Genomic DNA, 54,126 nt, shown 5'->3' with positions numbered 1-54,126 from the left:
CCCGCTGCTCCGTGAAGGCCAAATTGGCTTGCTTGAGCACCAGCCACGCCCGCATGGACCACGAGGAGTAGTTCTTGTTGCCAATGACCAGCGTGAGTGACATGAGGGGGTTCCGATGTGTGGTTCTGAGACTTTCGGTGTGAAGTATAAATAGTTAATTTGAGTGCGAGTTTCTGTCAGGGCCGCACTGTTGCAGGGGGAAAGATGCTCAGCAGAGGATGGGGTGAGCGCAGCCCCAGTGCGTCCAATCCGGCCACATGTCCGCTGGCCACGTTGTCGACCCTCATCGATGCCAAGTTGTCGCGGCTCATCAAGGTGGGGCCGGGGGCGAGCTCCATCAACACGGCTTGCAGCCAACCGATGGCGTGGGGCAAGGGCAGCACGGGCCGTTCGTGGCCGATGTGTCGGCCCGCGATGTGGACCAGTTCCGCCAAGGTGAACACGTCGGGCCCACAGGCTTCGTAGGTTTGCCCAGCGGTGGTGGGGTCTTGCAAGCAGGTGACGATGGCTTGCGCCACGTCTTGCACCCACACAGGTTGAAAACGTGTGCCAGCCCCCGCCAACGGCATGACCGGAAAGACGGCTTGTAGCTTGGTAAATAGGTTGATGAAGGCATCATCCGCACCAAAAATGACACTGGGGCGCAGCAGCGTCAACGCAAGGTCAGAGGTTTGCACGGCCTGTTGCAACACTTGTTCGCCGTGGGCTTTGCTGCGCTGGTACAGCGACGGACCTTGCGGGTCGGCCCCCAAAGCACTGACGTGGACCAAGCGGGTCACGCCTTCGGCTTTGCAGACTTTGGCCAAGGTGCGCGGCAGCAGCACATGCACGCGGTCAAATGCGGCCTCGTCACCATGCAGGATGGCCACCAAATTGACCACCGCATCGTGACCACGCACCAAGGCTTGTAACTGCTTGGCATCGTGCACATCGGCTTGAATCACCTCGACACCGGGCAGCATTTGCACGCTGCGCGCAGGCAAGCGGCGGGTGGGCACGGTGATGCGGTGGTGCAGGCGACACAGCGCCTCGCACACATGGTGGCCCACGAAGCCGGAGCCACCGAGGACAAGAATTTTTTGGGGTGCAGCGGTGTTCATCCCCACAATGTAAGTTGAGTTGAGCTCTTGTGCCCCGCCAAGGGGCTCTTCGCGCTAGATAATTGAGACATGAACCAACTCGACGCCCTCAAACAATTCACCACCGTCGTGGCCGACACTGGCGACTTCAAGCAACTCGCACAGTTCCAACCCCAAGACGCCACCACCAACCCTTCCTTGATTTTGAAGGCGGTGCAAAAGCCCGAATACCTGCCCTTGCTCAAAGACACCGTGGCTGCCTACGGCAACGAGTCCATGGACGCGCAGATCGACCGCTTGCTCGTGCGCTTTGGCTGCGAAATCTTGGCCACCATTCCTGGCCGCGTCTCGACCGAAGTGGATGCCCGCTTGAGCTTTGACACCGCGGCCACCGTGGCTCGCGCCAAACGCATCATGGCCTTGTATGAGGCGCAGGGCGTGAAGCGTGAGCGCGTGCTCATCAAAATTGCCGCCACATGGGAAGGCATTCAAGCCGCTGCTGAGCTGGAGCGTGAAGGCATTCGCACCAACCTCACTTTGTTGTTCTCGTTCGCCCAAGCGGTGGCGTGTGGCGATGCCAAGGTGCAGCTCATTTCCCCTTTCGTCGGCCGCATTTACGACTGGTACAAAAAGTCGGCTGGCGCGGCTTGGGTCGAGGCGGACAACGCCCAAGCCAACGACCCCGGCGTGAAGTCGGTGCGTGCCATTTACAACCACTACAAGCGCCACGGCATCGCCACCGAGGTGATGGGTGCGAGCTTTAGAAACGTTGGCCAAATCACCGCGTTGGCGGGCTGTGATTTGTTGACCATTGCGCCGGAGTTGCTGGCGCAGTTGGGGGCATCGAACGAGCCTTTGGCACAAGCCTTGAGCGCATCGGCCGCCCTGCAGCTGGATTTGCCTGAGGTGCACCACACCGAGGCGTCTTTCCGCTTCGCCATGAATGAGGACGCCATGGCGACCGAGAAGTTGGCCGAAGGCATCCGCGCATTCTGTGTGGATGCGGTGAAGCTGGAAGCGTTGATGCAGTAAGCGCTTTAACGCGCACGCCAACAAAGCGTTGGCGAAAAAATCCCCGCAAGGCGTGCGCCCTGCGGGGATTTTTTTGTTTGGCAAGAGCACCGAAGTGCTCAGGCAAAGCCGCGGGGCAATTACATGCCCATGCCGCCCATACCACCCATGCCGCCCATGTCAGGCATACCGCCAGCGCCAGACTCTTCTTTCGGAGCTTCTGACACCATGCACTCGGTCGTCAACATCAAAGAGGCGACAGACGCTGCGTTTTGCAAAGCAGTGCGTGTCACTTTCGTTGGGTCCAAGATGCCCATTTCGATCATGTCGCCGTAGGTGTCATTGGCAGCGTTGAAGCCGTAGTTGCCGGTACCGGCCAACACAGCGTTCACCACGACGGATGGCTCGCCACCGGCGTTGTAAACGATTTCGCGCAAGGGGGCTTCGATGGCTTTCAACACCAGTTTGATACCGGCGTCTTGGTCAGCGTTGTCACCTTTGATGGCACCAGCCGTTTGACGAGCACGCAGCAATGCCACGCCGCCGCCAGCCACGATGCCTTCTTCCACCGCAGCGCGCGTGGCGTGCAGGGCGTCTTCCACGCGGGCTTTCTTCTCTTTCATTTCGACTTCGGTGGCAGCGCCAACCTTGATCACAGCAACACCGCCAGCCAACTTGGCCACGCGCTCTTGCAGTTTTTCGCGGTCGTAGTCAGACGTGGCTTCTTCGATTTGCACGCGCACTTGTTTGACGCGGGCTTCGATGTCAGCAGCGGCACCAGCGCCGTCGATGATGATGGTGTTTTCTTTGCCCACTTCGATGCGCTTGGCTTGGCCGAGGTCAGCCAAAGTCACTTTTTCGAGTGTCAAGCCCACTTCTTCAGCGATCACTTTGCCGCCAGTCAAGATAGCGATGTCTTCCAACATGGCTTTGCGACGATCGCCAAAGCCTGGAGCCTTGACAGCCACAACCTTCAAGATGCCACGGATGGTGTTCACCACCAAAGTAGCCAAGGCTTCGCCTTCAACTTCTTCAGCAATGATCAACAAAGGACGGCCAGCTTTTGCGACGGCTTCCAAGGTAGGCAACAAATCGCGGATGTTGCTGATCTTCTTGTCAAACAACAACACGAAGGGGTTGTCCAGCAAAGCAGCTTGCTTCTCAGGGTTGTTGATGAAGTAAGGCGACAGGTAGCCGCGGTCGAACTGCATGCCTTCCACAACGTCGAGTTCGTTGTTCAAAGACTTGCCGTCTTCCACGGTGATCACGCCTTCTTTGCCCACTTTGTCCATGGCTTTAGCGATGATGTCGCCGATGCTGTGGTCGCTGTTGGCAGAAATCGAACCGACTTGGGCGATTTCTTTGGTGGTTGTTGTGGCCTTGGTGGCTTTCTTCAACTCTTCGATCAACGCTGCAACCGCTTTGTCGATGCCGCGCTTCAAGTCCATGGGGTTCATGCCAGCGGCCACGTACTTCATGCCTTCGCGCACGATGGCTTGAGCCAACACAGTCGCGGTGGTGGTGCCGTCACCGGCGTTGTCAGACGTCTTGGAAGCAACTTCCTTGACCATCTGCGCGCCCATGTTTTGCAACTTGTCTTTGAGTTCGATTTCTTTGGCCACAGACACGCCGTCTTTGGTCACGGTAGGGGCGCCGAAAGAACGCTCCAACACCACGTTACGACCCTTGGGGCCCAAAGTCACTTTGACCGCGTTGGCCAAAATGTTCACGCCTTCAACCATGCGTGCGCGGGCTTCGCCGCCGAAAATTACGTCTTTTGCTGCCATTTTGATATTTCCTAAATCGGTTTAAATTTAATCAGTTGAGGACAGAGCGACTGGGCGCTGCGCGCGTCAGTCGGTCTGTCCCGCAAATCACTCGACTACAGCGAACAGGTCTTCTTCTTTCATGACCAACAGTTCGTCGCCAGCCACCTTGACGGTTTGGCCGCTGTATTTACCGAACAACACGCGATCGCCGACTTTGACGGTCAACGCTTTGGTCTCGCCTTTGTCGTTGGTTTTGCCTGGGCCGACGGCCAAAACTTCACCTTGATCAGGCTTTTCAGCAGCTGAATCAGGAATGACGATGCCAGAGGCAGTCTTTGTTTCGCTTTCGATACGTTTAACGATCACGCGGTCGCCGAGAGGACGAAGTTTCATTGCATCTCCAAATAGGAACTAAGGGTTTGAAAGCAAAGCGCCCACAGACTGTGGACGCCAATGAACCACTGGCTGGGTGTTAGCACTCCATGCCATTGAGTGCTAATTTTAGGGCAAGTCTGGGGATTTCAAGGGCTGGCTTTGTGGGATTCTTAGGTAAAAAAAAAGCACCGCGGTTGCGGTGCTTTCTATTTCGTCTGTGGTCTACCTCAGTCGTTGCGACCGCTGGCCCATTGCAAATCAGCCACCACGCGGTGATCGCTCATGGCTTTGGCCCACATGCGGTCTTCACGGTCGGCTTTGGCCCAAGTGCGCACTCTTTGGATGGCGTATTTGGCAACGCCCCACATCGACATCAGCAAGGCGGTCCACAACACGACCCAAGCGCCCATTTCTTGGCCTTGCTCGGCGTTCTCAACGATGTCGTAAATCGAGGCGACCAGGCTCAGGGCGCCAAACAGAACCAACACCACCGCATAGGTGCTTTCTTGTTGCAGGCGTTGAACCAACGATTGGCCCGCCTCAATGGCGCGTTCTGCGCGGGCCACGCCGGGGTGTGAGGTCTTGTAAGTGATGTTGACGAATGAGGTCATGGGGAATCCTTAAATTGCAGTGTCAGACTGAAGTAAGGAGAGTATAGGGTTTATACCTATAAGCCGCAAGACCCAAGGTTACTTTTTAGGCCCTTGACGCTTCACGGCAGTTCTAGGTTTTCCAAAATGGCGTTCACATCGCGCGGCCCTACGCGTCCCAGCCTGGCTTTGAGGGACTGTGGCTCGCCGGTGATGAGTGCGGCGTAGTTGGTGGTGTTCGAGAGCACTTTTTTCACGTAGTCGCGGGTTTCGTTAAAGGGCACGTTTTCAGCCCAGATCGCGGCTTCGAGTACGGGGCCTGAGCCTTCATTGGGCGCACGCCAGCGACGTGAACGGCTGGGGCCTGCGTTGTAGGCGGCGGCAGCCAAGGGCATGGAGCCCTCAAAGCTGTCGAGCACCAGCTTCAAATAGCCGGTGCCAATCGCGATGTTGGTGTCGCGGTCGGTGATTTGGTCGGCGGTGAAACCCGTCATGCCAATTTTCTTGGCCGTCCATTTGGCGGTGGCCGGCATGACCTGCATCAAGCCCGAGGCGCCGACGCCTGAACGGGCATCGGTGACAAAGCGGCTTTCTTGGCGAATCAGGCCATACACATAGGCGGGATCGAGGTTGATTTGGCGTGCACGCGCAATGACGGCGTCTTTGTGCGGCATTGGAAAGCGCTGCTCAAAGTCCATCACTTGGCGGGTGCGTTCGCTGGTGTTGATGCAACGGTCCCACACTTGGTGGTCGCAGGCGAGCTGTGCGGCGGCTAGCAAATCGCGGTCGCTCATGGGGCCGGCTTGGCCTTGGGCGTTGACGAGGTTGGTGGCGTAGTTCCATTCACGCACGCCCTCAGGGCGCAGGCCCATGGCGATGGCGTACAGGGCGCGTTGCAACGAGGGGTTGCGACGGGCGGTTTCGTATTCTTCAGGTGTGGGCGGCAGGGGGCGCGCAGGCACGGTCACTTTGCGTCCCAACTCTTCGAGCGCGAGTTGTTCATAAAAACCACGCACGCCCGCGATGCTCTCCAGCATGGCGGTGGCCTCTTGTTGAATTTGTGGCGTCACTTTTTTGCGCGCCAACAAGGCGCGTGCGTACCAGTACACCCATGTTGGGTCGCGTTTGACTTCGGCATTCATGGCTTGGATGGCTGATTCAACTTCCGTCCAATTGGGCGTGTTGCCCGCACGCAAGGCGGCGCGGGCTTTCCAAGCCAGCATGTCGTCGTTGAGGTCTTTGTCGCGGGCGACACGAGAGAAGTGTTTCAGCGCATCGTCTTCGAGTTTCATGGCCGATTGACGGCCAATCACGCCCCACACCCAATGGCGTTCTTCGGCGGTGAGGTAGGGCTGCCACTTGGTCCGCAGCAGTTTGTCGGCGTCATCGGGGTCGGTGGCGGCCACTTTGACCAAGGCCATCACCACCAGCTCTTGACGCACTTTTTGCGGCGCGGCAATGTGGCGTTTCAAAAACTGGGTGGCGTTGTTGTGAATGTCGGCCACCGCGTTGACGGCATCGGGCGCCACGATTTGCACGGCGTTGCGTGCAGAGCGAGGGCGGCTTTGCTCCATCATCAAACGGGCTTTGCGCCAAATGTCCAGTGCGTTGAACTGTTTGGCGTCATACAAGCGGTCGGCGGCGAAGGTGCAGCCGTCATCGGCTTCGCGCATGCCCATCCAACTGCGTCGCACTTCGTCGGCCATGCCGGGGTTGGCTTGCGGGCCTTTTTGTATCAGCTCGACGGCCAAGATGTAGCAGCGCAATTCGCGGTCGTCGCGCATGCGGTAATGCGGATGCTCGTTGACCAGCGTGCTCCAGTCGCGGCGACTGCCCAGCAGCAGCAGCCAGTCGTTGCGCAGGCGGTCTTCTTGGTAGGAGCTGGGGTAGGTGGCGAAGAAGCTGCGTATCTCGGCTGTGCTGGCCTCGTCTAGGCGGGCTTTGAGTTCCCAATACGCGGCCCACACTTCAAGGGGGTGGCCTTTGGCTTGCGGCAGCAACGCGGTCAAGCGTTTTTTGTCGCCGCGTTTGAAGGCTTGTGCCATCTCGTTGATGACGGCGTCCGTTTGCGGGTTGGTGATGACGGTGGCGGCTTGAGCCGTGGTGACCGAGGGAAGCAAGGGGCTGCAAGCCACAAAAGCGCTTGCAAACAGTGACACAATGACAGAGAACTTCATGCACTGATTATCTGTGGACAAAAAAACTTTGCGCCAGCAGCTCATAGAAGAGCGTTTGAACATGCCCGATCGTCTGGCACGGGCCGACATGTTGCAGCGCGTGATGCGCATTTGGCTGTTTGACCGCCCCGACACAGTGATTGGCGCCTATTGGCCCATCAAAGGCGAGTTCGACCCACTGCCCGCCTTGCACCGCTGGAAAGAAGACGGCGAGCTGTCTGACCAACCCCAGCGTCGACGCATTGGTTTGCCTGTGGTCGACAAAGCACACAAAACGCTGACCTTTCACGCGTGGTACCCCGGATGCCCCATGGAAGAAGACGCCTACGGCATTCCCAAACCCAAAGACACCGAAGTGATCGTGCCGACCTTGCTCTTTGTGCCTTGCGTCGGCTACGGCGCAGGTGGGTTCCGCTTGGGCTATGGCGGCGGTTTTTATGACCGCACCTTGGCCACCTTGCAACCCAAGCCGTTCACGGCCGGTTTAGGCTTCACCCACGGCTTCTTGCCTGACCTGATGCCCGAGCCGCACGACATGCCGCTGGATGCGCTGTTGAACGACAACGGCGTCGTTTGGCCCATGCGTTGAACACATGGCCCGCCCCAAATCTGCCACCCACGACCTCAAGCGCGACGAAATCTTAGACATCGCCGCCCAGTGCTTTGCCGACGGCAGCTACCCCGCCACCAGCATGAACACCATCGCGGCGGCGGGCGGCACCTCCAAAGCGCGGCTGTACCACTACTACGACAGCAAAGAGGCCATCTTGTTTGACCTGCTGGACCGCTACACCCAGCGCCTGCTGGCGCTCATTGGCGAGTCGCAAGCCGTGGCAGAACGTGGCAATTTAGACGACCGTGCGTCGCTGCACGAGTTGATCCGTCGTTTCTTGCAAGAGTACGAAAACTCGGCCACCCGCCATGTGGCGCTGGTGAGTGACACGCAGTTCCTCGGGCCCGAGCAACGCGCATTGATCGTGGGCCGGCAGCGCGATGTGGTGGCCGCCTTCACGCGGTTCTTAAAACGAGCCTACCCCGAGCGCCTGACCGCCGCCAATCAAACTGCGGTCACGATGATGCTGTTTGGCATGATCAACTGGACCTTCACGTGGCTGCGACCGGATGGGCCGATGAGCTACACCGCCTTTGCGGATGAGGTGATTGCCATGTTGGAGCGCGGGTTGGTTTGAGTTCTTTATTGGGGTTATTTGGTGCGCGGTAGATGTATTTCGCTGCGACAGGGTGAGTGGACGGGGCGCTTGGCGGTTCCTTCGCTGCGCTCTTAACGTCACCGCCAAGCGCCCCGCCCACTCACCCTGCCTACGGTTGGTTGGAGACTCGCACGCACGCCCAATCTGCAAGGGATGAGGCACAGGCCCCACGGCGACGTTAAGAGCGAAGCGAAGGAGTCGTGGGGCCTGTGCCTCGTCCCTTGTGCCCCCAAGAAGTGTCTTAAAAGCAAGATAGAAATAATTCACCATTCCATAACCAATTTCGTTTAGTTAAACTCCTCACAAGAAACAAACCCCAACAAGGAGACACAAAACATGTCCACCGCCCCCACCAAAGCCTTTGCCAGCCAAGCCGACTTGACCGAGAAAAAAATCAAGTTTGAGCAACTCAGCCCCCATTGCTGGGCTTACACCGCCGAGGGCGACCCCAACTCTGGCGTCATCATTGGCGACAAATTCATCATGGTCAGCGATGCCACCGCCACGCCTGCACTCGCACGTGACTTGATCGCCAAAATCCGCACCGTCAGCGACAAGCCGATCAAATATGTGTTGCTCACCCACTACCACGCCGTGCGCGTGTTGGGGGCCAGCGCTTACGCTGCTGAGGGCGCGACTGAGATCATTGCCAGCCGCGGCACGTATGAGCTCATCGTCGAACGCGGTGCGCAAGACATGCAAAGCGAGATCGAGCGCTTCCCCCGTTTGTTCCAAGGTGTGGAGAGCATCCCGGGTTTGACATGGCCCACCATGGTCATTGGTGACGGCAAGCCCGGTCGCCAAGGCTCGTTGACCATCGACTTGGGTGGCGTGAAGGTTGAGATTTGGCACCCCGGGTCAGGCCACACCCGTGGCGACACCATCGCTTGGGTGGAAGAAGAAAAAGTGCTGTTCAGTGGCGACTTGGTGGAGTACGAAGCGGGCGTGTACACCGGTGACGCCCAGCTCGAAGAGTGGCCCGCCACGCTGGACGCCTTGAAAGCGCTCAACGCCGAAGCCATCGTGCCTGGACGCGGCGAAGCCATGAAGGGCAATGCCGATGTGAACAAGGCCTTGGACTACACCCAGCGCTGGGTCGAAACCTTGTTCCGTTGTGGCAAAGAGGCCGCAGCACAAGGCATGGATTTGAAAGCATCCATGGCACACACCCGCAAGAGCATGGACCCCATTTTTGGCCATGTGTTCATTTACGAGCACTGTTTGCCCTTCGACGTGAGTCGCGCTTACGACGAAGCGCAAGGCATCAAAAATCCACGCATTTGGACTGCGCAGCGCGACAAAGAAATGTGGGCGGCTTTGCAGGCGTAACGCCTAGGCCTTCGAGCGTCACCTATCGCGTGCTGGCATGTCCAGCACGTTTTACTTTTGGCCCATCAAAATCCGAAAGTCGTTTTCATAGCCCTGCAAACTCTCCACCATGCGCTTGCGTTGTGCGGGTGTGGTGCTGTTGTGCAGCTTGGCAAACCCTTCGCAGTTTTCTTGCCACAGCGCGCGGTTGTAGGCGCGGTAGCGTTCATTGGGTGAATTGAAACTGCGCTCGATCAAGCCATGCAGCAAGGCCTGCGCTTGCGGGGTGGCGCTCCCTTCTTGGGCCATGCGCTGCAGGGTTTGAATCGTGTCGGCTTGGCGGCGTTCGCGTTCGGCGTAGCTCATGACAGGGTCGAACACCGACTCGCTCAACCAGCGGCGCAGCACCTCGCGTTGCGGGGTGTCGAGGCGGCCGTAAAAATCTTCCAAGCGGTTCAGGGCTTGTTTGTTGCGGTAGTGCAGGCGGTCTTCGGCATCGGGATCTAGCCAGTCTTTGCGCCAGTCTTTGTCGGTTTTGTCAAAGCGCTTGCGCACGCTGCGCAGTTGGTCGGGTTTGAGTTGTACGGCCAAGCGTGTGCTGGCGGGTTCTACAAAACGCAGCACCGTGGCGAAGCTCATTTTCATGTCTTCGGTGACCGCGCACACTTGCGCGGGGGTGATGTCGTTCGTTGCCATGGCGCGCATCTTTTGTAGCAGGGCGATGTACTCAGGCAGTTGTTGCTGACGGTGCCAGCGCTGAACCTCGGTCAGCGTGTCGCGGGTGAGTTGCTTTTGGCCATCTTGTAGGTCGGCGTAGGCGTCGATCCACCAATACAGCAAGTCATCGCTTTGGTTGTAGACCAGCTTGATGGTGCTGCAACTACTTAACGTGACCAGCATCAGCAAGGTCAGCCAAACGCTGGCTTGGCGGATAATTCTTCGCAATAAAAGGATGAATAGCATGACAGCGTTAGATGTGGTGATCATGGCGGCCGGTAAAGGCACCCGTATGAAGAGCAGTATGCCTAAGGTTTTGCACCGCTTGGCCGGCAAGGCTTTGGTGCAGCATGTGATCGACACTGCGCGCAGCTTGAAGGCGCGCCACACCATCGTCATCACCGGTCATGGGGCGGAGCAAGTGGAGCCCGCTTTGCTGTCTGCCAATCCCCATGACAAGCTGCAATTCGCCCGCCAAATGCCTCAGCTCGGCACGGGGCACGCCGTGCAGCAAACGGTGCCCTTGTTGGCCGACGATGCGGTGGTGGTCGTGCTCTCGGGCGATGTACCTTTGACGCAAGCTGACACCTTGCAAGCACTGATTAATTTGTGCGATGGCAAGCAGCTCGCTTTGCTGACCATTGCGTTTGACGACCCCACTGGGTACGGCCGCATTGTGCGCAACCCCAGCGGCCAAGTGCACGCGATCGTCGAGCACAAAGACGCCAACGACGCGCAACGCGCCATCCACGAGGTGTACAGCGGCATCATGGCTGTGCCTGCCAAGTTGCTCAAGCCATGGCTGGCGCGCTTGGACAACAACAACGCGCAGCAAGAGTTTTATTTGACCGACGTGGTCAAGTTCGCCGAGGCCGATGGTGTGCCCGTGGTGGCTCACAAAATCAACGACGTGGCGCAAGTTGCGGGCGTCAACAGCCCCACGCAATTGGCCGAGTTGGAGCGCACATTTCAGCTGCGCCAAGCGCAGGCCTTCATGGCCGACGGCGTGCGCATCATCGACCCCGCGCGCTTTGATGTGCGCGGCCAGTTGACCTGTGCGCAAGACGTGGAGATTGATGTGAACTGCATCTTCCAAGGCAACGTGTCACTCGGCCAAGGCGTGAAGATTGGCGCGAACTGCGTGATTGCCAACTGCACCATCGAAGCGGGTGCGGTGATTCACCCCTTCACCCACATCGACGGCGAAAAGCTCGGCGTGACGGTGGGCGAGGGCGCACTCATTGGCCCTTTCGCCCGCTTGCGCCCTGGCGCACAACTGGCAGCCGAGGTGCACATTGGCAACTTTGTGGAAGTCAAAAACTCAACGATGGCCAAAGGCTCAAAAGCCAACCACTTGGCCTACTTGGGCGACGCCACCGTGGGCGAGCGTGTCAACTACGGCGCAGGCAGCATCACCGCCAACTACGACGGCGCCAACAAACACCGCACCGTGATTGAGGCCGATGTGCACATCGGCAGCAATTGCGTGCTGGTCGCCCCCGTCACCATTGGCGCAGGCGGCACGGTGGGCGGTGGTTCAACCATCACCAAGAGCACCGAGCCTGGCGCTTTGAGCGTGGCGCGTGGCAAACAGGTCAGCATTGCCAACTACAAGCGACCTGAGAAAAAGCCGAAAGCTTGACGCTAAAAAGGCAGCCTAGGCTGCCTTTTTTGTTTGGTGCGTAATGGCTGAGTTTCTAGCCTTGCCTTGAAGGCTTGCTAACTTATGACGAGCGCAACACTGGCCACGTGCTGGTGAACTTCCCCCGCTTGGTGGCAAAAAACGCTTTCACGTTGCGCACATTCGCATCTTGCGTGAGCAGACGTTGCGTGATGGCCAGGTAGTGCGGCATGTCGGCGGCTTGCACCACCAACACAAAGTCAGGCCCTGGCGACACGCGCCAACACTGCTGCACGGCATCGTCGGCGCAGGCGCGTTGCTCGAAGGCGTCTAGGTGTTCGGCACCTTGCGCGTCGAGTGTGACTTCTACCAACGCCGTCAAGCCGTGGCCGAGCGCTGCGCCCAATTTGTCGGCACTCAGCACCGCAATTTGTCGCTCAATCCAGCCTTCGTCCGTCAGGCGCTTGACGCGGCGCAGGCAAGTGGGCGGCGAAATTTTGAGGCGTTCAGCCAAGGCCACGTTGCTGAGCGTGGCGTCGTGCTGCAAGGCGTCAAGCAGTTTCAAATCGGTCTCGTCTAGATATTCTTGTTTCATTGTTTAGTTTATTTTGAAATTAAATTTCAAAAAGTAGTTTTCATTGAATTTTCGTTCAAAAAAGTTAAAAAAGAAACAAGAAATTTCAAGTTGATCGACCTACGATCTTGCCATTCCTCAATTTGGAGAGCTTCTTATGTGTGGCATCGTCGGCGCAGTTTCTACCCGCAACATCGTTCCTATCCTCGTGCAAGGTCTACAGCGCTTGGAGTACCGCGGCTATGATTCCTGCGGCGTGGCGGTGCATGCGGCCAGCCTTGGCGCCACGCAAGGTGGTTTGCAGCGGGCGCGCAGTACGGCACGTGTGTCTGAATTGATGGACCAAGTCAAAGCCGACCACATCGAAGGCGGCACCGGCATTGCACACACACGTTGGGCCACACACGGCGCACCTGCGGTGCACAACGCACACCCACACTTCAGCCACGGCACGGGGGCTGGCGCGGGTGTTTACACAGGCGGCTCGCCAGCCAAAGTCGGGCGGGTGGCGCTGGTGCACAACGGCATCATCGAAAACCACGACGAACTGCGTGCCGCGCTGCAGGCCAAGGGCTACGAGTTTTTGAGCCAAACCGATACCGAGGTCATTGCCCACTTGGTGGACAGCCTTTACAACGGCGATTTGTTTGAAGCTGTCAAAGCCGCCATCGTTCAACTGCACGGCGCGTATGCCATTGCCGTGTTCCACAAAGACGAGCCGCACCGCGTCATTGGCGCACGCGCAGGCTCACCGCTCATCTTGGGCGTTGGCAAAGAGCACAGCGAAACCTTCCTCGCTAGCGATGCCATGGCTTTGGCCGGTGTGACCGACCAAATCGTGTACCTCGAAGAGGGCGATGTGGTGGACATTCAAATCGGCAAATACTGGGTGCAAGACCGCCACCACAAAGCCGTCACACGCGACGTCAAAACCGTGCAAGCGCACAGCGGCGCAGCAGAGTTGGGGCCGTATCGCCACTACATGCAAAAAGAAATCTTCGAGCAGCCACGCGCCATTGCCGACACGCTCGAAGGTATCGAGGGCATCACGCCCGAGTTGTTTGGTGACGGTGCGTACAGCGTGTTCAAAGCCGTGGACAACGTGCTCATCCTCGCCTGCGGCACCAGCTACTACAGCGGCTGCGTGGCCAAGTATTGGATTGAGGCCATCGCCAAAGTGCCTTGCCAAGTCGAGATTGCCAGTGAGTACCGCTACCGCGAATCCGTGCCCAACCCCAACAGCTTGGTGGTCACCATCAGCCAGTCCGGCGAAACCGCCGACACCTTGGCCGCACTGCGCCATGCGCAAAGCTTGGGCATGGACAAAACGCTCACCATTTGCAACGTGTCCACCAGCGCCATGGTGCGTGAGTGCAAATTGGCCTACGTCACCCGTGCTGGCGCAGAGATTGGCGTGGCATCCACCAAAGCCTTCACCACACAGCTGGCCGGTTTGTTCTTGCTCACCTTGGCTTTGGCGCAAACCAAAGGCCGTTTGAGCGACGAAGAAGAAGCCAAGCACATCAAAGACATGCGCCACTTGCCCGCCGCTTTGCAAGCCGTGCTGGCGCTAGAGCCTCAGCTCATCGCCTGGTCGCAAGACTTTGCCAGCAAAGAAAACGCGTTGTTCTTGGGGCGTGGCACGCATTACCCCATCGCGCTCGAAGGCGCGTTGAAGCTCAAAGAAATCACCTACATCCACGCCGAGGCGTATGCAGCCGGTGAGCTCAAGCATGGCCCCTTGGCACTGGTCACCAGCGCCATGCCCGTGGTGACGGTCGCGCCTAACGATGCGTTGTTGGAAAAACTCAAGAGCAATATGCAAGAAGTGCGCGCCCGTGGCGGCGTGCTGTATGTGCTGGCCGATGGCGACACCAAGATTGAAAGCAGCGAAGGCTTGAACGTGATTCGCATGCCTGAACACTACGGCGTGCTCTCACCCATCTTGCATGTGGTGCCGTTGCAGTTGCTGTCGTATCACACGGCATGTGCGCGTGGCACGGATGTGGACAAGCCACGCAACTTGGCCAAGTCGGTCACAGTGGAGTAATCAGCGGCAACGTTCACTCAATCAACAGATGGTCAATCCATCGCACACCCGGCGCTGCATCTACGCGCAGGTCGGGTGTGTAGGGCGCGATGTTGGGGTTGTCTGATGGCGCGCTGATGTGGTTCAGGTCAATCGCTTGTGGCTTGCCAACCAAACGTTGACCCACCACCTCAAATTGGTAATAGCTGCCGTTCCAGAGTTTTGCACCGAAGTCACGCGGCTGCTTGAATAGAAACAACAGACTGTGCTCTAGCCAAACCAAGTTGCCTGCCGTGATGGTTTGTGGGTTGCGATAGGGGTAGGGCACGTGGCAAGTGACTTCACTCGCGCCGTCCAAACATTTGAATTCTTTCATCGATAAAAAGTGGTCCACCAGCAGTGGGCTCTCTATTTTGAGTTTGAACTGTGTGACATCTGCCGTTGTTCGCGTGAATTCCACATGCCCCATCGCGAGTCGTGTGCCGTCGCGGGTGACTGCAAACACTTGCTTCGTGCCTTCTAATTCAAAGCCTGCCGCCCAGCTTGGGGATGTCAAGCCACCCAAGATGGCTGCGAGTTGGCAGATGCGTTGAACAATGGCTTGGATACGACTGAGCATGCACGACTCCTTAGGAGATTCGATTTTCAAGGGCTTAGTCAAGTCAAAGTCAGGGTGATTACCCCGAAGAACCTAGTATGCTTTTTGGCATGTTGAAAAAGCCAGCCGCACCTTCACGCTCAGTTCTCTCAGATCGCATCGAGGTTTATCAATCGAGCGTGCACGGCCAAGGCGTGTTCGCTTTGTGCCCCATGGCGGCTGGCGAAACTGTCATTGAGTATGTGGGCGAAATCATTTCCATGGCCGAGGCGCTGCGCCGTCATCCGCATGACCCCAGCAACCCCGAGCACACCTTCTACTTTCACATCGATGATGCGCGCGTGATTGATGGCTTGTACGGCGGCAATGCGTCGCGCTGGATCAACCACTCGTGCCGCCCTAACTGTGAACCTGTTGAAATCAAAGGTCGTGTGTTCATCAAAACGCGTCGTCAGGTGTGGCGTGGTGAAGAGTTGACCTTCAACTACGGCCTGATCAGTGACGAACCGCTGACGGATACGCTCAAAGCCAAATACGCCTGTCGCTGTGGCGCGAAGAAGTGCAAGGGCACAATGCTGGCTTGAATCAAATTGAAAAGACCAAGTACATGACAGACGCCATCGCGCAATGGGACCAGGCCTGCAAAGCATTGGACGAAGAATTCCAGTTGCATGCCAATGAGTTGCCCACCATTGAAACTGCCAAAGCTTTGTTTTTGGCACGCGTGGGTCGCCGCGAGATCACGCAAGAAGCGGCCAATGCCCTCATGTTTGGTTTGTATTTTTCCGGCTATCTCAGCATGATGTTGGCTTTCAAAATGGAGTCGCCCGACTACGAGGTTCCCGACTATCTGCACAACCATCCCGTGCTTGAGGCGTCGAACCGTTGGGCACAGCGTGCGACCGATGGCCATTTGTTGGCGCAATTGGCGCAACCTATCATTCGCGACACACAAGACTTGTTGGACGCGCTGAACTAGCGCTTATTTATCTGATCATGCCCCGTATTCAATTCGAACTCCCCGATCATTTCATTTTTGCCACTGACATTCAGATCTACATCAGTCATGTCAACCAAGGCGGTCATTTGGACAATGCGCAGTTGCTGACTTTGGTGTCCGAGGCCCGTGTGCGTTTTTTCAAGTCGCTGGGCTACACCGAAGGCAATGTGGCAGGCCATCCCATCGTGGTGGGTGACATCGTGGCGCAATACAAGTCCGAGGGGTTTCACGGCGAGACGATGCGCGTCAGTATGGTTCCGCAAGACTACAACGCCTACGGTTTTGACTTGGTGTATCGCATGGAGTGCTTGGATACGCATCGCGAAGTCGCGCGTGGAAAAATTGGCATTGTGTTCATTGACCGCAGCACGCGCAAAGTGGCCTTGGTTCCGCACGCGTTCATGGCGCGTGTTCAGGCCTCTTAACGATCGGGCGTGACACGAATCCTGTGCGCTGCCACATCGCCAATGCCTGAGCGGTTTGTTATCGCAAAAAAAAGCACCCTCGTGAGGGTGCTTTTTTCATGCAGATTGCTTTATTGCTGAATCGCTTCAATGGCGATGTCAATGCGAACGTCGTCACCCACGTAAGGGGCGAATTTACCGGCGTTGAATTCAGAGCGCTTGATCACGGTCCAGGCATTGGCGCCCAGCGCGGCTTTCTTCAGCATGGGGTGTGGCATGGCTTGGAAAGAGCTGACAGTCAGCGTCACGGGCTTGGTCACGCCTTTGATGGTCAACTGGCCTTCAACACTGGTGGGCTTGCCGTCTTGGTAGACCACTTTGGTGGACTTGAACGTGGCTTTCGGGAACTTGGCGGTGTCTAAAAAGTCTTCGCCTTGGATGTGACCATTGAAGTCTGTGAACCCGGTATCGACCGAGGTCATGTCGATGACGATATCGACGGCGCCTGTTTTGCCTTCTGCATCAAACACCACGGTGCCCGTGGTTTTGTCAAAGCGGCTCAACTGTGTCGAGTAGCCAAAGTGTGAATACGAAAAACGTGGGTAGGTGTGCGTGCCTTCCACCACATAGGTTTGAGGTGCAGCGATGGCCGAGGTGGCCGCCACAGTTGCAAAAGCCAAAGCGGCAGCGATACGGTTGAGTTTTGTCATGAAAAGACTCCTGGTTAAAAATTATTTGCCCGCGAGTGCGGTGAGTTGAAAGTTGACTTGAATGTCATTGGCCACCACATCGAACTTGGACCACATGCCTTCTCCAATCGAAAAGTCGGCGCGGTGCAAGGTGAATCCACCGGTGAATTGGCCTGCGGCACCTTGTGGGGTGTGTTTCAAAGGAAACGAAATGTCTTTGGTCTGACCTTTGAGAGTGAGCTTGCCCGTCACTTGGTATTGGTTGGGGGCGGTCTGTTTGATTTGGTTGGACACGAAGACGGCTTTAGGAAAAGCCGCTGTGTTGAACCATGCTTTGCCCACGACTTCTTGGTCTGCGTCGGATGAGCCGGTGTCGATGGAGGCCAACTCAATGTCGATCGTGGCTTTGGCTGCTGCGACTTTGGCAGGATCAAAGCTCAACTGGGCCGTAAATTTTTTAAATTTACCGTCCATGGCGACGCCCATTTGTTTGTAGTTGAACGTCAGGCTGCTCTTTTCCGCTTGGATCGATTTGTATTCAAGCGCATGTGCTTGGGTGCTCAATCCTGTGGCTAAGAGCGTGGTGAGCGTGAGGCTGAAAAGTTTATGCATGGTCATTTCCTGGTGAGTTTTTGTGAGGCAACATGCGCGTCAAAATGTCGTCGCGGTCAATGAAGTGGTGTTTCAGCGCCGCACCTACGTGGCCGACGATGAGGGCGATCAAGACCCAGTTCAAGCTGCCGTGAATCCACTCGAGGAGCTTGCCCAGTTCTTTGTCGCGGCTGAGCAGATCGGGCAGCGGCCAAACGCCAAACCAAACGGTTTGCACGCCTTTGGCTGAGCTCATCAACCAGCCCGACAACGGGATGACCAGCATCAAGGCGTACAGCAGAAAGTGTCCGCCGTGGGCGAGCATTTGCAGAGGGCGAGACATGCTGTTGGGATAAGCAGGGGGTGGGGTGATCACGCGCCAAATCAAGCGAATCCACACCAGAAAGAACACACTGACGCCTGCCCATTTGTGCCAAGAGAAGTACTGCAATTTCTCGGGCGACAACGGCATGTCACTCATCACGAAGCCCAGTGCGAGCAAGCCAAAAATGGCAAGCGCCATGGCCCAGTGAAGGGTTTTAGAGAGAGGGTGGTAAGAGGTTTTCATGGGCTTTCTTCAAACAAAGGCATAGCCGTCCATGGCCAGCACGTAATCGCTGATGCCTCGGTAAAACGGCTGAGGTTGAGCGGCAGGACCTGCTGCACCGAGTGCGACAAACAGTGGCAGCAGGTGTTCTTCGGTGGGGTGTGCGCGAACACCATCGGGGGCGTGTTGGCGGTAGTGGAGGAGGGCGTCCACATCGCGATCGATCATGTGCTTTTCCAGCCAATCCGAAAAGGTCTGAACATAAGCGGGCGATTGTCCGTGTTGGCTGGCCACGATGCGGTAGTCGCCTAAGTTATGCGTCAGATTGCCAGAGGCAATCACCAAGAAATCGCGCTCGGCCAAGGTCGCCAGCGCTTGCCCCACCTTGTAGGCGTGTGCAGGGCCCGCATGGCCTTGTACAGACACAGGAATGATGGGCACATCGGCGTTGGGAAACATCTGCAGCAAGGGAACCCAGGCCCCGTGGTCCAGACCACGCGTCGCATCCACGTCGACCTGTGGGAACTGTGCTTTCAACGCGGTGACGACGTCTTGTGCGCCTTCTGGGCAACCCGTTGCTGGGTATTTCAACGCGTACAGGGCATTCGGAAAACCGTAGAAATCGTGGATGGTGTCTAACGAAGTGGCCGTGCCCACGGTGGGGACGCGCGTCTCCCAATGCGGGCTGATCACGATGATGGCGCGTGGGGTTTTCAAACGGCTGGCCACGTCAGTCATGGCTGCGCCCGCTGCGCCTGGGTTCAGAGCAAAGGTGGGAGCGCCATGTGGCACGAAGAGGACGTTACGAAGGTTTTTCATGTTTTAAATTCTTGCGTTGACCTGAATGTAGGTTTTTAAAGCGATGAGAAAAAGTATCTAGTCTGCAAATACTTGTTGCAGAATACGCAACAATGGATAAATTCAACGCAATGCAAGTGTTCGTCAGGGTGGCCGAGGCTGGGAGCTTCACGGCGGTGGCTAACCAAGAAAATGTGGCGCGCTCTGTCATCACGCGGCAGATTGCGGGGCTTGAAACCCAGCTGGGCACCAAGCTCATCACGCGCAGTACCCGCAGCCTCACGCTCACCACGGCAGGTGCGGCTTACCTCGAAAAGTGTCGAGTCATCTTGAACATGGTGGATGCGGCAGAGTCGAGTTTGTCGGAAGAGAAGGCCATTGCCCGAGGGCGTATTCGCCTAGGGCTGCCCCTGAGTTTTGGCTTGCAGCAGTTGATGCCTTTGCTCACAGAGTTCGCCAAGCAGCAACCGCACATTCAGTTGTCCATGGACTTCTCAGATCGGCGCGTCAATCTGATTGAGGAGGGCATTGATGTGTCGATTCGCATCACAGCCAATCTCGATCAAAGTGACATCGTGAGAAGGCTGGGCGCTTGCCGCTTGATGACGGTGGCTTCGCCTGAGTACTTGTCGCAGCACGGTCAAGTAAAGCACCCCCGCGAACTTCAAAACCATGAGTGCTTGGCGTATTCGATCAACATGACGCCCACGTCATGGGACTACCAAGTCGATGGCCAATCGTCGCACTTTCCGATCCGTGGGCGGATCACGGCCAACAACGGGGTGGCGTTGACCAAAGCGGCGGCCGAGGGCTTGGGCATCACACGCCAACCCGACTTCATCACGCAGCCCTTCATCGCGCGTGGCGAGGTGGTTGAGATTTTGAAAAAATTCTCATCGCAGTCTTTGGGTATTTATGCTGTGTTGCCCAGCAACCGTTACATCCCGCACCGTGTGTCGGTGTTGATTGAGTACCTGTCACAGGCCCTGAAATAACAAGCCGCGTGCATGTGTGTGCTGTCATGCAGACAGCGTGAAGCGTTTGATGTAAAAACGACAACTCACATGACTTTTCACACAGGTGATCTATGGAACAGTCGATACATCGCTTTCGCGACTTATTTGCCCAATTGGGCTTGCCGTCTGACCCTAAGAGCATTGCCCATTTTTTAGATGCACAACGTCCTTTGCCAGATGCCATTGATTTACCAGATGCCTCTTTTTGGAATGCCGGACAGTCTGCATTTTTGAAGGAGGCCTTGGCCCAAAATTCAGATTGGGCAGAGCTGGTCGATCAGCTGAGTTTGGCCTTACGCGCACCTGTTGCGCCATGAGCCACGCATTTAAAAAGTTGAGACAGCATCGACGATGAGTTTCACCGAAACGACGAAAAGCCCGAACTGGACAAATTTGTAAAACCAAACATCGGCAATCTTTTTGGTGAGGTACGCGCCCACCACCGTCCCGATCAAGGCAAACGGAATCAGTACTGCGGCACCCATCAAATCCTCATACGCATAAGGGCGCAGTTGTTGGTAGGGCCAAATCTTGGCTGCGTTGATGATGGCAAACAAAATCGTGGCGGTTCCTGCAAATTCTGTTTTGGGCAGCTTTTGCGGCAGCATGTACACCTGAAAAGGTGGGGCCCCCGCATGCGAGATGAAGCTGGTGAACCCAGCCACCGTACCCCAAAACAAACCCTTCTTCACATTTGCGGGGCGTGCCGTTTGCTCGCTCTTGCGCTTGAGCCACGTGTTCACGCAAAAACCAATGCCCATCACGCCAATCAGCAGCTTCACCGCCACATCGGACACCACCGAGGTGGTGAGCCAGCCGATGACGACCCCAGCCACGCCCGCAGGGATGAGTATTCTCAAGTTGATGGCGCTGAAGTTTTTGCGGTACAGCCAGATGCCCACCATGTCCGAAATGACGTAAATGGGCAGCAGCATGACGGCCGCTTTCACGGGTGACATGAAGAGCGAAAGAATCGGAACGGACAGCATGCCAACCGATGGCAGTCCCCCTTTGGACAAGCCGACCAACACGGCCGCAATGCTGGCCCAGATTAAATAGTTTTCCATAGAAGGTCAGGCCAGTGGCCTGACTGAGTTCAGAGCTAAGAAGTGCTTATTTTCTCTTCTTGGCGACAGGCGTTGGTTGCGTCCATCGCTCCAACACGTCATAGACCGATGCGGTGTCGTCCATGCCGTGCCCCATGGCCATGGCGGCGTTGTAAATGGGCTGGGTGGCCGCAAACAGCGGAGCTGGCGTGTCGGTGGCTTGCAACAGCGCCTGAATCAGGGCCATGTCCTTTTGCCACGTCGACACTTTCATCGTCGCGTCTTCCCATGACCGATCCACCATCATGGGGCCGCGTACTTGCAGCATGCGAGAGCCACCTGCGCCATCGGCCACCACTTTGACGATCGTGGCGGGGTCGAGGCCAGCACGTGCCCCCATCAAAATGGCTTCGGCAGACGACACGTTGTGAATCGCCACCAGCAAGTTGGCCACCAACTTCATACGCATGCCGTTGCCAAAGTCGCCCACGTCATAGCGTGCGCGCGCAAACCCTTCAAACACCGCATGCATGGCACGAATGGCTTTGGCGTTGCCGCTGGCGTAGACCGCCAAGTCGCGGGTGAGTGCCTGTGCGCCAGTGCCAGAAAGTGGGCAGTCCAACAGGGTGATGCTTTGTTTGGCCAACGCAGTTTTGTTGCGCCCTTTGCAGGCCTCAGGCAGTGTGCTGGTTTCTGCGGCAATCAAGCCTTTGAGGCCGGTCGCGAGTAGTTCTGCACACACGTGATCGAGTGCGGCTTCGCTGGGCAGTGACAGCAGCAGGTGCGTGGCGTGTTGCGCCACCTCACCTGTGCTTTTGCAGGCATGGCCACCCGCTTTTTTCAGGCGTTGGCGTGAGGCTGCGACGGGGTCGTAGCCAAACACCTCAAACCCAGCCTTCACCAAATTGGCCGCCATCGCTGAGCCCATGATGCCCAGCCCAATCACGCCCACGGTGGGGCGGTTGGCGTTCGGTGTGGTGCTCACGCCTTACTCCACCTTGATGTCAAATTCTTTGACGATCTTGCCCCAAAACGCGTAGTCCGAGGCGGCCACCGTGGACAGCGCTTCGGCGGATGTGCCTGTGGGTGTGAGGCCCAAATCACGCATGCGTGATTGAATTTCAGGCATCTTCACGATCTTCACAATCTCGGTGTTGAGCTTGGCCACGATGTCATCCGCCGTGCCTTTGGGCGCGAAGATGCCATGCCATGAACTGCCGATTTGACCGTTCACATCCAGTGTGGAACCGAACTCGGTCATGGTGGGCACATCGGGCAAGCTCGGGATGCGCTCTGCACCCGAGATGGCCAAGCCTTTGACCTTGCCTGACTTGATCAATGGGATGGCGGTGGTCGAGGCTTCAATCGACAGACTCACCACGCCACTCATGACGTCGGGGGATGGGTTGGTTTTGTAGGGAACGTGGTTGAGTTTGATGCCCAAGCGTTGCGCCCACGCTTCCATCGCGACGTGCGGTTGCGAGCCCACGCCCAAAGAGGCGTAGTCGATCTTGCCGGGGTTGCGCTTGGCGTATTCGACCAGCTCTTTCATGCTGTTGTAAGGCGCATTGGGTGATGCGGTCAACACATGGGGCACGAGCAGCAATTGGCTGATCGCTCTGAAGTCGCGCACCGGGTTGAACTGCGGTTTTTGATACACATTGGGGGCAATCGCGTGCACCGCCTTCACGCTGAAAAACAAGGTGTAACCATCGGCTGCGCTGGTGCTGGCCGCCTCTACGCCGATCATGCCGCCCGCGCCTGGTCGGTTGTCGATCACCACCGGTTGGCCCAGCGCTTGGCTGAGTTTGTCGCCCACCAAACGCGCAATCACATCAGGCGAAATGCCAGCGGCAAAAGGCACGATCATCTTGATGGGGCGGCTGGGGTAGCCTGCATTTTGTGCCCAAGCTGAGGGCATGGCGATCGCGGCGGCACTGGCGGCTGCGGCGGATAAGAGGTGTCTGCGTTGCATGAGGTTGGTCTCCGTTGGGGTTGATCAAATGTTTGTATTCGCCGCGCCCTTGAGCTGCAGCATGGCACGGGCTTCATCGGGTGTGGCCACTTCCAGACCCAGCCCTTCGATGATGGCGCGGGCTTGGCGCACTTGTTGGGCATTGCTCTCGGCGAGCTTGCCTTTGCCAATCCACAAGCTGTCTTCGAGGCCCACGCGCACGTTGCCGCCCAAGCTCGCGCCCATGGCCGCAATGCGCATTTGGTGGCGCCCCGCGCCCAGCACCGACCATTGGTAGTCTTTGCCAAACAAGCGGTCGGCGGTGCGTTTCATGTGCATCACGTCTTCAGGGTGCGTGCCAATGCCGCCCAAAATGCCGAACACCGATTGCACAAAGAAGGGCGCTTTGATCAAACCTTTGTCGACGAAGTGCGCCAAGTTGTAGAGGTGGCCAATGTCGTAGCACTCGAACTCAAAGCGGGTTTGGTTGGCGTTGCAGGCCTTCAATGCAAACTCAATGTCTTTGAAGGTGTTGCGAAAAATCAGGTCACGGCTGTTCTCTAAATGCTCACGTTCCCAGTCGTGTTTCAAGTCGGTGAAACGCTCCAGCATCGGGAAGAGGGCGAAGTTGAACGAGCCCATATTGAGCGACGCCACCTCGGGTGAAAAGCGCATCGAAGGCTGAATGCGTTCGTCGATTTTCATGAACGGCGAGCCGCCGCTGGTGAGGTTGATCACCGCATTGGTTTTGGCTTTGATTTGCGGCAAAAACTTGGCAAACGCTTCGGGGCTTTGATCGGGTTTGCCGGTGATCGGATCGCGTGCATGCAAGTGAATGATGGCCGCCCCTGCATCGGCGGCGCCCAACGAGGCCTCAATGATTTCTTCCGGCGTCACTGGCAAATGCGGTGACATGGACGGCGTGTGAATCGCACCTGTAACAGCACAGGTGATGATGACTTTAGACATGGCAATCCTTCGATGATTCGCGGCAAGACGTAGCGTCTTGAATGGTTAGCATGCTACAAATTCAACTCCCCAATCACACGCTCGTAAACCCTCAAGCGCACATCGAGAGTCTGAAAAACTGTCGCCTAAGGAACAGTCGAAAAACTTCTTTGTGTGACGATTCATCGCTCAATGGCTGCAGATTTTTTGCTGCGGGTCATGACCCCAAGGAGTTCATGGATGAGAAAGTTCGTCACGATTTCTAAACTGGTGTTGGGCGGGTTGGCGCTCACCTTGGCTGGCCAATTGATGGCGCAGGCCTACCCCAACAAATCGATTCGCTTGATCGTGCCGTTCCCACCCGGTGGCGGTAACGATGTGATCGCCCGCGTCATCGCGCAAAAGCTGGGTGAACGTTTGGGGCAGCAGGTGGTGGTGGACAACAAGGCCGGTGCCAACGGCATCGTGGGCTTGCAGGCCTTGATGGCTGCGCCTCCCGATGGTTACACCTTGGCCGTGGGCGCCGCCGGTCCATTGGCCGTCAACCCAAGTCTCTACGACAAATTGCCCTACGACCCGACCAAAGATTTTTCGCCCATCACCAACATGGTGAACTACCCGCTGCTGTTGGTCACGCATCCGTCCGTGCCCGCCAAGACCACGCAAGACGTGATCAACCTCGCCAAGGCCAAGCCCGGTGGTCTCTATTTCGCGTCACCTGGTAGCGGCAATTCAGGCCATTTGGCGGGTGAGTTGTTCAACAACTTGGCCCATGTGAAAACGGTGCATGTGCCCTACAAAGGTCAGGGGCCTGCGCTGTCGGATTTGCTGTCGGGTCATGTGCAAATGCTCTACAGCAGCATTCCATCGGTGATCTCTCAGGTCAAACAAGGGCAGCTCAATGCCATCGCAGTGGGCAGTGCCAAACGCTTGCCGTCTTTGCCTGATGTGCCCACGATTTCAGAGTCGGGCGTGCCCGGCTATGAAGCGTATTCGTGGGTGGGCATGCTGGCACCTGCCAAAACGCCCAAAGACATTGTGAACAAACTCAACGCCGAGATTGTTGACATCTTGAAACAAAAAGACGTCGCAGAAAAACTCAACCAACAAGGCGCCTTGCCTGTTGGGGATACACCAGAACAGTTTGGTGCTTACATCAAAGTTGAAATTGACAAATGGGGCGCCGTGGTGCGCTCGGCCAACATCAAAGCAGATTGATTCACATGACATCCAAAAAATCTCAAACCGTCAACCCATCCGGTGCCAAGGCGCTGGCCAAAAGCAAAACGACAAAAGCCGCTCCAAAGGTGCGATCTGCCGCCTACAAGGCGGGCTTGGCCATGCGCAGCAAAGTGCTGGGCGAAGACTACGTCGCGCGTTCTTTTGAAAATGCCACCGACTTGAACATGCCATTTCAAGAGCTCGCCACCGAGTTCGCGTGGGGCAGCGTGTGGACGCGCCCAGGCCTGTCGTTGCGCGACCGCAGCTTGGCCACCTTGTCGATGTGCATCGCGTTGAACCGTCCGGCAGAAATCAAAATTCATTTGCGCGGGGCCATTCGCAATGGCGTCACGCAAGTGGAGTTGCGTGAGCTGATCTTGCATTCGTTTTTGTACTGCGGCGGCCCTGCGGCGCTGGATGCCTACAAGGCCGTTCGGGATGAATTGCCCTTGATCGCGGAAGCTGAAAAAGCGGCGAAAAAAGCCGCAGCAGCAAAAAAAGTCACCGCCAAGAAAGCGGTTAAAAAATAGACTTCAAGCCAGCCATTGCACCCATCACTTCGGCGGTGGACGCGGTGTCTTCTTGTGACAAACCCTGCGCCATGGCGGCGGTGTAGACCGATGCCGCGGCAGAAAACAAGGGGGTGGGGCAGTCGACCGACTTCGCCATATCGCCGATCACTTCCATGTCTTTTTGCCACACCTCGACCTTCATGGTCGGCGGTGAGTACTGTCGCTCGAGCATCATGGCCATGCGCAAACGCATCACCCCAGTGCCGATGACGGGGCTATTGCCAAACAGCTTGAGCACCTCGCGCGGGTCCAAGCCCATCTTGCGCGCCAAGGTGACCGACTCGGCATAGGCCACGTTGTAAATGGCCACCAAGTGGTTGGCGGCAAATTTCATCTTGGTGCCGCTACCGTAAGGGCCCACGTACGGCACGTTGTCCGTGAACACTTGCAAAACGGGCTTTACCTTTTTGTAGGCCGTTTGTGTGCCGCTGACAAACACCGTCCACGCCCGTTCTTTGATGCGTACGGCCGTGCCGCTGATGGGTGCATCGAGCGTGACCACGCCTGCTTTGCGCAGTTGCTGGGCGCAGGCGTCTTTGTCGGTCATGGGCAGCGTGCTGGTTTCAATCACGATTTGCTGTGCGGGTCGAACTGCTTTGGGCACCGAGGCAATCGCTTGCGTGACCAAAGACAAGGCCTTGGAAGTGGACAACGACACGATCAAAATCTGCGCCTGACGCGCCACCTCTGCGGCGTTGGCCAGTGCTTGCCCGCCCGCTTTTTTCAAACGTTTTTGAGCTTTGGCGTCCACATCAAAACCGCACACGGTGTAACCCGCTTTGAGCAGTTCTTCGGCCATCGTGCCGCCCATGATGCCGAGGCCAATCACGCCCACCGTGGGACGTGTCATCGGTGTGGTCGCCATGCGGATTACCCCACCACCAAGCCAGCCGCTTGAATGCCGGCCATGCAAATGGCTTCGTCTTCATCGCCCGTACCACCGCTGGCACCGGCTGCGCCGATGATGTGGCCTTGCGCGTCTTTGATCAACACGGCCCCCGGTTGCGCCAAGAACTTGCCCTCGGCTGAAGCCGCCAACGAGATGAAGAAGGTGGGGTTGTCTTTGGCCCGTTCGGCCAATGCGCGGCTGGATGAGCCCATGCCGACCGCACCCCATGCCTTGCCGCGTGCAATGTCAAAGCGGAACATGCTGGCGCCGTCTTCACGTGCAAAGGCCACCAACTGGCCGGAAGCATCGAGCACCACGATGCCCATGGGTTTGTAGTTGGCTGCGCGTGCGTTTTGGATGGCGCCTTGCAAAATTTGATTGGCTTGTGCGAGCGTGAGAGTCGACATGAAAAATTTCCTTGAGAGTCAAAAATAAAGAGGGTGTGGAGAAGTGCGGTTGAAAGCTTAGTCGATGGTGACGCCGCCGGTCTTGATGACCTGACGCCAACGTTCGGTGTCTTCTTTCATCCATTGCGCCATTTCTTCGGGGGTGTTGCCCACAGGCTCGGCGCCGACCTCGGCGAAGCGACGCGTCATCTCGGGGGTGCGCAAAATTTCGCCAATCAAGCTGGACAAACGGTTGACGATGGCGGCGGGTGTTTTGGGCGGTGCCACCATGGCAAACCACGCCACCGCCACCACGCCCGGCACCACTTCTTGCATGGCTGGAATGTTGGGCATGCTGCTCAGGCGTTTGGCACTGGTCACGGCGAGTACCTTGAGTTTGCCGCTGCGCAAATGGGCCGAGGCTTGCGCCACGTTGCCAAACATCACATTGACATGGCCGGCCAACAAGTCGGCCACGGCAGGCGCATCGCCCTTGTAGGGCACATGCACCATCTTCACGCCCGTTTTTTGTTTGAACAATTCTGCGGTCAGGTGGGCGGTGGAGCCATTGCCCTGTGAGGCGTAGCTGAGCTTGTCGGGGTTGGCTTTGGCATAGGCGATCAGCTCTTGCACGGTGTTCACGGGCACCGAGGGGTGGACCATCAAGGCATTGGGCACCAGCGACAAAATCGTGATGGGCACAAACTTCGACGGCTCGTAATTGAGCTTGGGATACAGGCTCACATTGATCGACAAGGGGGGCGGTGGTGCGGCCATCAAGGTGTAGCCATCGGGCTCGGCATTGAAGACAAATTCAGCTGCGATGTTGCCCGCCGCTCCAGGTTTGTTGTCGATCACGATGCTTTGCCCCAGCTTGGCCATCAAGGCTTCAGAGATCAAGCGCGGGAACAAATCAGCGCTGCCCCCTGCGGGGTTGGGCACCACGATTTTGATGGTTTTTTGTGGCCAAGCGTTGTTGCTCTGCGCGTGCGCCTGTGTGGCCGACAGCGGCAAGGCGAGCGCCAGTGAGGCGCTCAGAAATTCACGGCGATTGGTGTGTGTCATGGCGCGTTTGGGCGTGTGTAGGGGGGCTTAAATGGGAATGACCAACAAGGTCTCGATGATGCGTGAGTCGTACAAAAACAAACGTTGTTTGAATTTGGGGCCTTCGGCCGTGATGATCACTTCATCTTGGCATTGGCCTGTTGAGAAAATTTTCATATCGCCATCCAGCGTCATGGTGCGCACCACCAAGTAATTGGAGCGCACTTGCAAGACGCCGTTTTCTTCACCCACAATTTGCACGCCCGACACAATGTGTCGGTAGTGATGAGGCTCGTAGATGTTGGCGATGCGCATGGACTTGATGCGGTCACGCAGTTGCGCCGCGCTGCGGCTGTCGATGATGGCCATGGGCAGATCGCGGTCATGGTTGAAACGCGATTTGACGGTGTAACGGCCTTCGGGCACCAGCAAGTCTGCGATCGCTTCGACGCGGTCTTCGTCAATGGCGCGTGCCCATTCGTAGATCAAGTTCTCGACGGCTCTGAAGTGGGTGTCGTGTTGCGGGGTCATGCCAAATCCAAGTCTGTGTCCAAATCAATGCCCATGTCTAAGCGGTAGTTGTGCCAGAAGTTGCGAATCGCACGTTCAGACAGCTTGGTGTTGCCGCCACTTTCTAAAGTTTTGCCACCCATCTCGATGAACGATTCACCGCTTTGCCCATCGGCCATGGCGCGTTGCATCATTTCGCACACCGCTGCGTCTTCGACGGAAATCATGCCGGCGGAGCCTGCCAAGTTGGCTTGCACCAAACGGGTTTGGGTGGTGGCGTCGTCGTCGTCGGCAAAGCCAAAATAAGTCCACACCAAATCCGACTCGCCCACGCCGCGTGGAATGAGTTGCCGTGTGGCCAAGCTGTTGGCAATTTGGTGCAACACAAACGAGGGGTAGGTGGTGAGCACCTGCACGCTCACACCATCGCCAAACTCGTCACGCCATTTCAAGATGCTGGGGTCTTCCAACTTCATGGCATCGTTGACCGAGCGCAAGGCGGCGCTGGTTTTGTCGAAGTCTTCCGATTTTTTCTCGGTACCTGCCTTGGTGTAGAAATACACATGACGCCCACTTTTGTCCAAGGTCATGCCTGATTCTTGCGATTGGCGTGACAAACCAAAGGTGCCGTAAAACGTGTGCAAGATGTTGGCGTGGTACGAGTCGCGCGGGTTCTCGTGGTAGGCCTTCCAGTTGGCGTGAATGCGTTGCGTGTCATACCCCAGCACCTTGAGTGGCTTGTGCAGCACACGGCGAATGCCTTGCGCCACGTCACCCAGCCAGTCTTCCAAGGGCTCGACCTCGTCAGAAAAAGAGGCGAACACCAAGCCGCAGAAGGTGGCGACACGTAATTTGTGCAAACCGTGCTCGGAGAGTTGAAAGTCTTTGGGTAAACCGCCTTCCCCGCGCAGACCGTGGCTGAAGGCCGCGTGGGTGAGGTCGCCCTTGAGGTTGTAGTTCCACGCGTGGTAAACGCAGTAGAGTTTTTTGACTTTGCCAAAAGCGTCACGGCACAGCATGTTGCCTCGGTGCGCGCAGCGGTTGACCACCACATGCAGGGAGCCGTCTTCTGCCCGTGTCAGCACCACCGATTGTTCACCGATGTAGGTGGTTTTGAAACTCCCCACTTCGGGCACTTCGGCTTCAAGGCCGACGTAGTTCCATGTCTTGCCTCTGAAAATTTTGGCTTGTTCTTGGGCGTAGATGTCGGGGTCGGTGTAAGCCCAGTATGGCGCACGCGTGTAGCCCTCGGCGGGCCAGGTGCGGGGCGTTTTGTGACTGATGGGGCCGTGCATCACGGCTTCATGGCAGGAGGTGTTGGCGGTAGACATGTGAGGTGCGGTGTGTTCAATCGATCGAGATTTTTTCGTCTTTCACGATTTTTGCCATGGCAGGAATTTCGGTTTTGAGCCATTGCGAAAATTGCTCGGGCGTCATGGGCGAGGGCTCTGCGCCCAAGGTGCTGAGGCGCTCTTTCACCTCAGGCAGGGCCGTGATCTTCATCAGTTCGGCATTGAGCTTGTCCACGATGGCCTTGGGGGTGCCTGCGGGAGCCAACAAGCCTTGCCAACTGCCGGTCAGAAAGCCAGGCAAAGTTTCGGCCACGGTGGGCACGTGGCTCAACTGTGCGTTGCGTTTGGTGCTGGAGACAGCGATGAGTTTGATCTTGCCCGACTTGACGTGCGGGTAGGTCGCCACCATGCCATTGAAGGTCACGTCCACTTGACCGCCGATCAAATCGGTCATGGCTTGTGCACCGCCTTTGTAAGGGACATAGCCCCATTCAATGCCGCTGCGTTGGGCAAACACCACGCCTGCCAAATGGGTGGCGCTGCCCATGCCTGACGCCGCGGCGTAATTGACTTTGCCCTTTTGCGCTTTGGCATAGGCGATGAGTTCGGCCGTGGTGTTGGCGGGAATCTTGTCGTTCACCACCAACAAGTGCGGTGAGTAGCCCACCATGGCGACGGGGGCGAAGTCGGTCAGCACGTTGAAGGGCAGTTTGTACAGCGCGGGGCTGATGACCAAATTGCCCACATCCATGAGCACCAAGGTGTGTCCATCGGGGGGTGACTTGGCGGCGGCATCGGCGCCTAAGTTGCCGTTCGAACCGGCACGGTTGTCGATCACCACGGGTTGTCCCCAGGCCTCAGTCATCTTTTGCCCGACCAAGCGTGCCAACACATCGGAGGTGCCGCCCGCAGGAAACGGCACGATGATTTTGATGGGCTTGCTGGGGTAGGTGCTAGGGCTGGTTTGCGCCTGCGATGTGGGCGTGACAGTGGCGCAAAGTGCGGCCAAGAAGAGGGGAAGCGCAGTGAATTTTTTCAACATCGACAGAGTCCTTGTGCATGGCGCACTATCGCCGCAAGCGGTGTGTTTTTTGATCACCAAGGTGACACGGTCACAGGGCTTGCCCTCTGGTCAGCGGCGCGCTTCCCACGTAACTTGATGCATCCCCATTGAAGCGCGTTTCTTATGACCGACACCCTTTCCGACAGCCACATCCATCCCGAAGGCAGCATTGACACCGAGGTCCGTGGTCATGTGCTGCTGATCGCCATCAACCGGCCCAACAAACGCAATGGCTTCACGCCCAAAATGTTCCGTGAATTGGGCGAGGCCTACACCCGTCTTGACGACGATCCAACGCTGCGCGTGGGATTGCTGCATGCCAAAGGCGCACATTTCACGGCGGGTTTGGATTTGCCGTCCATCGCCCCTTTGATGCGGCGTGGCGAAAAAGCCGTGCCTTTGGGGTTGGTGGACCCTTGTGATCTTGGTATCGCGGGTTATCGGCGTCGTACCAAGCCCATGGTGGTGGCCGTGCAGGGCATCACCTACACCTTGGGCATTGAGCTGATGCTGGCTGCCGACATCGTGGTGGCGGCAGACGATTGCCGTTTCTCACAGCTCGAAGTCAAGCGCGGCATCATGGCCACGGGCGGTGCGACCTTGCGCATGGCGGAGCGCGCGGGCTTGGGCAATGCCATGCTGCATTTGCTCACCGGCGATGTGTTTGATGCCGCCGAGGCGCTGCGCCTCAACTTTGTGCAGAAAGTAGTGCCCGCGGGTCAAGCGCTAGAGGCTGCGTTGGCCATTGCCCATGCGATTGCCGCGCAAGCACCGTTGGCGGTGGTGGCCACGCGCTTGAACGTGTTGAAGGCGGTGGAGCACGGCCCCGTGGTGGCCATGCACGAGTTCATCGACACACAACAACGCTTGTCCAACAGCGACGATGCCAAAGAAGGCGTGTTGTCGTTTGTTGAGAAACGGGACGCTCGGTTTACCGGGCGTTGATGCGTTTGCCCCGTTGGGTATGCGCGAAGCGTTAAGCGGGGCTCTCAGAAACAGCCAACCTCCTCAAGGCTGTGGTGAGCGCTCTAGTTTGGCGAGGTCAAAGCCTTGTGCACTTAAACGTTTGAGCAAGGCGTTGTAGGTGTTGGCGTCGACTGTTGGGGTGCGCGACAGAATCCACAGGTACTCGCGCGAGGGCTCGCTGACGGCGGCCAGTTGGTAGTCGTCATCGAGGTCGATCACCCAGTAGTCGCCCCACACTTGCGGCAACCAACTCAGCCACGCAGGGGCAAAACGCACTTTCAGTCGGGGTGAGGTGCTGGGCCCGATTTGTTTCGCCAAGCCGAGTGCGTTGATTTCTTCGCCGCTCTCGGTGAGGCAGCGGTTGAGCACTTGCACTGTTCCGTCACCTTGTGCCAAGTATTGGGCGCGCGTGTGGCGAGCACATTTGCGTTGAAACTTGTTGGGGAATTTCGCAATCTCGTACCAAGTGCCCATGTAGCGGGGCACATCCAAGCTCGCGATACTGACCACGGCAGGCGCAGAGGCTGGCGTGGGTTGAGACGCCGCGCTGCGCTCCAGCGTCTGGGCTTGCACGTGTACAAGCGACATGGCGCTGCACGATGCGCCAACCACGACCGCCCATCGCCACGACGAGAACAAATGGGTCAAGGTGAGCTTCATGTCCGACTCCTTAAAACACGACGCCTGTGCGCAGGGTGTTGAGCACGATTTCTACAATTTGCAACAGAAGCAACAAGGCCAATGGCGACAAATCGACGCCACCCATCTGCGGCATCACCCGACGCAAAGGGCGCAGCAAGGGCTCCACCAACTGTGCCAAGAAGTAACTCACATCGGTGCCCGACTTCAGCCACGACAACACGGCATAAATGATGACCAGCCACATCAAGCTGGAAAGGCAGGTGCTCAGCAGCTCAAAGCCGGCTTGCGTGAGCAGGTTCAACCAATGGCCCATGACGCCCGACAACAGGCCCAGCAAGGTGTATTTGGCCAGTAAAACCGCGTAGGCACCGACCAAGCTGGCGGTGTCTAAGCGGCCCAAGGCTGGCACATGACGGCGCACGGGCAACACGATCCAGTTGGTCACCGCAAAGATGAACGGTGCCAGTGGATTGCCCGAGCGCGCTGAAAGCGGCACGCGTTGCAAATGCATGTACATGCGCAACAAACAGGTGCTCGCCACCACGCCCACCACGACCTGCAAAATGAGAGAGAAAATTTGAAACAGCATGCGGATGAGTTTAGTGGGCTCAGGCAAAATTTGAACCTTCTTGTAGAAATGGTTTGTATGTCACAAAAATCAGCGTTGCCTCGTTACATTTTTGCCAGTCGGTGGTTGCAATTGCCTTTGTATTTGGGCCTGATTGCGGCGCAGGCTGTGTACGTGTTTCATTTTTGGGTGGAGTTGGTGCATCTGCTCGAGGCCGCGATGGGCAGCCGCACGGCCTTGGACGCCTTGGTGAGCAGCATTGGCTACAAATCTGATGTGGTCGTCACACAGCTGAATGAGTCGGTGATCATGCTGGTGGTGCTGGGCTTGATTGACGTGGTGATGATTTCGAATTTGCTGATCATGGTCATCGTCGGTGGCTACGAAACCTTCGTGTCTCGCATGTATTTGGAAGACCACCCCGACCAGCCCGAGTGGCTCAGCCATGTCAACGCTTCGGTGTTGAAGGTCAAGTTGGGCACGGCCATCATTGGCATTTCGTCCATCCACTTGCTGAAAACCTTCATCAACGCCGCCAATTACGACGTCAAGGTGTTGATGTGGCAGACCATCATTCACATCACGTTCTTGCTCAGCGCGTTGGCCATTGCGCTGACCGATCGTTTGACGCATTACCCCAAAGACGACCATTGAAAGGGGCCGTGTGTCCATCTCCTTGCCCCCAGCTCAGCCGCGCCAATTGGCGCACACCCGACAAGTCACCTTCCATGGCTACCGCCGCGACGATGGCCTGTGGGACATTGAGGCGCACTTGCGTGACACCAAGCCGCATCCCTTCACCATTCCGAATGAGCGTACGTGGGCGGCCAACGAGCCACTGCATGACATGAGCATTCGCCTCACCGTGGACACCCAGTTGGTCATTCGCGACATTGCGGTGGCCATGCACAAGGTGCCCCACGCGGGTTGCCCAGAAGCTGCACCGCCCATGCACAAAATGATTGGCTGTACCTTGGGTGCGGGCTGGCGTCGCGCGATTGAGGAAAATTTGGGCAACGACAAGGGCTGCACCCATTTGCGCGAACTGTTGTTCAACATGGCTACCGCCGCGTTTCAGTCGGTCACCGGCACATTTGCCATCCAAAACCCGGACAAGCCACCACCCCATCTGGGCCGTTGCATGACCTGGGGCTTCAACAGCCCGTTGGTCGAACGCCTGCACCCCATGTTTTTTCAATGGCCTGAGAAGGCGAAGAGTTTGAAATGAAAAACGTCATCCATCGCAATGCGCTCGTGCTGTTCTCAGGCGGGCAAGACTCCACCACCTGTTTGGCCCATGCGCTGTCTCAGTACGAGCGTGTGGAAACCTTGGCTTTTGATTACCGCCAGCGTCACCATGTGGAGCTCGAAGCGCGCATTCAAGTGCTGGCGCAAGTGCGTGAACAGTTCCCACAATGGGCGCCGAAGTTGGGTGAAGACCATTTGCTCGACTTGGCGGTGTTGGGCCAAGTGAGTGAGACCTCGCTGACCCGCGACATGAGTTTCAAGATGGAAGCCTCGGGGCTGCCCAACACCTTTGTGCCTGGCCGCAATTTGTTGTTCTTGACCTTGGCGGCGGCGTTGGCCTACCGACGTGATTTGGATGTCATCGTCACCGGCGTGTGCGAAACCGATTTTTCGGGCTACCCCGATTGCCGCGATGACACCATGAAGGCCATGCAAATCGCCTTGTCATTGGGCATGGATCGCCGCTTGCTGATCGAGACGCCTTTGATGTGGATTGACAAAGCGCAGACGTGGCAACTGGCCTACGACCTTGGCCAGCGTGACCACCCCCAAGGCGGTCAGCAGTTGGTGGACCTTATTGTTGAGCACACCCACACCTGCTATTTGGGCGACCGCGAGCATCGCCACGCATGGGGCTACGGCTGCGGTACGTGCCCCGCTTGCGATTTGCGCGCCAAAGGCTGGCAGCGCTGGCAGGCTTGACGCGGGTTCAATACACCTTGAGCGTGAACTGGGCGGCACTGTCGGGTGTGGCTGCCTCAAACACCCATTGCTGGGCGTGATAGACCGCAACCCCTGGGCGGTGTGCAATGGAGACCAAGGCGCCGCCTTGGGCTCGCACCATGGCACCTAGTTTTTCGTACAAGACTTTTTCGCTGGCTTCGTCGAGTGCGCTCGTCGCCTCGTCCGCAAACACCCAGCGTGGTCGCTTGAGCAGCATGCGCGCCAAGGCCAAACGCTGCTGTTCACCGCCCGAGAGTTGCTGCGTCCAGCGGCCTTCGACATCGAGTTGAGACGTCAAGTGCGGCAGCAGCGCTTCTTCCAACGCGTGCTGCAAGTGGGCATCGCTGTATGGTTCGGCACTGTCTGGGTAGGCCAAGGCTTCACGCAAACGGCCCTCTGGAAAGTAGGGGCGCTGTGGCATGAACACGCTCCCTTCGGGCAGCGTGACCAAAGGCGACGTGGTGACATCAGGACTGGATGCATAAGGCCAAATACCCGCCAGCACGCGCAGCAACGTGGATTTACCGCAGCCCGAAGGGCCGCGAATCAGCACGCTGTCGCCTGCATTCACCGTGAGTGCGGTGTCTGCCAGCAGCACCTGACCGTTGGGAAGCCACACGGTGAGTGGGGCGGTGCGCAAACTGTTCACCCCCTCGGCAGGCACGGTCGATACAGATTTGGTTTCTGTCGGTGTTGATGGTGCAACCTCTTGCACCAAAACGGCATCTGCTGTAGGTCCTGCAATGCTTTGCATTTGGTCTTGAAAACTCGTCAAGCGCAGGGTGGTGGCTTGCCATGAGGCCAAACGGCTGTAGTTGCTGATGAACCAACTCAGTGACTCTTGCTCTTGTCCAAAAGCCGACGAGATTTGCATCAACTCGCCCAACTGAATGGCGCCGCTGAAGTAGCGCGGCGAGGCCACCAGCATGGGGAACACCACCGCCGCTTGGCCATAGCCCGAGTTGAACCAGGTGTAGCGTTTTTGCACGCGCAGCAAGCGCATGAAGTTGTCCAGCACTTGGCTGAACCGCGCCTGCAACGATTGACGCTCTACAGTGTTCCCTCGGTCTAGCGCAATCGCTTCGCTGTATTCGCGCACGCGCATCAGGTGGTGACGGAAGTCGGCCTCTAGTCTCTGCTGTGCGAAGTTCAAAGACGCCATGGATCGGCCAATCCAGTGCCCAATCAGGCTGCCGCCCAAGGCGTAGGCCAAAGCCATCCACACCATGAAGCCGGGAATTTCGTAGGCCGAGCCTTGCCACTGAAAGCTGAACCCGCCTGACAGCGTCCACAAAATGCCCACAAAACTCAGCAGCGTCACGGTGGCGTCGAGCAAACCCAACGAGAGGCCCACTGTGTCCGAGGTGAACTGTTGCACATCTTCTTGAATGCGTTGGTCAGGGTTGTCCGTGCTGCCGTTTTGCGACTGCAATTCGATCCGGTAAAACACGTTGTGTGACAGCCAGCGTTGCAGGTAGTCACGCGTCATCCACGCGCGCCAACGCATTTCCAGCAATTGCGTGAGGTAGAAGCGGTACACGGCCACGATGATGAAACACGTGGCCAAGCCGGCGAACACGCCCAGTTGTTTCCAAAACACCTCGGCATCGCGGTTTTGCAGCGCGTCGTAAAACACCCGGTTCCAGTCGTTGAGCAGCACCATCATGTAGACCATGCCCAGGTTCAGGCCCACGCAGGCGGCCAGCAGCAAGCGGGCGCGCCATTTTTCTTCTGACTGAAAGTAGGGCAGCGACAAGGCCCACACACGGTTGAGTTGCAGTCGACTTTTGTGCCAATTGCTGGCCACGTTGTGGGCGACCGTACGGAAGGCGTTCATGCGGGTCAAACCTCGGTGTTGCGCACGCCGCTGGCCACGTGTCCGGCGGGGACGTGACGGGCGGCAGATTCGATGTGGCCGGTTTGGTCGTCAAAGAAAAAGTCGGGTTCAAACTCACGCAAGAACTCGCCTTTTTCTAAGCCGCCCAAAAACATGGCTTGGTCTACATCGATGTTCCAGTTCATCAGTGTGCGAATGGCGCGCTCGTGGGCGGGTGCGCTGCGCGCCGTGACCAAGGCGGTGCGAATTCGCATGTGCGGTGTGCCCGCTTGTTGCAACACTTGCAAGGCGGCCAATAGGGGTTTGAAGGGGCCGGCAGACAGCGGGTGGGCCGCTTTGTCTTTTTCGTGTTGTTGGAAGGCGTCCAAGCCCTGGGCTTGGTAGACGCGCTCTGCCTCGTCGCTGAACAGCACAGCGTCCCCGTCAAAGGCAATGCGCACTTCATGTGGGTTGGCTTCTGACGCGTGCGCCGAGTGTGGGTACACCTGTGCAGCGGGCACGCCCGCATCGAGCGCCGAGCGCACATCGGACAAATGGGTAGACAAAAACAAGTTGGCGTTGAGCGGGCGCAAATAGCGCCAAGGCGATTCGCCTCGGGTGAAGGTGCAGCGGATGATGGGCAGCGCGTAGTGGGCGGCCGACTTCATCACGCGCAAGCCGCTGACGGGGTCGTTGCGCGAAAGGATGACCACCTCCACGCGTTGGGCCTCAGAGGTGTTGAACGCCAACAGTTTTTGCACCAGCGAGAACGCGACGCCTGGTTTGGCCGGCGACTCAAGCCGATCGAGTTGCAGCTTCATGTACGCACGGTCATCGCCTTGTTCGAAGATTTGGTTTTCTTCTTCAAAGTCAAACAACGCGCGGGACGAAATGGCGACCACCAGTTTTCCATCTAACGACACACTCATCGCATTTCTCCAAATGTTCACTTCACCCATTGGTTGAGTTGGATGATGGGCAGCATCACAGCCAACACAATGAGCATCACCATACCGCCCATGGCCACAATCAGCAACGGCTCCAAGATGGTGGCGAGTTGCATGGCCCGGCGTTGCACTTCTTCGCTGAGTTGCTGCGCAGCGCGTTGCAACATGGTGGGCAAGGTGCCGGTTTGTTCGCCCAAGCGCGAGAACATCACCAACAAGCGCGGAAACCGTTCTTTTTGCGCCAAGGCCGAGGCCAGCGGGGCGCCTTCGCGCACCAGCACCAAGGCCTCTTGCGCATCGTGGCGCAAGGCCGTGTTGGACAAGGTGTCGGCAGCGGCTTGCAGCGCTTTCAAAATCGGCACGCCTGCGGTGGCCAACATGGCCAGCGTGCTGGCAAAACGGGCGGCGTTGTAGCCACGGGCCAAGCGGCCAATGACGGGCAGTTGCAGCCAGGCGGCGTCAAAGCGGCGGCGCAAGGCGGGTTGTTTCAAAGCCGTGCGCGCACCCAAGGTGAGCGCGGCCATGAGCAGCAAGCCCCACAGCCAAAACGTTTGCACCACCTCGCTCAGGCCCAGCATGAAGCTGGTGAGCAAAGGGAGCTTTTGTTGGTTGCTGCCAAACACTTGTGCGACTTGGGGCACCACGAAGGCCAGCAAAAACAACACGATGGCCAGTGCCACCACGCACACGATGGCGGGGTACAAGCCCGCAGCGAGCAGTTTGCCCCGCAGGTTTTGTTGTTCTTGCAAGTCATCGGCCAAGCGCTCTAGCACGAGCCCTAAATGCCCGCTTTGCTCGCCTGCGCCGATCACGGCCACATAGATGTTGGAGAACTCACGTGGGTGTTGGGCCAGCGCTTTCGCAAATGGCGCACCGGCGTTGACCTCGGTGCGAAGTGCGGATACCAAGTCGCGCTGACGGGGCGTTTCGGCCTCGTCGCTGAGCGCGCTCAAAGCCCGCTCCAACGGCAAACCCGCGGCGACCAAGCCTGCGAGTTGACGCGTCCACACGGTGAGCGCTGTGCGGCTGAAGACTTTGCTTTCCCAGATGACGGTGTTCATGCCCGTGTTCTGACTGCGCTGCACGGGCTCAACCTTGAGCGGCACCAAGTCTTGTGCGCGCAATTGGCTGCGTGCCGTGCGTGCGGTGTCGGCTTCCAACACGCCACGGCGGGTTTGACCTTGGGGGTCTAGGGCTTCGAAGGAATAAGCGGGCATGGGGTAATGCTACTGGATGCGACTGTGGTGCGATCATGAAAAACGCCTCGTGGTTGACGAGGCGTTTAGATGGTTGCATTCCCACAATATGTAGTTTTACAAAATCATTCTTCCGTGTTGACGGATCTCAGCGAATTAACAGTTTGCAATACAAACGTAGTTTGTGGTGTTGTTTGTTGTGTTGTTTGTGGTGGAGGTCGTAGTTGTGGTGTTGGTAGCAATCGTCCAGCGAACCCAAATCCCGCGACCATGCGCATCGTTGTTTGAGAGTTGGATCGACGTGATCTTGGCGCCTGAGCCGTAGGCGGTTGTGCAAGAACTGCCGCATTGAGCCAGTGCCGCAGCGATGGTGGCTTTGCCACCCAAGGCGTTGATCATGGATTTGTCTTGCCACGCTTCCCTTTTCGCCTCGTAGGTGAGGCCAACAGGCTGAATGCCAATATTCACGTCCAAGAGGTTGCCAAAGAAGCTCACACTGTTGGTGCCCAATTCGCTGTTGGTGATACTCAAACCACTGGCTGCCACAGCGGCTGCACCGGTGGTTGCATCAAACAGTGGACGTGCGGAACGGTGCTGATAGCTGGTGGGAGTACCCGTGTAGTCGGCATTGGGATAGGCCACGATCTTGAACCATTTTTTGCCTTGTGCCTGTGCTGCATTGTTGTTGGCGATGGCTGTGGCATTGCTCACAACTTTGAAGTTGGAGCAAGCCATAGAGGTTGATGTTCCAACGTCAATGGGCAAATAGTCGCCATTGCAAGTGCTGTTCACTTTCAGTCGTGTGGTTTCCGTCCATGTCGTCCCATCATCAATGCTGCCGTACAAAATGACGCTTTGGTAGGTGCGGGGTTTGCTGGTGTCGTAGCTAGATCCGGCATAACCTGTAAAAGAGAAGTTAACACCGGTTTGCAATGTTGGTGCAGGTGCATTCGTTCCCACATAGTTTTGCTGATAAGCCAAAGGCTTCAACTCAAATTTAAACGGTGCACGGTTGCCGTACGGGTGCCATTTGTTGTCCGCGCCCAACACCACAGGAAGCGTAAACGTTTCTGTGGACTTGTCTGATTTGGTCGAAGTGGCTTGACCTTGGCAAACCACAGGTGTCGCTGAGGTGTTGCAACCGTTCAACACGTAGTTGCTCAGTTGCATGCCGACGGCATTTTTTGCAATGCTGGCAATCGTGGTTGCACGGTTGTTGCCGTTGTCCAAAAAGTCGGCATCAAAGATGTCAAGCATGGCTGCTGAGTTGATGTCTGCTGCTGTACCAGTCAACGCATTGAAGGTACTGAGCATGGTTTTAATGCCCGAGGTGTCGAGCTTCACATCGTCGGATGATGGTGCAGTCACTTTGGCCACATCGGCAGGTTTGGCGTCCGGCGCAATGGTGTTCGTGGCTTGCGTGTTCTTGTCGGTGATTTGGATCGCTTGACCACTTGTTGCCGTGTTGTTGCTGATCGCCACCAAGTCGAGTAATTTATCGAGACCCTTGTTATCGGCTGCAAATTTCGTGGTGAACAAGTCAACTTTACTTGGGTCTTCTCCCAGCGCTGTCAAAACGTCTTTCAAGGCCGCATTTAAACGGGCCTTGGCATCGGCAAGTTTGGTTGCATCTACGGTTTTGATTTTTGCAGCGTCTGCAAAGACAGTCGCTGGGTCTGCGCCTACTGCTTGTGCTGTTGCCGCGTCTGTGGCCGGTGTGACGTTGATCACCCCGCTGACACCAGCTGCAGGCACTGTGTCAAGCACGCTGTGCAGCGTGTAACTTGTGCCTCCCGCTGTTCCTGTGGCTTGGACCATCAGCGGGGCAGTGAAGCCCGAGACGTCGCTGAAGGTGTATGAGCCATCGGCACCTGCTGTTTGAATTAACGTCTTTCCGGCCCCGTCTTTCAAAATGATTGTGGCGCCTGCCAGCGGTGCGCCTACGGCTGCAGTGCCACTGAGTGAAGGAGTTGTACTCGCTGTACCGCTGCCACCGCCACAGGCAGTCAAGGTTGCGATGCAAATGCCAGTCAGCAGATGCGCTAAATGTTTTTTCATGAGTTGTCCTTTGTATTGATTCAGACCAAACGCAGCACTCAAAGATGAGTGCCGACAGTCTAGTTCTTTTATTAATACAAAGGAATTCAATTTTTTCGATCAGTGCCTTTTAATTAATCCCTTGTAACGCGCACCAGCTCTTCGCGGGTGGAGACGCCCAAACGCACCAAGCGTTCGCCATCGTCACGCATCAACGTCATGCCGTTGCGCAACGCAGCCTCGCGCAGCTGCGCTTCGCTGGCTTGGTTGTGGATGAGGGCCCGCATGTCGTCGTTGGTGGTGAGCAATTCAAAAATGCCAGTGCGACCTTGGTAGCCGCTGTGGCCGCAGGCGTCGCAACCCTTGCCTTGGCAATGCGTGCAGGTTTTGCGCAGCAGGCGTTGGGCCAACACGCCCAAGAGCGATGAACTGAGCAAGAAGGGTTCTACGCCCATGTCGGTCAAACGCGTGACGGCGCTGGCCGCATCGTTGGTGTGCAGTGTGGCCAGCACCAAGTGGCCGGTGAGCGAGGCTTGGATGGCAATTTGCGCGGTCTCAAAGTCGCGAATCTCACCGATCATGATGATGTCGGGGTCTTGGCGCAGGATGGCGCGCAGGGCTTTGGCAAAGTCCAAATCGATCTTGGCGTTCACCTGCGTTTGGCCCACGCCTGCCAACTCATATTCAATCGGGTCTTCCACCGTCATGATGTTGTTGCGTGTGGCGTCTAGCCCTTGCAGCGCTGCGTACAGCGTGGTGGTTTTGCCCGAGCCCGTGGGACCGGTGACCAAAATGATGCCGTGCGGTTGATGGACCAACGCTTCAAAGCGGCGCAGCGTGTCACCCGCCATGCCGACGGCTTGCAGCGTGAGTTTGCTTTCCGACTTGTCGAGCAAACGCAGCACGGCGCGTTCGCCATGGGCACTGGGCAAAGTGGACACACGCACGTCAATGGCGCGTTGGCCCAAGCGCAGCGAAATGCGGCCGTCCTGCGGCAAACGCTTTTCGGCAATGTCCAGCTCGGCCATGATTTTCAAACGTGAAATCAGGGCCGCATGCAAGGCACGGTTGGGTTGCACCACTTCGCGCAAGGTGCCATCCACGCGAAAGCGCACGCTGCTGTGGCGCTCGTAGGGCTCGATGTGGATGTCGCTCGCGCCATCGCGTGCGGCTTGCGTCAACAGCGCGTTGAGCATGCGGATGATGGGCGCGTCGTCGGCGGCTTCCAACAAATCTTCCACAGCAGGCAGCTCTTGCATCATGCGCGTCAGGTCGGCGTCGCTCTCGACCTCGCTCACCACGGCGGCGGCATTGCTGTCGGCTTGGGCATAGGCCTCGCTGATGCGTTTGGCCAGCGTGGCTTTGTCGGTGTATTCAAACGACTGCACGGCGTGGCGACGTGTCACCTCGCTCCAGGCGCTCAGGTCGGGTGCATCGCTGTGCCAAAGCGTGAGCGTGTGGCCATCGTCCTCCAGCAACAGCTGGTGGGTGCGGGCAAAGGCGTAGGGCAGCGGGCGACGCATGGCTTTTATTTGACCGTTGTGCTCGGTGGTGCCAGCGGTGGCAGTGTGGGGACTGGGCCCGTGTCGAGCAAGGGGTTGAGTGAGGGCACTGCATTGCGTTGCAAGCCCATCATTTGTTCGTAACGGTTGACGCTCAACGAGTCAGACGCTTTGGCATCACGAACCACCACGGGGCGTAAAAACACCATCAGGTTTTTCTTGCTGCGCGTGCGGCTCTCACTCTTGAACAGCCAGCCGAAGCCGGGGATGTCACCCAAACCCGGCACTTTGCTGGCGTTGCTCGAATACTCGTCAGACAACAGACCGCCCAACACGATGATGGAGCCGTCGTCCACCAACACGTTGGACTCGATGCTGCGTTTGTTGGTGATCAAACCAATGCTGGCGGCCTTGGAGTAATCCACGCTGGAGACTTCTTGAAACACGGTCATCTTGACGGTGCCGGTCTCGCTGATTTGTGGTTTGACCTTGAGCGTCAAGCCCACGTCTTTGCGTTCTACGGTTTGAAACGGATTCACCGCACCGCCCGTTGTGTTGTTGTTCGTGTACTGACCCGTCACAAACGGCACGTTTTGGCCCACCACGATCTTGGCTTCTTCGTTGTCCAAGGTCAGCAAATTGGGTGTGGAGAGGATGTTGGCGTCGCCATTGGTTTCTAGGAAGTTGGCCAAGCTGCTCAGCACGGTGGTGCCGTTGACGTTGCGGATGGTGCCAATGTTCAAACCCCCGCCAATGCCTGCGGTGGCCGCGGTGGTGCCGCCTTGCGACAAGCCGACGATGTTGCCGGTCGACCCAAAGTTGGTGCCTGCCACGCCGTTGCTGCCCAGTGCGCCTTGCCATTGAATGCCCATTTGCAGCGCCTTGTCGGCGTTGACCTCGGCAATCAAACTCTCCACCATGACCTGCGCGCGGCGTTGGTCCAGCAAGTCGATCACGGCGCGAAGCTGGCGGTATTGCGGTTCAGGCGCGGTGATGATGAGTGAGTTGGTGGCCGTGTCCGCTTGAATCTGTCCGCCCGTGGTGGCCCCGCTGGCGGCGTTGGTGCCACCCAAGGTGCTGCCGGATGCGGTGCTCGGTGTGTTGCCCATTGGCAATGTGCCTGTGCTGGCGGTGCCTGACGTTGTGCTGCGCACTTCACCGCTGACGGCGGCACGCAAGGTGGCCGCCAGTTTGGTGGCGTCGGCATTTTTCAAATACACCACATGGATGTTGCCGCTGGGGTTGCTGCTGCCGGGCTGGTCTAGCTTTTCCACCAAGGCGCGCACCAGCGCCACGCGGGCGGCGTTGGCTGCACGCAAGATGAGGGTGTTGCTGCGGGGCTCGGCCACCAAGGTAGTTTTGAACTCGGCCCCCGTTTGACCGGGGGTGGCGCTCGGCATGGCGGCTCCGCCGGACTCGATCAAGCGCAATACCAGTGGCGCCAAGTCGATGGCGATGGCGTTTTTGAGCTGAATCACTTCGACGTCACTGGCGTTGGACACATCGAGCGCTGCAATGATGCGCGCCATGCGTTGCAGGTTGTCGGCGTAGTCGGTGATGACCAGCGAGTTGTTGCCAGGGTTGACGTTGATGGTGTTGTTGGGGCTGATCAGCGGGCGCAACACAGGTAGCAAGTTGTTGGCCTGCTCAAAATTGAGCTTGAAGATGTGCGTGACGATTTGGCCGTTGGCCGCGCCGGAGCCCGCGTTGTCGATTTGCTGCACGCTGCCGCCTTGCAACTTCGCGTCGGCTTCGGGCACGATTTTGTAAAGCCCTTTGGTCTCGACCATGGCAAAACCTTGCAAGCGCAAGGCTGCCAAGAACTGGTTCCAAGCTTCGTTGGGCGAAACGGGCAGCTCGGTGCTGAGGTTGATCGTGCCCTTCACGCGAGGGTCCACCACCAAGTTGCGGTTGGACAGTGTGGCCAAGGTGCGTGCGACGGACTCAATGTCTGCGTTCACAAAATTCAGAGTGATGGGCTCTGCCGCGTTGGCCTTCTTGGCCGGTGGCGCGGCGTGCGTGAGCGACAAGCCGCTGAGGGCAGGGAGCAGGCCCAGACAGAGTCCCAAGGCCAGTGCCAGCGTGGTGGGTTTGAAAAATGTGTGTTGCTTTGGCATACGCGTTAACCCAGTTTCAAGATCGACTTGGCACCTCGGCGTTGGCCGAGGATGTTCAACAAATTAGAGAGTGCGGCCTCGGCATCGGGTTCGCTCGATGCTTCGCCATTGAATTGCAAATGTCCGTTGCGCCATTGGCCTTGGCCCTGCAGCTTCAAGCTGCCTTCCACGGTGTCGAGGGTGAGGCGCATTGTGTCACCCGCGGTCGAGGCGCCCGTGCCCAGTACCACCAAGCGGTAGCTGCCCAAAGGCTTGAGGGTGGACAGTCGGGTCGACATGTGTTGCAACTCCAGTTGGGCTTGGCCTTGCAGCTGCGTTTGGCCTGCGATGTGTTGCCACGTCAATTGCTGTGTGCTGAGTTGCAATGCGCCTTCGGCTTGCATCGTGTTCCAAGGCGCGCCCAAACCCGTCAACCACGATGCGGGCCATGTGGAACGTTGGTCGTTGACCTGCACGCGAATCCCACGCCATTGCGGTGTCACATCCACCTGAATGGTTGGTGAGGTACAGCATGCCGACGCCAGGCTGGCGCGCAATCCCAAGCGCGCTGCCGACACATCAAGGTGTGGGCCAAATTGCCATTGCACACGCGTTGGCAACGCGGTGTTGGATGCTTCAGATTGCGGCCCTGCACTCAGCACGGCTTGGGCGGAGCCGTGCCACACGGTGCCTTGCGGGTCGCGCAACATCACGCGTTCACCGCTGGCTTGCGCCACGATGTGGGCCAGCCAATAGGCGGGGGCTTGGGTGACCATGGCCAGCACGGCGCCGATGGCCGCGCCCGTCCATACCCAGCGGCGCGTGCTCACTGCGCCCTCGCCGTGTTGTCAGGCAAGCGCAGCACCAAGCTGCCGTTCCATGTGGTGTTGTTTTTGTCGGTGTCAGCGCCACGCGTCAGGTGCGCTTCGGTGGGCAGCACTTGCGCTTGGTTGCGCACTTGGGTCAACCATGTGGCCAAGGTTTGCGCAGGCACTGTTTTGAGTTGCACCGACACACGTTCGCCTTGCACCGTCAGTTGAAAGGGTGAATTCGCGCTGAGGCTTTGCAAGGTGCGCAGCGCCTCGTCGCGCGACAAGGGTGTGCGTTGTTGCAAGGCTTTGGCCTGTGCTTGCAAGGCCCGCATGTGGGCTTGCTGCACGCCGATGTGGGCGCGGCGTGCATCGCTGTCGCGCAAGGTGTGCATCGCGGGGGCGATGGCCACGCCCCAGATCAGCACCGAGGCCAGCAGCAGGCCCAGCCAAGCCAAGCTGCGTTGTTCGCGCACGGACAAGACTTGCCAGCGTGTGGCCGCCGTGGCTTTGAGCGCTTGAAAGGCGTTGCTCATGGGTGGACCTCCGCTTGCAACACCCAGGTGTTGTTGCCGTCTTGGCGCAGGCTGAGTTGTTGGGCTTTGAGCGCAGTTTGGGCGCTTTGGATGGTCTTGTCGTCGAGCGTCAACCCTTGCACCCGCAGAGACGCGTTGGCGAAGTGCAGTTGCGTGGGCACAGTGTTGGCAGGCAACACGCCCGCGAGGGCGGCCAGCAATGGCTCTAAATCGGTGCGGCTGACGTGGCCTGACTTCTGCTGCAAAGCGTCCACTTCGCGTTGCATTTGCAAGGGGGCGTCGATGACCAAGCTGACGGCAGGAAAACTGGTTTTCAAGATGCGTTGCAACGCCAGTTGCTGTTGATCCAAGGCAGACTTTTCGCGCCAAGCCAAAGCGTTCAGCCCCACGATTTGCAGCAGCACCAAGGCCGCAATACCCACGCGCACAGCACGCCACGCGGGGGCATGGGCCAAGGTTTGCCAAGCACTTTGCAACCCACGTTGCAGACGCTGGCTGCGACCTTGTGCCCATTCGCCTTGGGCCAAATCCCACGCCGATTGGCTGGCGGCCACCCAGCGTTGGGCGGCGCTTTGCAGCAAGGGCTGACGCTGCAGCGTGGTTTGCACGCGCTCGACCATGGCGGGCTCGGCGTAGATGTGCAGATCCGGGTTGTTCAGCGCGTCATTCAGGGCCTGAAAAGCGCGCCATGACGCGGCGTTAGACGGCAACAGACTGACACCTTCTGACTGCGTCAACACGCTGAGTGCCTGTTCAGGCGCGCCCATGATGTGCAGCGTTGGTGTGTCGGTGGGTTGTAACTCAGGCACCAAGCGTTGCACGGTCAAGCCTGCGGCTTGCAGTGGGGCCAGCACTTCACGCAACCACGCTTTGTCGCACACGGCCACGCAGGTGTTACCGCCTGTGCGGGCCAAGCTTTGACTGTGGGGCGGCAGCACCAAGTGCAGTTGCTGTGGGTCGTCGAGCAAACGGTCTTCCAGCAAACCATGCAGCACGTTCGCCAAGCGCGGGCCGTGACTGCCCGGCGGCAGTTGTACGCTGAGCCACGACATCCGGCTGTGCGGCATCACAGCAACCACCTCGCCCGCATGGGCCGACAAGGTCGCGGCTGCGCCCGTTGCGCTGCGCGTGACGCTGTGGCCGTCAGAGTGCACATGGGCGTAGCCGGTGGCGGCGTGGGCTGAGGTGTGTGGCAGGGCGATGATCAACATGAGAACGGTCATTGTAGAGAGCCAGACTCACGCCATATGACAGTTAAGTTACTCTGCTCACGCTTGACCAACGAGCGTTCTTGCAGCGTGGTTTGCGACATGCGCAACCGACCCAAAACTTCAAAAAACTGTGTGTTCACGTTGTGGCTGTTTTGCAGGTCGGCGGGGCGTCCTAGGGCTTTGACAAAGTCGTCCAAGGTGGACCATGGCGTGCGTTCGCGTTGTTGCACCAAGCGCTGCGCATCGCCCATGCTCAAGCCCGGCACGCTGGCGTACAGCACCTGGTGGCTGGCGGTGTTGACGTTGACGGTGGTGGGTGTGGGCAGCAGCGTGAGGTGGGGCGCCAAGGTTTTCAAAGAGGCGGGCGAGAGGCCCAGCCATGTCAGTTGTGCCACGCGTTGGGGCATCAGCGGCGTGCTGGTGTTGCTGCTGTCAGACGACTTGCGTTGCGCGGCTTGCAGGCCCAGCACCAAGAGGTTGAGCTGGGTTGGTGGGACGCCCAAGACATCAAACAAACGCTCGAAGGCGGCGAGGGCGTTGGGATCGGGTTGGTCACCCTTGATCAAGTTGGTGACGTTGAGGCGGCCTTGCAGGTCGCTGACTTGGCCCGACAAGAACACGTTTTGCGCGAGGTTGTCGTCTTCGCCGCTGTTGCCTGTGGTCACGCTGCCATCGGGCAAGGCCGCCAAAAAGCTGGACAAACGCGCCTCTTGCAGCGGTACGGCCCACGGCTCGGCCAAGCTGTCGGTGGGGGTGTTGGCGTGATCGGCGCGGGCGTCTTCGCGCAAGATGACGCGGGCCCAATCGAGTGCGCCCGTCAGCAGCCAGCGGGCTTGTGAACGCTGGCGTTCCGCGCTTTCGACCTCAATGGATCGCCATTGCTGCCACATGGCGCCCGCCGCCAAGGTGGCCACCAACGCGACTGTGAGCATGGCGGCCAACAACGCCGCACCGACCTGAGATGTGCGCGGCGTGCGCTGGATGAGGCGCGTCATGTTTTGGTGTTGCTGAAGTTGGGACGCACCCAGTCGAGGGTGATGCGTCCGCGCAGGCCTGTTTGGGCGGGTAGCTCTAGCAACAGGCGAATGGCGTCTGGGGTGACCGGTGTGGCGCTGGTGTTAGGCAGTGCGCCCCCGTTGGAGGATGCGCTGCCAATGGCCGCGTCGCCGCTAGAGAGCGGGTTGCTCCATGCATTGCCCCTGAAGTAGCTGATTTGCCAGAGGTTCAGGGGCACCAAGGTGGTTTCTAAGGCTTGGTCTTCGCTGCTGGGGTTTTGGCCCCAGCGCTGGGCTTGGGCCCATGCTTGTTGCAGACTGGCGCGGGTTTGCAGGGCAGGGGACTGCCAACGTACCCACACGCCTTGGTTGTTGCCCGCTTGCGGTGTGTCGCGGCGTGTCCAAGCCACGACCCACAGGCCGGCGTCGCTGCCGTCCACGCGCCAAGTGCTGGCGCGGCGGGTGAGGCGCAGAGTCTGGCCGTCCCAAGTCACGCCCGCATCATTCAACGTCGGCACGGGCTGCATGGCGTCGAGGTCGGCTTGCCATTGGGCGAGCACGGTTTGCATCACGGTGATTTGGTCCACCTGGGTTTGGGTGATGTTGCGGGTGCGCATGAGCCCATCCAAGCCGCGCCAACTCATGCCCGCCATGACAGCCATCAAGGTGATGGCGATCAGCAGCTCAATCAGCGTGAAGCCGCGTTGCGTGTGGCGGCGGTGTTGGTGCGCCATCAGTAACGCCCCAGCACGGTGGTGACCCGAAGGATGGGCGTGGTGGCGTCAAAGACTTGCGCATCCACGCGACGAAACGCTGGGTTGGGCGTGGTGCGCACGGTCAACGCCACCTCGAAATTGCGCTCGGCTTGGACGCAGGGCACGCGTGTATCGCCCACACCCGGCATTTGCTGGGCCAAACGCAGTTGTTGGATGGCGTTGTCCGCGCAGATTTGGCCCAGCAACACATCGGTTTGACGCTGCGCATTGCGTGTCAGGGCGCCGCTGACCTTGGTGCCCGTCATCAAGGCGAGCGCGACGATGGCCAGCGCCACCAAGACTTCAATCAAGGTGAAACCTTGTTGGCCTTGGTGTTGGCGCTGTTGATTTTGTGTGGCGGTGCTTTGCGTCATGGCACCACCTGAAAAGGCCGCAACCCGTCGGTGGCTATTCGCAATTGCTGCAATTGCTGCAACTGCTGCACTTTGGCAGGGCTGGTGGCATGGCTGGCGGAGATAGACAGCGTGATGCTGGCTGGTGACATGATGGGCTCTGGCCCCAGTACAACCCCATTGGGGATGTTCGCGCCAACGGTGCTGACTTGCGCTTGGGTGGTGGGGTAGAGCCACGCTTCTTGGCGTGTGGCCAAGCCGCTGTTTGCCACGGCGCTGCTGATCTCGTAGCCCTCGGCGGTGGTGCGCCATATCAATGCCACGCCACTGGTGCGCGACTGGGCACGAGCGGCTTCGAGCTGGGCAGTGAGGCGCTGGGCCTCACGTTCGAGTTGGGTTTGGCCGCTGTCGCGCATCGCCAAACTCACACCCGCCATGGCGAACCCGATGATGGCCAAGACCACCAACAGCTCCAACAGGGTCAGGCCGCGTTGGCGCTGCATGACGGGCTGGGCCGCGTGCTTATTGCCAGCTGCCGATGTCGGCGTTTTTGCCTTCGCCGCCAGGTTGGCCATCGGCACCCAGTGACAGCACGTCGATCTCGCCTTTCACGCCAGGGTTCATGTATTGGTAGGGGCGGCCCCATGGGTCGTTGGGGAGCTTGTCGATGTAGGGCTTCCAGTTCAGTGGCGCTGGGCCGGTGGTGGGCTGCACCACCAAAGCTTGCAGGCCTTGCTCGGGGGCAGGGTAGCGCTGGTTGTCCAAACGGTAGAGCTTGAGGGCTTGCATCAGGTTGCCCACGTCGGTCTTGGCAGCGGTCACGCGGGCATCGTCTGCGCGGTTGAGCACGTTGGGCACCACGAGCGCGGCGAGCACGCCAATGATGGCGAGCACCACCATCAACTCAATCAGCGTGAAGCCGCGTTGGCTTTGACGTGGGCGTTGCGTGGGGGCGGGGTGGACGGTATTCGGGAGGGTGGTCATCAAGGGGCTCACAAGTTCGCTGTCAAGCATGAATCATAATCCGCGCATGCTTCGCCAACGCCTCTCCTTCGCTGCTGTGTCTTCGCTGTCATTGGGGCGCGGCTTGTCCAGTCGCGGCTTGCAGAAAGTGCTGACCGCTGCGGTGTGGGCCGCTGTGGCCTTTAGCGCGGTGAGTTGGGGTTTGCGTTGGTCGGCCAGTGGGCAAATGCAAGGCTCGGCCATGGCGGCACCGCAGGCGCTGCCAGATGTCGACACCGCAGCCGCTGCCCGCAGCTTAGGCGCCTTGCCTGTGCAAGCGGCGGCAGCGCCTAGCTTGGCGAGTCGTTTTCAGTTGCTCGGTGTTTTGGATGGCGGCCCCAACGCAGGGGCGGCCTTGATCGCGGTGGATGGCAAACCGGCCAAGCCGTTTCGCGTGGGTGCCGTGGTGACCGACGGCTTGGTGCTGCAAGGCACCGAAGCCAAGCGCGTCAGCCTCGGCGCGGGGACCGACAGCCCGCCTGCGCTGACGCTGGAGTTGCCAGCCAAGAAGTAAAAAAGGCGCTGATCAGCGCCTTTTTTATGCCTGCCAAGGCGTAAAAGCCGTGGCTGATGGGCACTTCAGCGTTGCAAAAACAAGCGATAAGCGGGGTTGAGGGTTTCTTCCACAAAGGGGTAGCCCAATTCGTCCAAGAATTTGGCGAACATTTTGTTGTCTGCTTTGGGCACTTGCAGTCCCATCAAAATGCGGCCGTAGTCCGCGCCTTGGTTGCGGTAGTGGAACAGGCTGATGTTCCAGCCGGGGCGCATGGCCAGCAAGAACTTCATCAACGCACCGGGGCGCTCGGGGAACTCAAAACGCAGCAAGCGCTCTTCGTGCGCCAAGCTGGAGTGCCCGCCCACCATGTGGCGGATGTGCTCTTTGGCCAGCTCGTCGTGGGTGAGGTCGATGGCTTCAAACCCGTTTTTGGTGAAGTGGCTTGCAATTTTGTTGCTTTCGCCTTTCACGCCCGTGGTCAAGCCGACGAAAACATGGGCCTTCGCTTTGTCGCTCATGCGGTAATTGAACTCGGTCACATTGCGGGGCGACTTGCTGCCACCTAAGCTGGGCAGCTTGCCAATCAGCTCGCAAAAACGGCGCAGGCTGCCGGGCTGCTCGGGGATGGTCACCGCAAACAAGGCTTCGCGTTCTTCGCCCACTTCGGCGCGTTCGGCCACAAAGCGCAAGCGGTCGAAGTTCATGTTGGCGCCACACAAAATGGCGGCGTAGGTTTCGCCCTTGGTTTTGTGCTCGGCCACGTATTGTTTGATGGCAGCCACGGCCAATGCGCCTGCGGGCTCGACGATGCTGCGGGTGTCCACAAACACGTCCTTGATGGCGGCGCACACGGCGTCGGTGTCGACGGTGATGTAGCTGTCGACCAAGTTTTTAGACACGCGAAAGGTTTCTTCGCCCACCAGCTTGACCGCGGTGCCGTCAGAGAACAAACCCACATCGTTGAGGGTGACGCGTTTGCCTTTTTGCACCGACTGCATCATGGCGGACGAGTCATCCATTTGCACGCCAATCACTTTGATGTCGGGGCGCACGGCCTTGATGTAGTTGGCCACGCCCGCAATCAGGCCGCCGCCACCGATGGCGACGAACACCGCGTCTAAGGGGCCTTGATGCTGGCGCAGCATTTCCATGGCAATCGTGCCTTGGCCCGCGATGACATCGGGATCGTCAAACGGGTGCACAAAGGTCATGCCGTTTTTCTTTTCCAGCATGGTGGCATGTTGGTAGGCGTCGGAGTAGCTCTCGCCCGCCAGCACCACGTCGCCGCCCAAGGCTTTGACCGCCTCAATTTTCACGCTGGGCGTCGTGGTGGGCATGACGATGACAGCTTTGGTGCCTAAGCGCTTGGCACCCAGCGCCACGCCTTGGGCATGGTTGCCTGCCGAGGCGCAAATCACGCCTTTTTTCAACTGTGCGGGTGTGAGGTGCGCCATCTTGTTGTAAGCGCCGCGCAGCTTAAAGCTGTGCACGGGTTGCTGGTCTTCGCGCTTCAAAAGCACGGTGTTGTTCAGGCGTCGGCTGAGGTTTTTGGCAACTTCTAGCGCAGATTCAACGGCCACGTCGTACACGCGGGCGGTCAAGATCTTTTTCAGGTAATCGGCGGGTTGCAGGGCGCGGGGCTTGGGTGTGCGGGTAGACATAGGGTGATTGTCTCTTATGAAAAAATCAGGCTCAGCGATGCACGCAGGCGAAAAAAAACCCCGAGTTTTGCAACTCGGGGCTGAATCCACTTTTGAGGGTGGAGGAGACAAGCCTCTAGTGTATACATTTTCTGTTGCAGCGCAACATTTGTCAGACAATTGGGTATCAATTTTTAGGAGAAAAACATGGAATGCACCGTCAGCTGGACCGGTAATTCGGGCACCCGCTCAGGCATGGGCTTTGTGGCCGAGACGGGCAGCGGCCACGTCGTAGCAATGGATGGCGCCCCTGATGCGGCCAAACCAGAAAACGGGGGGCAAAACTTGGCGCCACGTCCGATGGAAATGCTGTTGGCGGGCACGGGGGGTTGCACGGCTTACGACGTGGTGCTGATTTTGAAGCGCGGTCGCCACGATGTGCGCGGTTGCAGCGTGAAAATCAGCAGCGAGCGCGCTGAGGTCGACCCCAAGGTGTTCACCCAGATCAACATGCATTTCACCGTGACGGGTAAAGCCATTCCCGCCTTGGCCGTGGAGCGCGCCATTGCCATGAGCCATGACAAATACTGTTCTGCCAGCATCATGCTGGGCAAAACGGCGGAGATCACCACCAGTTTTGAAGTGGTAGAAGCTTAAAACCCGTGTTTTAGATGCGATGCGCCACGGTGGTCATCACTTTGGCGGCTAGCTTCATCAGCCCTTTGATCGGGGCAGGCAGCTCGGTGGCACCGGCTGCCAATGCCTCTTGCGCATGACGGGCTTCATCGGCCTTCATGGTCGCCACGATGGCGCGTGAAGCGGTGTCTTTTTCGGGCAACTGGTGCATATGGCTTTGCAAATGCGCCTCGACTTGGCGCTCGGTTTCCACCACAAAACCTAAGCTCACGCGATCGCCGCCCAGTTTGGCTGCCGCGTAGCCAATACCAAACGCACCCACATACCAAAGCGGGTTGAGCAGGCTGGTGCGCCCGCCTAACTCTTTCAGCCGCTCTTCGGTCCACGCCAAATGGTCGGTTTCTTCGTTGCAAGCCTCGGTCAGGTGTTGGCGCAGCGCCACATCGCGTGTCGCCAAGGCTTGGGCTGTGTACAGCGCTTGTGCACAGACCTCGCCCACATGGTTGACCCGCATCAACGCGGCAGCTTCGCGCTTTTCAGCCTCCGTCATGGCCGTTGCAATGGCATGACTTGGGTTGAGACGGTTGGCGTGGTGGTTCGCAAACACGGTGCGCAAGGCACTGTCAGCGGCAATAAGAAGAGCATCCATGTCACTGAGTTTAAATCCGCCAACGGCTAATGACGCCGTTTGTGCATTTCCGTGTTTGTGGCGTATTTCCTAGGGTTTGCCATGCATGAGGGGTGTCTTTGTTGCATCAAAGCAACATGAAAACTCTATTTTTCGACTTTGTCGTGGAATGTTGCAGAGCTGTCTGGTTCAATAGCGCCAACTTCCCGAAAACGGAGGTTGGCTCTGGAAAGTCTGGAGCCCCTGTTCAAACCTTGGAGAACCTTGAAATGAAAAAAACCCTCGTTGCTATCGC

Annotated in this window: 60 protein-coding genes (1 of these 60 only partly in view); 19 read left to right on the top strand and 41 right to left on the bottom strand. The window is 58.1% G+C overall.

The annotated features are described in order from the left end of the window. Both RMS95_RS12255 and RMS95_RS12250 read right to left on the bottom strand, forming a co-directional pair. Positions 1–103 carry the beginning of a glutathione S-transferase family protein gene (locus RMS95_RS12255; protein WP_310646487.1) on the bottom strand. It extends 611 nt beyond the left edge of the window, so only the first 103 of its 714 coding nucleotides appear in the window; it begins with the start codon at positions 101–103; its stop codon lies beyond the left edge, outside the window. A 73-nt stretch (positions 104–176) separates the two neighbouring features. After that, positions 177–1,100, bottom strand: a complete 924-nt coding sequence (locus tag RMS95_RS12250; protein WP_310646486.1) for a complex I NDUFA9 subunit family protein — start codon at positions 1,098–1,100, stop codon at positions 177–179. 69 nt (positions 1,101–1,169) lie between these two features. Here RMS95_RS12250 and tal point away from each other — a divergent pair, with 69 nt between their 5' ends. After that, on the top strand, positions 1,170–2,111 hold the full coding sequence (gene tal / locus RMS95_RS12245; protein WP_310646485.1) for a transaldolase: 942 nt from the start codon (positions 1,170–1,172) through the stop codon (positions 2,109–2,111). A 119-nt stretch (positions 2,112–2,230) separates the two neighbouring features. Here tal and groL read toward each other — a convergent pair whose 3' ends face one another. From groL to RMS95_RS12225, 4 genes are all read right to left on the bottom strand, one after another. After that, positions 2,231–3,877: a chaperonin GroEL gene (gene groL, locus RMS95_RS12240; RefSeq protein WP_310646484.1), complete on the bottom strand. Its 1,647-nt coding sequence runs from the start codon at positions 3,875–3,877 to the stop codon at positions 2,231–2,233. A gap of 87 nt (positions 3,878–3,964) precedes the next feature. Continuing rightward, positions 3,965–4,252, bottom strand: coding sequence for a co-chaperone GroES (gene groES, locus RMS95_RS12235; protein ID WP_100133709.1), 288 nt, complete (start codon positions 4,250–4,252; stop codon positions 3,965–3,967). Between the two features lie 209 nt (positions 4,253–4,461). Next, on the bottom strand, positions 4,462–4,845 hold the full coding sequence (locus RMS95_RS12230; RefSeq protein WP_310646483.1) for a hypothetical protein: 384 nt from the start codon (positions 4,843–4,845) through the stop codon (positions 4,462–4,464). A gap of 101 nt (positions 4,846–4,946) precedes the next feature. Beyond that, positions 4,947–7,001 carry a transglycosylase SLT domain-containing protein gene (locus tag RMS95_RS12225; protein ID WP_405023390.1) on the bottom strand — a complete coding sequence of 685 codons (2,055 nt, stop codon included), beginning with the start codon at positions 6,999–7,001 and terminating at the stop codon, positions 4,947–4,949. Between the two features lie 13 nt (positions 7,002–7,014). Here RMS95_RS12225 and RMS95_RS12220 point away from each other — a divergent pair, with 13 nt between their 5' ends. From RMS95_RS12220 to RMS95_RS12210, 3 genes are all read left to right on the top strand, one after another. After that, complete coding sequence (locus RMS95_RS12220) at positions 7,015–7,590, top strand: 5-formyltetrahydrofolate cyclo-ligase (protein WP_310646482.1); 576 nt, start codon at positions 7,015–7,017, stop codon at positions 7,588–7,590. 4 nt (positions 7,591–7,594) lie between these two features. After that, positions 7,595–8,191: a TetR/AcrR family transcriptional regulator gene (locus tag RMS95_RS12215; RefSeq protein ID WP_310646481.1), complete on the top strand. Its 597-nt coding sequence runs from the start codon at positions 7,595–7,597 to the stop codon at positions 8,189–8,191. 357 nt (positions 8,192–8,548) lie between these two features. After that, positions 8,549–9,541, top strand: coding sequence for an MBL fold metallo-hydrolase (locus tag RMS95_RS12210; protein WP_310646480.1), 993 nt, complete (start codon positions 8,549–8,551; stop codon positions 9,539–9,541). 51 nt (positions 9,542–9,592) lie between these two features. Here the strand turns inward: RMS95_RS12210 and RMS95_RS12205 are convergent, their stop codons facing one another. Continuing rightward, positions 9,593–10,483 carry a DUF6279 family lipoprotein gene (locus RMS95_RS12205; RefSeq protein ID WP_310646479.1) on the bottom strand — a complete coding sequence of 297 codons (891 nt, stop codon included), beginning with the start codon at positions 10,481–10,483 and terminating at the stop codon, positions 9,593–9,595. Between RMS95_RS12205 and glmU the strand changes: the two genes are divergently transcribed. Continuing rightward, the gene (glmU, locus tag RMS95_RS12200) at positions 10,482–11,879 is read left to right on the top strand and encodes a bifunctional UDP-N-acetylglucosamine diphosphorylase/glucosamine-1-phosphate N-acetyltransferase GlmU (protein ID WP_310646478.1); all 1,398 of its coding nucleotides are present in this window, start codon (positions 10,482–10,484) and stop codon (positions 11,877–11,879) included. The genes RMS95_RS12205 and glmU overlap by 2 nt on opposite strands. An 82-nt stretch (positions 11,880–11,961) precedes the next feature. Here glmU and RMS95_RS12195 read toward each other — a convergent pair whose 3' ends face one another. After that, positions 11,962–12,453, bottom strand: coding sequence for an Lrp/AsnC family transcriptional regulator (locus tag RMS95_RS12195; RefSeq protein ID WP_310646477.1), 492 nt, complete (start codon positions 12,451–12,453; stop codon positions 11,962–11,964). A 136-nt stretch (positions 12,454–12,589) separates the two neighbouring features. Here RMS95_RS12195 and glmS point away from each other — a divergent pair, with 136 nt between their 5' ends. Beyond that, positions 12,590–14,482: a glutamine--fructose-6-phosphate transaminase (isomerizing) gene (gene glmS / locus RMS95_RS12190; RefSeq protein WP_310646476.1), complete on the top strand. Its 1,893-nt coding sequence runs from the start codon at positions 12,590–12,592 to the stop codon at positions 14,480–14,482. Between the two features lie 13 nt (positions 14,483–14,495). On the opposite strand, the gene RMS95_RS12185 is transcribed toward glmS, so the two are convergent. Further along, the gene (locus RMS95_RS12185) at positions 14,496–15,080 is read right to left on the bottom strand and encodes a hypothetical protein (protein ID WP_310646475.1); all 585 of its coding nucleotides are present in this window, start codon (positions 15,078–15,080) and stop codon (positions 14,496–14,498) included. A gap of 89 nt (positions 15,081–15,169) precedes the next feature. Between RMS95_RS12185 and RMS95_RS12180 the strand changes: the two genes are divergently transcribed. The 3 genes from RMS95_RS12180 to RMS95_RS12170 are packed head-to-tail and all read left to right on the top strand — an operon-like array spanning position 15,170 to position 16,484. Continuing rightward, positions 15,170–15,643 (top strand): SET domain-containing protein-lysine N-methyltransferase, encoded by a 474-nt coding sequence (locus tag RMS95_RS12180; protein WP_310646474.1) that lies wholly within the window; start codon positions 15,170–15,172, stop codon positions 15,641–15,643. A 23-nt stretch (positions 15,644–15,666) separates the two neighbouring features. After that, positions 15,667–16,038: a hypothetical protein gene (locus tag RMS95_RS12175; RefSeq protein ID WP_310646473.1), complete on the top strand. Its 372-nt coding sequence runs from the start codon at positions 15,667–15,669 to the stop codon at positions 16,036–16,038. A 17-nt stretch (positions 16,039–16,055) separates the two neighbouring features. Further along, entirely contained in the window at positions 16,056–16,484 is a 429-nt protein-coding gene (locus RMS95_RS12170) for a thioesterase family protein (protein ID WP_310646472.1), read from the top strand. A 110-nt stretch (positions 16,485–16,594) separates the two neighbouring features. On the opposite strand, the gene RMS95_RS12165 is transcribed toward RMS95_RS12170, so the two are convergent. From RMS95_RS12165 to RMS95_RS12150, 4 genes are read right to left on the bottom strand one after another with little or no spacing between them, the layout of a single operon-like run. After that, complete coding sequence (locus RMS95_RS12165) at positions 16,595–17,173, bottom strand: YceI family protein (protein ID WP_310646471.1); 579 nt, start codon at positions 17,171–17,173, stop codon at positions 16,595–16,597. A 21-nt stretch (positions 17,174–17,194) separates the two neighbouring features. Continuing rightward, positions 17,195–17,764 (bottom strand): YceI family protein, encoded by a 570-nt coding sequence (locus RMS95_RS12160; protein WP_310646470.1) that lies wholly within the window; start codon positions 17,762–17,764, stop codon positions 17,195–17,197. Further along, positions 17,757–18,311, bottom strand: coding sequence for a cytochrome b (locus RMS95_RS12155; protein ID WP_310646469.1), 555 nt, complete (start codon positions 18,309–18,311; stop codon positions 17,757–17,759). Before RMS95_RS12155 ends, RMS95_RS12160 begins: the two co-directional genes overlap by 8 nt. A 9-nt stretch (positions 18,312–18,320) precedes the next feature. Continuing rightward, complete coding sequence (locus RMS95_RS12150) at positions 18,321–19,109, bottom strand: class III extradiol ring-cleavage dioxygenase (protein ID WP_310646468.1); 789 nt, start codon at positions 19,107–19,109, stop codon at positions 18,321–18,323. 92 nt (positions 19,110–19,201) lie between these two features. Here RMS95_RS12150 and RMS95_RS12145 point away from each other — a divergent pair, with 92 nt between their 5' ends. Continuing rightward, complete coding sequence (locus tag RMS95_RS12145; protein WP_310646467.1) at positions 19,202–20,083, top strand: LysR family transcriptional regulator; 882 nt, start codon at positions 19,202–19,204, stop codon at positions 20,081–20,083. Positions 20,084–20,175: 92 nt separating this feature from the next. After that, entirely contained in the window at positions 20,176–20,421 is a 246-nt protein-coding gene (locus RMS95_RS12140) for a DUF2789 family protein (RefSeq protein ID WP_310646466.1), read from the top strand. A gap of 9 nt (positions 20,422–20,430) precedes the next feature. Here RMS95_RS12140 and RMS95_RS12135 read toward each other — a convergent pair whose 3' ends face one another. From RMS95_RS12135 to RMS95_RS12120, 4 genes are read right to left on the bottom strand one after another with little or no spacing between them, the layout of a single operon-like run. Continuing rightward, entirely contained in the window at positions 20,431–21,171 is a 741-nt protein-coding gene (locus tag RMS95_RS12135; RefSeq protein WP_310646465.1) for a sulfite exporter TauE/SafE family protein, read from the bottom strand. Between the two features lie 46 nt (positions 21,172–21,217). Then, positions 21,218–22,135 (bottom strand): NAD(P)-dependent oxidoreductase, encoded by a 918-nt coding sequence (locus tag RMS95_RS12130; RefSeq protein WP_310646464.1) that lies wholly within the window; start codon positions 22,133–22,135, stop codon positions 21,218–21,220. Between the two features lie 3 nt (positions 22,136–22,138). After that, positions 22,139–23,125 carry a tripartite tricarboxylate transporter substrate binding protein gene (locus RMS95_RS12125; RefSeq protein ID WP_310646463.1) on the bottom strand — a complete coding sequence of 329 codons (987 nt, stop codon included), beginning with the start codon at positions 23,123–23,125 and terminating at the stop codon, positions 22,139–22,141. Positions 23,126–23,149: 24 nt separating this feature from the next. Further along, entirely contained in the window at positions 23,150–24,073 is a 924-nt protein-coding gene (locus RMS95_RS12120; protein WP_310646462.1) for a 3-keto-5-aminohexanoate cleavage protein, read from the bottom strand. A gap of 219 nt (positions 24,074–24,292) precedes the next feature. On the opposite strand from RMS95_RS12120, the gene RMS95_RS12115 reads away from it, so the two are divergent. Next, positions 24,293–25,270, top strand: coding sequence for a tripartite tricarboxylate transporter substrate binding protein (locus RMS95_RS12115; protein WP_310646461.1), 978 nt, complete (start codon positions 24,293–24,295; stop codon positions 25,268–25,270). 5 nt (positions 25,271–25,275) lie between these two features. Then, positions 25,276–25,803: a carboxymuconolactone decarboxylase family protein gene (locus tag RMS95_RS12110; RefSeq protein WP_405023389.1), complete on the top strand. Its 528-nt coding sequence runs from the start codon at positions 25,276–25,278 to the stop codon at positions 25,801–25,803. Here RMS95_RS12110 and RMS95_RS12105 read toward each other — a convergent pair. From RMS95_RS12105 to RMS95_RS12080, 6 genes are read right to left on the bottom strand one after another with little or no spacing between them, the layout of a single operon-like run. Beyond that, positions 25,793–26,710, bottom strand: a complete 918-nt coding sequence (locus RMS95_RS12105; RefSeq protein ID WP_310646460.1) for an NAD(P)-dependent oxidoreductase — start codon at positions 26,708–26,710, stop codon at positions 25,793–25,795. The two genes, RMS95_RS12110 and RMS95_RS12105, sit on opposite strands and share 11 nt — an antisense overlap. A 5-nt stretch (positions 26,711–26,715) precedes the next feature. Beyond that, on the bottom strand, positions 26,716–27,141 hold the full coding sequence (locus RMS95_RS12100) for a heme-binding protein (RefSeq protein WP_310646459.1): 426 nt from the start codon (positions 27,139–27,141) through the stop codon (positions 26,716–26,718). A gap of 57 nt (positions 27,142–27,198) precedes the next feature. Continuing rightward, complete coding sequence (locus RMS95_RS12095) at positions 27,199–28,185, bottom strand: tripartite tricarboxylate transporter substrate binding protein (protein ID WP_310646458.1); 987 nt, start codon at positions 28,183–28,185, stop codon at positions 27,199–27,201. Between the two features lie 27 nt (positions 28,186–28,212). Next, a complete protein-coding gene (locus RMS95_RS12090; RefSeq protein WP_310646457.1) occupies positions 28,213–28,695 on the bottom strand; it encodes a nuclear transport factor 2 family protein in 483 nt (160 codons plus the stop codon). Beyond that, positions 28,692–30,005, bottom strand: coding sequence for an SRPBCC family protein (locus RMS95_RS12085; protein ID WP_310646456.1), 1,314 nt, complete (start codon positions 30,003–30,005; stop codon positions 28,692–28,694). The genes RMS95_RS12090 and RMS95_RS12085 overlap by 4 nt, the downstream gene beginning before the upstream one ends. Before the next feature lie 16 nt (positions 30,006–30,021). After that, positions 30,022–31,008 carry a tripartite tricarboxylate transporter substrate binding protein gene (locus tag RMS95_RS12080; RefSeq protein WP_310646455.1) on the bottom strand — a complete coding sequence of 329 codons (987 nt, stop codon included), beginning with the start codon at positions 31,006–31,008 and terminating at the stop codon, positions 30,022–30,024. Between the two features lie 144 nt (positions 31,009–31,152). On the opposite strand from RMS95_RS12080, the gene RMS95_RS12075 reads away from it, so the two are divergent. After that, positions 31,153–31,974, top strand: a complete 822-nt coding sequence (locus tag RMS95_RS12075) for a crotonase/enoyl-CoA hydratase family protein (RefSeq protein ID WP_310646454.1) — start codon at positions 31,153–31,155, stop codon at positions 31,972–31,974. Positions 31,975–32,037: 63 nt separating this feature from the next. On the opposite strand, the gene RMS95_RS12070 is transcribed toward RMS95_RS12075, so the two are convergent. Together RMS95_RS12070 and RMS95_RS12065 are read right to left on the bottom strand one after the other, a co-directional pair. Beyond that, on the bottom strand, positions 32,038–32,655 hold the full coding sequence (locus tag RMS95_RS12070; protein WP_310646453.1) for a lipocalin family protein: 618 nt from the start codon (positions 32,653–32,655) through the stop codon (positions 32,038–32,040). Between the two features lie 10 nt (positions 32,656–32,665). Then, positions 32,666–33,253 (bottom strand): YggT family protein, encoded by a 588-nt coding sequence (locus RMS95_RS12065; protein ID WP_310646452.1) that lies wholly within the window; start codon positions 33,251–33,253, stop codon positions 32,666–32,668. A 30-nt stretch (positions 33,254–33,283) separates the two neighbouring features. On the opposite strand from RMS95_RS12065, the gene RMS95_RS12060 reads away from it, so the two are divergent. From RMS95_RS12060 to queC, 3 genes are read left to right on the top strand one after another with little or no spacing between them, the layout of a single operon-like run. Then, on the top strand, positions 33,284–33,859 hold the full coding sequence (locus RMS95_RS12060) for a TIGR00645 family protein (protein ID WP_310646451.1): 576 nt from the start codon (positions 33,284–33,286) through the stop codon (positions 33,857–33,859). 10 nt (positions 33,860–33,869) lie between these two features. Beyond that, entirely contained in the window at positions 33,870–34,433 is a 564-nt protein-coding gene (locus RMS95_RS12055; protein ID WP_310646450.1) for a DUF2889 domain-containing protein, read from the top strand. Positions 34,434–34,441: 8 nt separating this feature from the next. Further along, positions 34,442–35,155 (top strand): 7-cyano-7-deazaguanine synthase QueC, encoded by a 714-nt coding sequence (gene queC, locus RMS95_RS12050; RefSeq protein ID WP_310646495.1) that lies wholly within the window; start codon positions 34,442–34,444, stop codon positions 35,153–35,155. Between the two features lie 7 nt (positions 35,156–35,162). Here queC and RMS95_RS12045 read toward each other — a convergent pair whose 3' ends face one another. From RMS95_RS12045 to gspG, 14 genes are all read right to left on the bottom strand, one after another. Then, a complete protein-coding gene (locus RMS95_RS12045) occupies positions 35,163–37,013 on the bottom strand; it encodes an ABC transporter ATP-binding protein/permease (protein WP_310646449.1) in 1,851 nt (616 codons plus the stop codon). Between the two features lie 5 nt (positions 37,014–37,018). Next, a complete protein-coding gene (locus RMS95_RS12040) occupies positions 37,019–37,921 on the bottom strand; it encodes a 5'-nucleotidase (protein ID WP_310646448.1) in 903 nt (300 codons plus the stop codon). Between the two features lie 17 nt (positions 37,922–37,938). Then, entirely contained in the window at positions 37,939–39,156 is a 1,218-nt protein-coding gene (gene gspF, locus RMS95_RS12035; protein WP_310646447.1) for a type II secretion system inner membrane protein GspF, read from the bottom strand. A 135-nt stretch (positions 39,157–39,291) separates the two neighbouring features. After that, positions 39,292–41,193 (bottom strand): hypothetical protein, encoded by a 1,902-nt coding sequence (locus tag RMS95_RS12030; RefSeq protein ID WP_310646446.1) that lies wholly within the window; start codon positions 41,191–41,193, stop codon positions 39,292–39,294. A 113-nt stretch (positions 41,194–41,306) separates the two neighbouring features. Next, complete coding sequence (locus tag RMS95_RS12025) at positions 41,307–42,695, bottom strand: ATPase, T2SS/T4P/T4SS family (RefSeq protein ID WP_310646445.1); 1,389 nt, start codon at positions 42,693–42,695, stop codon at positions 41,307–41,309. 5 nt (positions 42,696–42,700) lie between these two features. Further along, a complete protein-coding gene (gene gspD / locus RMS95_RS12020) occupies positions 42,701–44,791 on the bottom strand; it encodes a type II secretion system secretin GspD (protein WP_310646444.1) in 2,091 nt (696 codons plus the stop codon). Between the two features lie 5 nt (positions 44,792–44,796). Continuing rightward, the gene (gene gspN / locus RMS95_RS12015; protein ID WP_310646443.1) at positions 44,797–45,600 is read right to left on the bottom strand and encodes a type II secretion system protein N; all 804 of its coding nucleotides are present in this window, start codon (positions 45,598–45,600) and stop codon (positions 44,797–44,799) included. Further along, positions 45,597–46,115 carry a type II secretion system protein GspM gene (gspM, locus tag RMS95_RS12010; RefSeq protein ID WP_310646442.1) on the bottom strand — a complete coding sequence of 173 codons (519 nt, stop codon included), beginning with the start codon at positions 46,113–46,115 and terminating at the stop codon, positions 45,597–45,599. Before gspM ends, gspN begins: the two co-directional genes overlap by 4 nt. Continuing rightward, positions 46,112–47,326 (bottom strand): type II secretion system protein GspL, encoded by a 1,215-nt coding sequence (gene gspL / locus RMS95_RS12005; protein ID WP_310646441.1) that lies wholly within the window; start codon positions 47,324–47,326, stop codon positions 46,112–46,114. The genes gspM and gspL overlap by 4 nt, the downstream gene beginning before the upstream one ends. A gap of 8 nt (positions 47,327–47,334) precedes the next feature. Beyond that, a complete protein-coding gene (gene gspK / locus RMS95_RS12000; RefSeq protein WP_310646440.1) occupies positions 47,335–48,321 on the bottom strand; it encodes a type II secretion system minor pseudopilin GspK in 987 nt (328 codons plus the stop codon). Further along, a complete protein-coding gene (locus RMS95_RS11995; protein WP_310646439.1) occupies positions 48,318–49,055 on the bottom strand; it encodes a prepilin-type N-terminal cleavage/methylation domain-containing protein in 738 nt (245 codons plus the stop codon). Before RMS95_RS11995 ends, gspK begins: the two co-directional genes overlap by 4 nt. Continuing rightward, positions 49,055–49,450, bottom strand: a complete 396-nt coding sequence (gspI, locus tag RMS95_RS11990; protein WP_310646438.1) for a type II secretion system minor pseudopilin GspI — start codon at positions 49,448–49,450, stop codon at positions 49,055–49,057. Before gspI ends, RMS95_RS11995 begins: the two co-directional genes overlap by 1 nt. Next, complete coding sequence (locus RMS95_RS11985) at positions 49,447–49,932, bottom strand: prepilin-type N-terminal cleavage/methylation domain-containing protein (protein ID WP_310646437.1); 486 nt, start codon at positions 49,930–49,932, stop codon at positions 49,447–49,449. Before RMS95_RS11985 ends, gspI begins: the two co-directional genes overlap by 4 nt. A 19-nt stretch (positions 49,933–49,951) precedes the next feature. After that, complete coding sequence (gene gspG / locus RMS95_RS11980; protein ID WP_310646436.1) at positions 49,952–50,413, bottom strand: type II secretion system major pseudopilin GspG; 462 nt, start codon at positions 50,411–50,413, stop codon at positions 49,952–49,954. Between the two features lie 46 nt (positions 50,414–50,459). On the opposite strand from gspG, the gene RMS95_RS11975 reads away from it, so the two are divergent. After that, positions 50,460–50,945, top strand: a complete 486-nt coding sequence (locus RMS95_RS11975; protein ID WP_310646435.1) for a type II secretion system protein N — start codon at positions 50,460–50,462, stop codon at positions 50,943–50,945. Between the two features lie 65 nt (positions 50,946–51,010). Here RMS95_RS11975 and ilvA read toward each other — a convergent pair whose 3' ends face one another. Then, positions 51,011–52,588 carry a threonine ammonia-lyase, biosynthetic gene (gene ilvA / locus RMS95_RS11970; RefSeq protein ID WP_310646434.1) on the bottom strand — a complete coding sequence of 526 codons (1,578 nt, stop codon included), beginning with the start codon at positions 52,586–52,588 and terminating at the stop codon, positions 51,011–51,013. A 186-nt stretch (positions 52,589–52,774) separates the two neighbouring features. Here ilvA and RMS95_RS11965 point away from each other — a divergent pair, with 186 nt between their 5' ends. Further along, a complete protein-coding gene (locus tag RMS95_RS11965; RefSeq protein WP_310646433.1) occupies positions 52,775–53,224 on the top strand; it encodes an OsmC family protein in 450 nt (149 codons plus the stop codon). A gap of 10 nt (positions 53,225–53,234) precedes the next feature. Here RMS95_RS11965 and coq7 read toward each other — a convergent pair whose 3' ends face one another. Beyond that, positions 53,235–53,852 (bottom strand): 2-polyprenyl-3-methyl-6-methoxy-1,4-benzoquinone monooxygenase, encoded by a 618-nt coding sequence (coq7, locus tag RMS95_RS11960; protein ID WP_310646432.1) that lies wholly within the window; start codon positions 53,850–53,852, stop codon positions 53,235–53,237. Positions 53,853–54,126 lie beyond the last annotated feature (274 nt).

This window comes from Limnohabitans sp. (assembly GCF_031539175.1).
Taxonomy (GTDB): domain Bacteria; phylum Pseudomonadota; class Gammaproteobacteria; order Burkholderiales; family Burkholderiaceae_C; genus Limnohabitans.
The sequence above is the reverse complement of the archived record's forward strand: the minus strand, read 5'-3'. Positions and strand labels throughout refer to the sequence as shown.

Excerpts from the sequence above, each read along its gene's own strand:
- RMS95_RS12170 (WP_310646472.1), top strand. The coding sequence starts at position 16,056 with ATGCCCCGTATTCAATTCGAACTCCCCGATCATTTCATTTTTGCCACT.
- RMS95_RS12075 (WP_310646454.1), top strand. The coding sequence starts at position 31,153 with ATGACCGACACCCTTTCCGACAGCCACATCCATCCCGAAGGCAGCATT.
- RMS95_RS12250 (WP_310646486.1), bottom strand. The coding sequence starts at position 1,100 with ATGAACACCGCTGCACCCCAAAAAATTCTTGTCCTCGGTGGCTCCGGC.
- RMS95_RS12145 (WP_310646467.1), top strand. The coding sequence starts at position 19,202 with ATGGATAAATTCAACGCAATGCAAGTGTTCGTCAGGGTGGCCGAGGCT.
- glmU (WP_310646478.1), top strand. The coding sequence starts at position 10,482 with ATGACAGCGTTAGATGTGGTGATCATGGCGGCCGGTAAAGGCACCCGT.
- RMS95_RS12095 (WP_310646458.1), bottom strand. The coding sequence starts at position 28,185 with ATGACACACACCAATCGCCGTGAATTTCTGAGCGCCTCACTGGCGCTC.
- RMS95_RS12165 (WP_310646471.1), bottom strand. The coding sequence starts at position 17,173 with ATGACAAAACTCAACCGTATCGCTGCCGCTTTGGCTTTTGCAACTGTG.
- RMS95_RS12195 (WP_310646477.1), bottom strand. The coding sequence starts at position 12,453 with ATGAAACAAGAATATCTAGACGAGACCGATTTGAAACTGCTTGACGCC.
- RMS95_RS12060 (WP_310646451.1), top strand. The coding sequence starts at position 33,284 with ATGTCACAAAAATCAGCGTTGCCTCGTTACATTTTTGCCAGTCGGTGG.
- RMS95_RS11975 (WP_310646435.1), top strand. The coding sequence starts at position 50,460 with ATGCTTCGCCAACGCCTCTCCTTCGCTGCTGTGTCTTCGCTGTCATTG.
- RMS95_RS12085 (WP_310646456.1), bottom strand. The coding sequence starts at position 30,005 with ATGTCTACCGCCAACACCTCCTGCCATGAAGCCGTGATGCACGGCCCC.
- RMS95_RS12110 (WP_405023389.1), top strand. The coding sequence starts at position 25,276 with ATGACATCCAAAAAATCTCAAACCGTCAACCCATCCGGTGCCAAGGCG.
- RMS95_RS12215 (WP_310646481.1), top strand. The coding sequence starts at position 7,595 with ATGGCCCGCCCCAAATCTGCCACCCACGACCTCAAGCGCGACGAAATC.
- RMS95_RS12070 (WP_310646453.1), bottom strand. The coding sequence starts at position 32,655 with ATGAAGCTCACCTTGACCCATTTGTTCTCGTCGTGGCGATGGGCGGTC.
- tal (WP_310646485.1), top strand. The coding sequence starts at position 1,170 with ATGAACCAACTCGACGCCCTCAAACAATTCACCACCGTCGTGGCCGAC.
- glmS (WP_310646476.1), top strand. The coding sequence starts at position 12,590 with ATGTGTGGCATCGTCGGCGCAGTTTCTACCCGCAACATCGTTCCTATC.
- RMS95_RS12030 (WP_310646446.1), bottom strand. The coding sequence starts at position 41,193 with ATGAAAAAACATTTAGCGCATCTGCTGACTGGCATTTGCATCGCAACC.
- RMS95_RS12045 (WP_310646449.1), bottom strand. The coding sequence starts at position 37,013 with ATGAACGCCTTCCGTACGGTCGCCCACAACGTGGCCAGCAATTGGCAC.
- RMS95_RS12230 (WP_310646483.1), bottom strand. The coding sequence starts at position 4,845 with ATGACCTCATTCGTCAACATCACTTACAAGACCTCACACCCCGGCGTG.
- gspK (WP_310646440.1), bottom strand. The coding sequence starts at position 48,321 with ATGACGCGCCTCATCCAGCGCACGCCGCGCACATCTCAGGTCGGTGCG.
- gspI (WP_310646438.1), bottom strand. The coding sequence starts at position 49,450 with ATGACGCAAAGCACCGCCACACAAAATCAACAGCGCCAACACCAAGGC.
- RMS95_RS12175 (WP_310646473.1), top strand. The coding sequence starts at position 15,667 with ATGACAGACGCCATCGCGCAATGGGACCAGGCCTGCAAAGCATTGGAC.
- gspL (WP_310646441.1), bottom strand. The coding sequence starts at position 47,326 with ATGTTGATCATCGCCCTGCCACACACCTCAGCCCACGCCGCCACCGGC.
- RMS95_RS12160 (WP_310646470.1), bottom strand. The coding sequence starts at position 17,764 with ATGCATAAACTTTTCAGCCTCACGCTCACCACGCTCTTAGCCACAGGA.
- gspD (WP_310646444.1), bottom strand. The coding sequence starts at position 44,791 with ATGCCAAAGCAACACACATTTTTCAAACCCACCACGCTGGCACTGGCC.
- RMS95_RS12100 (WP_310646459.1), bottom strand. The coding sequence starts at position 27,141 with ATGTCGACTCTCACGCTCGCACAAGCCAATCAAATTTTGCAAGGCGCC.
- RMS95_RS12090 (WP_310646457.1), bottom strand. The coding sequence starts at position 28,695 with ATGACCCCGCAACACGACACCCACTTCAGAGCCGTCGAGAACTTGATC.
- RMS95_RS11965 (WP_310646433.1), top strand. The coding sequence starts at position 52,775 with ATGGAATGCACCGTCAGCTGGACCGGTAATTCGGGCACCCGCTCAGGC.
- RMS95_RS12120 (WP_310646462.1), bottom strand. The coding sequence starts at position 24,073 with ATGTCTAAAGTCATCATCACCTGTGCTGTTACAGGTGCGATTCACACG.
- RMS95_RS12025 (WP_310646445.1), bottom strand. The coding sequence starts at position 42,695 with ATGCGTCGCCCGCTGCCCTACGCCTTTGCCCGCACCCACCAGCTGTTG.
- RMS95_RS12140 (WP_310646466.1), top strand. The coding sequence starts at position 20,176 with ATGGAACAGTCGATACATCGCTTTCGCGACTTATTTGCCCAATTGGGC.
- RMS95_RS12150 (WP_310646468.1), bottom strand. The coding sequence starts at position 19,109 with ATGAAAAACCTTCGTAACGTCCTCTTCGTGCCACATGGCGCTCCCACC.
- ilvA (WP_310646434.1), bottom strand. The coding sequence starts at position 52,588 with ATGTCTACCCGCACACCCAAGCCCCGCGCCCTGCAACCCGCCGATTAC.
- RMS95_RS12080 (WP_310646455.1), bottom strand. The coding sequence starts at position 31,008 with ATGTTGAAAAAATTCACTGCGCTTCCCCTCTTCTTGGCCGCACTTTGC.
- RMS95_RS12210 (WP_310646480.1), top strand. The coding sequence starts at position 8,549 with ATGTCCACCGCCCCCACCAAAGCCTTTGCCAGCCAAGCCGACTTGACC.
- gspM (WP_310646442.1), bottom strand. The coding sequence starts at position 46,115 with ATGAGCAACGCCTTTCAAGCGCTCAAAGCCACGGCGGCCACACGCTGG.
- RMS95_RS12180 (WP_310646474.1), top strand. The coding sequence starts at position 15,170 with ATGTTGAAAAAGCCAGCCGCACCTTCACGCTCAGTTCTCTCAGATCGC.
- groL (WP_310646484.1), bottom strand. The coding sequence starts at position 3,877 with ATGGCAGCAAAAGACGTAATTTTCGGCGGCGAAGCCCGCGCACGCATG.
- RMS95_RS12155 (WP_310646469.1), bottom strand. The coding sequence starts at position 18,311 with ATGAAAACCTCTTACCACCCTCTCTCTAAAACCCTTCACTGGGCCATG.
- groES (WP_100133709.1), bottom strand. The coding sequence starts at position 4,252 with ATGAAACTTCGTCCTCTCGGCGACCGCGTGATCGTTAAACGTATCGAA.
- RMS95_RS12185 (WP_310646475.1), bottom strand. The coding sequence starts at position 15,080 with ATGCTCAGTCGTATCCAAGCCATTGTTCAACGCATCTGCCAACTCGCA.
- gspF (WP_310646447.1), bottom strand. The coding sequence starts at position 39,156 with ATGCCCGCTTATTCCTTCGAAGCCCTAGACCCCCAAGGTCAAACCCGC.
- RMS95_RS11995 (WP_310646439.1), bottom strand. The coding sequence starts at position 49,055 with ATGGCGCACCAACACCGCCGCCACACGCAACGCGGCTTCACGCTGATT.
- RMS95_RS12225 (WP_405023390.1), bottom strand. The coding sequence starts at position 7,001 with ATGAAGTTCTCTGTCATTGTGTCACTGTTTGCAAGCGCTTTTGTGGCT.
- RMS95_RS12125 (WP_310646463.1), bottom strand. The coding sequence starts at position 23,125 with ATGCAACGCAGACACCTCTTATCCGCCGCAGCCGCCAGTGCCGCCGCG.
- RMS95_RS12115 (WP_310646461.1), top strand. The coding sequence starts at position 24,293 with ATGAGAAAGTTCGTCACGATTTCTAAACTGGTGTTGGGCGGGTTGGCG.
- coq7 (WP_310646432.1), bottom strand. The coding sequence starts at position 53,852 with ATGGATGCTCTTCTTATTGCCGCTGACAGTGCCTTGCGCACCGTGTTT.
- RMS95_RS12205 (WP_310646479.1), bottom strand. The coding sequence starts at position 10,483 with ATGCTATTCATCCTTTTATTGCGAAGAATTATCCGCCAAGCCAGCGTT.
- gspG (WP_310646436.1), bottom strand. The coding sequence starts at position 50,413 with ATGACCACCCTCCCGAATACCGTCCACCCCGCCCCCACGCAACGCCCA.
- RMS95_RS12105 (WP_310646460.1), bottom strand. The coding sequence starts at position 26,710 with ATGGCGACCACACCGATGACACGTCCCACGGTGGGCGTGATTGGCCTC.
- RMS95_RS11985 (WP_310646437.1), bottom strand. The coding sequence starts at position 49,932 with ATGCAGCGCCAACGCGGCCTGACCCTGTTGGAGCTGTTGGTGGTCTTG.
- RMS95_RS12040 (WP_310646448.1), bottom strand. The coding sequence starts at position 37,921 with ATGAGTGTGTCGTTAGATGGAAAACTGGTGGTCGCCATTTCGTCCCGC.
- RMS95_RS12135 (WP_310646465.1), bottom strand. The coding sequence starts at position 21,171 with ATGGAAAACTATTTAATCTGGGCCAGCATTGCGGCCGTGTTGGTCGGC.